Origin of the sequence: Microcella sp., assembly GCF_046296455.1 — a bacterium.
In the GTDB taxonomy this organism is placed as follows: domain Bacteria; phylum Actinomycetota; class Actinomycetes; order Actinomycetales; family Microbacteriaceae; genus Microcella.
On the sequence record NZ_JBKBLF010000016.1, the window covers coordinates 1 to 57671 of the forward strand.

At 70.0% G+C, this 57671-nt stretch carries 49 protein-coding genes and 2 tRNA genes (1 of these 51 running past the window's edge); 36 read left to right on the forward strand and 15 right to left on the reverse strand.

All coding sequences use genetic code 11. The features are described from left to right. Nucleotides 1-336 (reverse strand): hypothetical protein (locus ACK4HH_RS09320; RefSeq protein WP_409651027.1); only part of this gene is annotated, 336 nt, incomplete at its 3' end. An 82-nt stretch (nt 337-418) separates the two neighbouring features. Here ACK4HH_RS09320 and ACK4HH_RS09325 point away from each other — a divergent pair. From ACK4HH_RS09325 to ACK4HH_RS09335, 3 genes are all read left to right on the forward strand, one after another. Next, the gene (locus tag ACK4HH_RS09325; RefSeq protein WP_409651029.1) at nt 419-940 is read left to right on the forward strand and encodes an RNA polymerase sigma factor; all 522 of its coding nucleotides are present in this window, start codon (nt 419-421) and stop codon (nt 938-940) included. A gap of 7 nt (nt 941-947) precedes the next feature. Next, nucleotides 948-2438 carry a hypothetical protein gene (locus ACK4HH_RS09330; RefSeq protein ID WP_409651031.1) on the forward strand — a complete coding sequence of 497 codons (1491 nt, stop codon included), beginning with the start codon at nt 948-950 and terminating at the stop codon, nt 2436-2438. 211 nt (nt 2439-2649) lie between these two features. After that, nucleotides 2650-3021, forward strand: coding sequence for a ribonuclease E inhibitor RraB (locus ACK4HH_RS09335; RefSeq protein ID WP_409651033.1), 372 nt, complete (start codon nt 2650-2652; stop codon nt 3019-3021). Nucleotides 3022-3061: 40 nt separating this feature from the next. Here the strand turns inward: ACK4HH_RS09335 and ACK4HH_RS09340 are convergent. Then, nucleotides 3062-3135, reverse strand: a tRNA-Gly gene (locus ACK4HH_RS09340). Between the two features lie 150 nt (nt 3136-3285). Here ACK4HH_RS09340 and ACK4HH_RS09345 point away from each other — a divergent pair. Continuing rightward, nucleotides 3286-3362: transfer RNA gene (locus ACK4HH_RS09345), tRNA-Pro, on the forward strand. A gap of 45 nt (nt 3363-3407) precedes the next feature. Next, the gene (gene tig / locus ACK4HH_RS09350) at nt 3408-4757 is read left to right on the forward strand and encodes a trigger factor (RefSeq protein ID WP_409651035.1); all 1350 of its coding nucleotides are present in this window, start codon (nt 3408-3410) and stop codon (nt 4755-4757) included. Here tig and ACK4HH_RS09355 read toward each other — a convergent pair. Then, on the reverse strand, nt 4754-5353 hold the full coding sequence (locus ACK4HH_RS09355) for an N-acetyltransferase family protein (RefSeq protein ID WP_409651037.1): 600 nt from the start codon (nt 5351-5353) through the stop codon (nt 4754-4756). The two genes, tig and ACK4HH_RS09355, sit on opposite strands and share 4 nt — an antisense overlap. A 69-nt stretch (nt 5354-5422) precedes the next feature. On the opposite strand from ACK4HH_RS09355, the gene ACK4HH_RS09360 reads away from it, so the two are divergent. The 3 genes from ACK4HH_RS09360 to ACK4HH_RS09370 all read left to right on the forward strand — a co-directional run bounded on the left by ACK4HH_RS09360 (nt 5423) and on the right by ACK4HH_RS09370 (nt 7409). Then, nucleotides 5423-6010 carry a hypothetical protein gene (locus ACK4HH_RS09360; protein WP_409651039.1) on the forward strand — a complete coding sequence of 196 codons (588 nt, stop codon included), beginning with the start codon at nt 5423-5425 and terminating at the stop codon, nt 6008-6010. Between the two features lie 120 nt (nt 6011-6130). Next, nucleotides 6131-6718 (forward strand): ATP-dependent Clp protease proteolytic subunit, encoded by a 588-nt coding sequence (locus ACK4HH_RS09365; protein ID WP_409651041.1) that lies wholly within the window; start codon nt 6131-6133, stop codon nt 6716-6718. 28 nt (nt 6719-6746) lie between these two features. Next, the gene (locus tag ACK4HH_RS09370) at nt 6747-7409 is read left to right on the forward strand and encodes an ATP-dependent Clp protease proteolytic subunit (RefSeq protein WP_409651043.1); all 663 of its coding nucleotides are present in this window, start codon (nt 6747-6749) and stop codon (nt 7407-7409) included. Nucleotides 7410-7506: 97 nt separating this feature from the next. Here ACK4HH_RS09370 and ACK4HH_RS09375 read toward each other — a convergent pair whose 3' ends face one another. Next, nucleotides 7507-8190 carry a copper resistance protein CopC gene (locus ACK4HH_RS09375; RefSeq protein ID WP_409651045.1) on the reverse strand — a complete coding sequence of 228 codons (684 nt, stop codon included), beginning with the start codon at nt 8188-8190 and terminating at the stop codon, nt 7507-7509. Between the two features lie 185 nt (nt 8191-8375). Here ACK4HH_RS09375 and clpX point away from each other — a divergent pair, with 185 nt between their 5' ends. Genes clpX through ACK4HH_RS09395 form a run of 4 tightly spaced genes read left to right on the forward strand, consistent with a single transcriptional unit; the run spans nt 8376 to nt 12498 of the window. Further along, entirely contained in the window at nt 8376-9656 is a 1281-nt protein-coding gene (gene clpX / locus ACK4HH_RS09380) for an ATP-dependent Clp protease ATP-binding subunit ClpX (protein ID WP_409651047.1), read from the forward strand. A 9-nt stretch (nt 9657-9665) separates the two neighbouring features. After that, a complete protein-coding gene (locus ACK4HH_RS09385; RefSeq protein WP_409651049.1) occupies nt 9666-10748 on the forward strand; it encodes an ATP-binding protein in 1083 nt (360 codons plus the stop codon). Nucleotides 10749-10766: 18 nt separating this feature from the next. Further along, nucleotides 10767-11291 (forward strand): pyridoxamine 5'-phosphate oxidase family protein, encoded by a 525-nt coding sequence (locus ACK4HH_RS09390; protein WP_409651051.1) that lies wholly within the window; start codon nt 10767-10769, stop codon nt 11289-11291. A gap of 10 nt (nt 11292-11301) precedes the next feature. Further along, nucleotides 11302-12498 carry a benzoate/H(+) symporter BenE family transporter gene (locus ACK4HH_RS09395; protein ID WP_409651053.1) on the forward strand — a complete coding sequence of 399 codons (1197 nt, stop codon included), beginning with the start codon at nt 11302-11304 and terminating at the stop codon, nt 12496-12498. Here the strand turns inward: ACK4HH_RS09395 and ACK4HH_RS09400 are convergent. Together ACK4HH_RS09400 and ACK4HH_RS09405 are read right to left on the reverse strand one after the other, a co-directional pair. Continuing rightward, a complete protein-coding gene (locus ACK4HH_RS09400; RefSeq protein ID WP_409651055.1) occupies nt 12431-14287 on the reverse strand; it encodes an O-antigen ligase family protein in 1857 nt (618 codons plus the stop codon). The two genes, ACK4HH_RS09395 and ACK4HH_RS09400, sit on opposite strands and share 68 nt — an antisense overlap. Before the next feature lie 95 nt (nt 14288-14382). Next, a complete protein-coding gene (locus ACK4HH_RS09405) occupies nt 14383-20493 on the reverse strand; it encodes a hypothetical protein (protein WP_409651057.1) in 6111 nt (2036 codons plus the stop codon). A gap of 199 nt (nt 20494-20692) precedes the next feature. On the opposite strand from ACK4HH_RS09405, the gene ACK4HH_RS09410 reads away from it, so the two are divergent. Together ACK4HH_RS09410 and ACK4HH_RS09415 are read left to right on the forward strand one after the other, a co-directional pair. Continuing rightward, nucleotides 20693-21517 carry a hypothetical protein gene (locus ACK4HH_RS09410; RefSeq protein ID WP_409651059.1) on the forward strand — a complete coding sequence of 275 codons (825 nt, stop codon included), beginning with the start codon at nt 20693-20695 and terminating at the stop codon, nt 21515-21517. 21 nt (nt 21518-21538) lie between these two features. After that, the gene (locus tag ACK4HH_RS09415; RefSeq protein ID WP_409651061.1) at nt 21539-22861 is read left to right on the forward strand and encodes a GNAT family N-acetyltransferase; all 1323 of its coding nucleotides are present in this window, start codon (nt 21539-21541) and stop codon (nt 22859-22861) included. Between the two features lie 4 nt (nt 22862-22865). Here ACK4HH_RS09415 and ACK4HH_RS09420 read toward each other — a convergent pair whose 3' ends face one another. Beyond that, the gene (locus ACK4HH_RS09420; RefSeq protein ID WP_409651063.1) at nt 22866-24896 is read right to left on the reverse strand and encodes a M3 family metallopeptidase; all 2031 of its coding nucleotides are present in this window, start codon (nt 24894-24896) and stop codon (nt 22866-22868) included. A gap of 99 nt (nt 24897-24995) precedes the next feature. On the opposite strand from ACK4HH_RS09420, the gene ACK4HH_RS09425 reads away from it, so the two are divergent. Together ACK4HH_RS09425 and ACK4HH_RS09430 are read left to right on the forward strand one after the other, a co-directional pair. Beyond that, nucleotides 24996-25622 (forward strand): helix-turn-helix domain-containing protein, encoded by a 627-nt coding sequence (locus ACK4HH_RS09425; RefSeq protein ID WP_409651065.1) that lies wholly within the window; start codon nt 24996-24998, stop codon nt 25620-25622. 2 nt (nt 25623-25624) lie between these two features. Continuing rightward, nucleotides 25625-25831 (forward strand): hypothetical protein, encoded by a 207-nt coding sequence (locus ACK4HH_RS09430; RefSeq protein ID WP_409651067.1) that lies wholly within the window; start codon nt 25625-25627, stop codon nt 25829-25831. 172 nt (nt 25832-26003) lie between these two features. Here ACK4HH_RS09430 and ACK4HH_RS09435 read toward each other — a convergent pair whose 3' ends face one another. Genes ACK4HH_RS09435 through valS form a run of 3 tightly spaced genes read right to left on the reverse strand, consistent with a single transcriptional unit; the run spans nt 26004 to nt 29281 of the window. Then, entirely contained in the window at nt 26004-26240 is a 237-nt protein-coding gene (locus ACK4HH_RS09435) for a hypothetical protein (protein ID WP_409651069.1), read from the reverse strand. Between the two features lie 3 nt (nt 26241-26243). After that, nucleotides 26244-26690 carry an N-acetyltransferase family protein gene (locus ACK4HH_RS09440; RefSeq protein WP_409651071.1) on the reverse strand — a complete coding sequence of 149 codons (447 nt, stop codon included), beginning with the start codon at nt 26688-26690 and terminating at the stop codon, nt 26244-26246. A gap of 2 nt (nt 26691-26692) precedes the next feature. Then, complete coding sequence (gene valS, locus ACK4HH_RS09445; protein WP_409651073.1) at nt 26693-29281, reverse strand: valine--tRNA ligase; 2589 nt, start codon at nt 29279-29281, stop codon at nt 26693-26695. 161 nt (nt 29282-29442) lie between these two features. On the opposite strand from valS, the gene ACK4HH_RS09450 reads away from it, so the two are divergent. Together ACK4HH_RS09450 and ACK4HH_RS09455 are read left to right on the forward strand one after the other, a co-directional pair. Beyond that, complete coding sequence (locus ACK4HH_RS09450; protein WP_409651075.1) at nt 29443-32889, forward strand: fibronectin type III domain-containing protein; 3447 nt, start codon at nt 29443-29445, stop codon at nt 32887-32889. An 8-nt stretch (nt 32890-32897) separates the two neighbouring features. Further along, nucleotides 32898-34748 carry a fibronectin type III domain-containing protein gene (locus tag ACK4HH_RS09455; RefSeq protein ID WP_409651077.1) on the forward strand — a complete coding sequence of 617 codons (1851 nt, stop codon included), beginning with the start codon at nt 32898-32900 and terminating at the stop codon, nt 34746-34748. Nucleotides 34749-34763: 15 nt separating this feature from the next. On the opposite strand, the gene ACK4HH_RS09460 is transcribed toward ACK4HH_RS09455, so the two are convergent. The 3 genes from ACK4HH_RS09460 to ACK4HH_RS09470 all read right to left on the reverse strand — a co-directional run bounded on the left by ACK4HH_RS09460 (nt 34764) and on the right by ACK4HH_RS09470 (nt 37721). Next, the gene (locus tag ACK4HH_RS09460; protein WP_409651079.1) at nt 34764-35390 is read right to left on the reverse strand and encodes a hypothetical protein; all 627 of its coding nucleotides are present in this window, start codon (nt 35388-35390) and stop codon (nt 34764-34766) included. A 60-nt stretch (nt 35391-35450) separates the two neighbouring features. Then, nucleotides 35451-36257 (reverse strand): hypothetical protein, encoded by an 807-nt coding sequence (locus ACK4HH_RS09465; protein WP_409651081.1) that lies wholly within the window; start codon nt 36255-36257, stop codon nt 35451-35453. Between the two features lie 141 nt (nt 36258-36398). Beyond that, a complete protein-coding gene (locus ACK4HH_RS09470; RefSeq protein ID WP_409651083.1) occupies nt 36399-37721 on the reverse strand; it encodes an MFS transporter in 1323 nt (440 codons plus the stop codon). Nucleotides 37722-38009: 288 nt separating this feature from the next. On the opposite strand from ACK4HH_RS09470, the gene ileS reads away from it, so the two are divergent. Genes ileS through ndk form a run of 4 tightly spaced genes read left to right on the forward strand, consistent with a single transcriptional unit; the run spans nt 38010 to nt 43438 of the window. After that, nucleotides 38010-41213 (forward strand): isoleucine--tRNA ligase, encoded by a 3204-nt coding sequence (ileS, locus tag ACK4HH_RS09475; protein ID WP_409651085.1) that lies wholly within the window; start codon nt 38010-38012, stop codon nt 41211-41213. Continuing rightward, on the forward strand, nt 41210-42589 hold the full coding sequence (locus ACK4HH_RS09480; protein ID WP_409651087.1) for a bifunctional folylpolyglutamate synthase/dihydrofolate synthase: 1380 nt from the start codon (nt 41210-41212) through the stop codon (nt 42587-42589). Before ileS ends, ACK4HH_RS09480 begins: the two co-directional genes overlap by 4 nt. Beyond that, on the forward strand, nt 42586-42975 hold the full coding sequence (locus tag ACK4HH_RS09485; RefSeq protein WP_409651089.1) for a DUF4233 domain-containing protein: 390 nt from the start codon (nt 42586-42588) through the stop codon (nt 42973-42975). The genes ACK4HH_RS09480 and ACK4HH_RS09485 overlap by 4 nt, the downstream gene beginning before the upstream one ends. A 40-nt stretch (nt 42976-43015) precedes the next feature. After that, nucleotides 43016-43438, forward strand: coding sequence for a nucleoside-diphosphate kinase (gene ndk / locus ACK4HH_RS09490; RefSeq protein ID WP_409651091.1), 423 nt, complete (start codon nt 43016-43018; stop codon nt 43436-43438). A gap of 15 nt (nt 43439-43453) precedes the next feature. Here ndk and ACK4HH_RS09495 read toward each other — a convergent pair whose 3' ends face one another. Beyond that, the gene (locus ACK4HH_RS09495) at nt 43454-44086 is read right to left on the reverse strand and encodes a vitamin K epoxide reductase family protein (RefSeq protein ID WP_409651093.1); all 633 of its coding nucleotides are present in this window, start codon (nt 44084-44086) and stop codon (nt 43454-43456) included. A gap of 385 nt (nt 44087-44471) precedes the next feature. On the opposite strand from ACK4HH_RS09495, the gene ACK4HH_RS09500 reads away from it, so the two are divergent. From ACK4HH_RS09500 to ACK4HH_RS09525, 6 genes are all read left to right on the forward strand, one after another. Beyond that, entirely contained in the window at nt 44472-46985 is a 2514-nt protein-coding gene (locus ACK4HH_RS09500; protein WP_409651095.1) for a ribonuclease E/G, read from the forward strand. 51 nt (nt 46986-47036) lie between these two features. Continuing rightward, a complete protein-coding gene (locus ACK4HH_RS09505) occupies nt 47037-47498 on the forward strand; it encodes a helix-turn-helix domain-containing protein (RefSeq protein ID WP_409651097.1) in 462 nt (153 codons plus the stop codon). Then, entirely contained in the window at nt 47495-47848 is a 354-nt protein-coding gene (locus ACK4HH_RS09510; protein ID WP_409651099.1) for a DUF86 domain-containing protein, read from the forward strand. Before ACK4HH_RS09505 ends, ACK4HH_RS09510 begins: the two co-directional genes overlap by 4 nt. Nucleotides 47849-47913: 65 nt before the next feature. Further along, entirely contained in the window at nt 47914-48996 is a 1083-nt protein-coding gene (locus ACK4HH_RS09515; protein WP_409651101.1) for a permease, read from the forward strand. Beyond that, the gene (locus ACK4HH_RS09520; RefSeq protein WP_409651103.1) at nt 48989-49765 is read left to right on the forward strand and encodes a TIGR03943 family putative permease subunit; all 777 of its coding nucleotides are present in this window, start codon (nt 48989-48991) and stop codon (nt 49763-49765) included. Before ACK4HH_RS09515 ends, ACK4HH_RS09520 begins: the two co-directional genes overlap by 8 nt. Further along, nucleotides 49746-51221, forward strand: a complete 1476-nt coding sequence (locus ACK4HH_RS09525; protein ID WP_409651105.1) for a hypothetical protein — start codon at nt 49746-49748, stop codon at nt 51219-51221. Before ACK4HH_RS09520 ends, ACK4HH_RS09525 begins: the two co-directional genes overlap by 20 nt. A gap of 42 nt (nt 51222-51263) precedes the next feature. On the opposite strand, the gene ACK4HH_RS09530 is transcribed toward ACK4HH_RS09525, so the two are convergent. Continuing rightward, a complete protein-coding gene (locus ACK4HH_RS09530; RefSeq protein ID WP_409651107.1) occupies nt 51264-51536 on the reverse strand; it encodes a DUF4031 domain-containing protein in 273 nt (90 codons plus the stop codon). Nucleotides 51537-51724: 188 nt separating this feature from the next. Between ACK4HH_RS09530 and rplU the strand changes: the two genes are divergently transcribed. From rplU to ACK4HH_RS09570, 8 genes are all read left to right on the forward strand, one after another. Then, the gene (rplU, locus tag ACK4HH_RS09535; protein ID WP_409651109.1) at nt 51725-52033 is read left to right on the forward strand and encodes a 50S ribosomal protein L21; all 309 of its coding nucleotides are present in this window, start codon (nt 51725-51727) and stop codon (nt 52031-52033) included. 15 nt (nt 52034-52048) lie between these two features. Then, nucleotides 52049-52300 carry a 50S ribosomal protein L27 gene (gene rpmA / locus ACK4HH_RS09540; RefSeq protein ID WP_319015366.1) on the forward strand — a complete coding sequence of 84 codons (252 nt, stop codon included), beginning with the start codon at nt 52049-52051 and terminating at the stop codon, nt 52298-52300. Between the two features lie 127 nt (nt 52301-52427). Further along, entirely contained in the window at nt 52428-53954 is a 1527-nt protein-coding gene (gene obgE, locus ACK4HH_RS09545) for a GTPase ObgE (protein ID WP_409651111.1), read from the forward strand. After that, nucleotides 53947-54735, forward strand: coding sequence for a glutamate 5-kinase (gene proB, locus ACK4HH_RS09550; RefSeq protein WP_409651113.1), 789 nt, complete (start codon nt 53947-53949; stop codon nt 54733-54735). Before obgE ends, proB begins: the two co-directional genes overlap by 8 nt. Nucleotides 54736-54739: 4 nt before the next feature. Then, nucleotides 54740-56026 carry a glutamate-5-semialdehyde dehydrogenase gene (locus tag ACK4HH_RS09555; protein WP_409651115.1) on the forward strand — a complete coding sequence of 429 codons (1287 nt, stop codon included), beginning with the start codon at nt 54740-54742 and terminating at the stop codon, nt 56024-56026. Between the two features lie 65 nt (nt 56027-56091). Continuing rightward, nucleotides 56092-56292 carry a hypothetical protein gene (locus tag ACK4HH_RS09560; RefSeq protein WP_255159128.1) on the forward strand — a complete coding sequence of 67 codons (201 nt, stop codon included), beginning with the start codon at nt 56092-56094 and terminating at the stop codon, nt 56290-56292. Between the two features lie 23 nt (nt 56293-56315). Next, the gene (nadD, locus tag ACK4HH_RS09565) at nt 56316-56936 is read left to right on the forward strand and encodes a nicotinate-nucleotide adenylyltransferase (protein ID WP_409651135.1); all 621 of its coding nucleotides are present in this window, start codon (nt 56316-56318) and stop codon (nt 56934-56936) included. After that, on the forward strand, nt 56933-57671 hold the 5' portion of the coding sequence (locus ACK4HH_RS09570) for a hypothetical protein (RefSeq protein WP_409651117.1). The gene runs 569 nt beyond the window's last position; 739 of the gene's 1308 nt are visible here — the first part of the coding sequence; it begins with the start codon at nt 56933-56935; its stop codon lies off the right edge, out of view. Before nadD ends, ACK4HH_RS09570 begins: the two co-directional genes overlap by 4 nt.

Consider the following 57671-nt stretch of genomic DNA (forward strand, 5'->3'; position numbering starts at 1 on the left):
GGGCGGCGCGGCGACGGCGGACTCCAGCGCGGCGGCGTGCGCGGCCGGAGTCTCGGCGGGCGGTGCGGCGGGAGCCGCGAGCGCGGCGGCCGCGGTCTCGCGGCGCATGCGTCCGATGATGTCGAGCCGCGCATCCAGCGCATCGGCGATGTCGGCCGACGCCGCCGCGAGGTCGACGGCGGCGGTGTGCCGCAGGTCGAGGCCGCAGCTGCGGCACACGGTCGACGTTAGCGGGGTGAAGCAGGCGGGGCAGATGCTCGTCGACCGCAGTTCGGCGGCCGAGCGGGGAAAGAGCACGCGGCCGGCCCAGGCGCGATCAGGGGTGGTGTCGCTCATGCGCTCACGCTATCGCCGTGACGTTCGACGCGCCCGAAACGTTGGGGTGCCTGTGCACGGCCCGCGCCGCCAGACTGTGACCATGCCCGAGTCGACCGAGCCGTTCGTGGCCGTCTACACCCAGCACCTTCCCGCGGTCAGCCGGTATCTCGCGCGCCGTGTCGATCGCAGCGACGTCGACGACCTCGCGGCCGACGTGTTCGCGATCGCGTGGCGCAAGCGCGACTCGGTCTCGCCGGGCGAAGAGCTGCCGTGGCTGTACCGCATCGCGTCGTACCAGGTGGCGAACCACCGGCGCCGGCTGGCCGCGCGCGCTTCGGTGCTCGGGCTGCTGTCGGTGCCCGACTCCGCACCGTCGGCGGAATCCCTCGTGACGGCCGACGCCGAGCTCGCCCGGGCGTGGGCCGCCATCGGGCCGCGCGACCGCGAGGTGCTGGCTCTCGTCGTGCTCGACGACCTGTCGGTGGGCGATGCGGCGCTCGCGCTGGGGGTCAGCGCGAATGCGGTGAGCATCCGGTTGCACCGTGCCAAGAAGGCGCTCGCCGCGGCGCTCGGCGAATCCGGGTCGAGCAGTTCTGAAAGATCGCCCGCCCCCGCGACATAAACCGGGTATGAGTGACAACACCGACCCCCTGACCGATCGCCTGCGGCGCTCCGCCGGCACGGATGCTCCCGCTCCGGCACTGTCGCCCGAGCTCGTCGCTGCGGCCCCCGGCCGTCGCGCTCCCCGCCTCGTCAACCACGGCCGCACGACCCGCTTCGCGAGCGCGTCGCTCGCCGCGGTCGCCGCCGTCGCGGTCGGCTCGCTCGTCGTCACGAACCCCTTCGCTCCGCAGGCGCCGCTCTTCACAGCGGCCGCGGCGGGCAGCGGTCCGGCGAACGCGCAGAGCGCCGAGACCTCGGCGCTCGCCGATGACGCCCGCATCGCCATGTGGATCGACTACGACTACGTCGCTGGCCCCGGCCTCGGCACCGAGGGCGGCAGCGGCGGCGTGTACCAGTTGCGTCGCGTCGGCAGCCCCGAGCAGGTGCTCGCCGACATGGCCGAGCGGTTCGGCGTCGACGGCGAGGCGGTCGAGTCTCAGTACTTCGACCCGGAGTGGCCGAGCTACGTGGTCGGCCCGGAGGACGGCTCGGGCCCGTCGATCATGGTCACGTGGAGCGGCACCGGCAACTGGTGGTACAACAACCCCGCCGCCTACCCCGACCCGGTGTGCGAGCTCGTCGAGTACGAGACCGAGAACGGCACCGAGCAGTTCGAAGAGTGCATCGCTCCCGAGATTCCCGCGAGCGAGTCGCTCGCCCCGAGCGAGGCCGAGGCCCGCGCGCAGGCTGCCGAGCTGTTCGCCTCGATGGGTCTCGACGTGCAGCCCGGTGACGTGCGGGTGTTCGGCGACGTCTGGCAGACGATGGCCACCGCGAGCCTGCGCGTCGACGGCGTCGACACGGCGATCGACTACAGCGTGGCGTGGAGCCCGCTCGGCGAGATCGCCTGGGCCTACGGGCACTCGATCGAGGTCGTCGACCGTGGCGACTTCGGCACGGTCTCGGCCACCGAGGCGGTCGCGCGTCTCGACGACGGCCGCTGGTACGGCGCTGCCGGCCCCGACTTTCAGGGCGGCATGAACATTCTCGCGGCCGAATCGGGCGTGGCACGGGATGCTGTGCCCGCGACCGCGGGAGGCGACACCTCGGTCTCGTCCCCGGCCGACGAGCCGACCGAGCCGGGCACCCCCGGTGAGGCGCCCGTCGAGCCGACCGAGCCCGTCGAGCCGTCAGAGCCGACAGAGCCCACGGAGCCCGCTGAGCCGACGGAGCCCACCGAGCCCGTCGAGCCGACGGAGCCCGGCGAAGAGCCGATCGTTGAGCCGACCACCGAGCCGGCGCCGCTGCCCGAACCCGAGCAGGTGACGGTGACGGTCGACTCGGCCGAGGCGACCCTGCTGCTCATGTGGGACGCCGACGGCAACGCCTGGCTCGTGCCGGGCTTCGCGATGCAGCACCCCGACGGGTTCTTCAACACGATCGTCTCGCTCGTCGAGGGCGTCATCGAGCTTCCCGCACCCTTCGAGGGCGAGATCACCCCGTTCCTCGAAGACTGAACCTCCCGTGAAGACGGCGCCCCCGCAGGTTGGGCTGCGGGGGCGTCGTCGTGCGCCTTCAACGGATACGGAACTTCGCGAATCCTGTTCACGAAGTTCCGTATCTGTTGAAGCTAATGGGGTGGCCCCCTCCCTCTGGCCATCGCCCCAGTCGCCGACGCGACTGCCCGAGGCGTGGCGCTGACATCACGAGGGCTGAGAGAGTGACCTCATGGGACTCTTCTCTCGACGACAGAAGCCACCGTCACGGGGCGCGTTCGCAACTGGCCACGCAGGCGACGATCAGCTCCTCGGAATTCTCAGCGAGCGCAGTGATCTCGCGAGCCCTCGCCATTGGGTTCACTTTCTCTACTTTTCCGACGAGTCGAGCGCTCGAACGGCGGCGGCGTCGGTCGAGGAGGCCGGGTGGGCGCTTCAGGCCGTGCAACCCGCAGCGACAGATAGCGGCGATTGGATCGTCATCGCTGAACGCCACGACGCCGTCGTATCGCCCGACGCCGTGAGAGAGGCACGGATCTACTTCGAGTCGATCGCGTCGGCGCATCCGGGTGCCGACTACGACGGCTGGGAAGCGAGTCTCTGAGCCTCGACGGAGGATGACGAGCCGGTCGCGTTCTGGCAGATGGAGGGGCTGACGGGAATCGAACCCGCATCATTAGTTTGGAAGACTAAGGCTTTACCACTAAGCTACAGCCCCGCTGCAGGCCCGGAAGCCCGCGTGTTTTCTAGGGTATCGCATCGGGGCGGGCGCCCAGCGGTGCGGCTCGTCGACTCGGCTAGACTTGCCGAGGCCATTTTTCGAAGCGACGCCGCGTCGTGACGCTGACGTGGCCCACGGTCACGGTTTCGGGGCGTAGCTCAGCTTGGTAGAGCGCCCGCTTTGGGAGCGGGAGGCCGCAGGTTCAAATCCTGTCGCCCCGACCAGCACCCTCGCTCACGAACTCAGCACACATATTCAGGAGAACCCCTTTGGTCCAGTCCACGGTCGAGAAGCTCAGCCCGACGCGCGTCAAGATCGCGATCACGGTCACGCCCGACGAGCTCAAGCCGAGCATCCAGCACGCCTACAAGCACATCGCCGAGACGGTGAACATTCCGGGCTTCCGCAAGGGCAAGGTGCCGCCGCCCATCATCGACCAGCGCGTGGGCCGCGCCGAGGTGCTCAACCACGCCGTCAGCGAGGGCCTCGACGGCTTCTACCGCGCCGCCGTGCAAGAGCAGGGCCTGCGCGCCCTCGGCCGCCCCCAGGCCGACATCGCCGAGTGGCCGAGCGAGAAAGACTTCTCGGGCGACCTGCTGGTCACCGTCGAGGTGGATGTGCGCCCCGAGTTCGAGATCCCCAAGTACGACGGCCTCACGGTCGAGGTCGACGCCACCGACGTCACCCCCGACGAGGTCGAGGCCGAGCTCGAGAACCTGCGCAGCCGCTTCGGCACGCTCGTCACGGTCGACCGGCCGGCCGCGAAGGGCGACTTCGTGCAGCTCGACCTCATCGCCACGGTCGCCGGCAACACGGTCGACACGGCCAATTCGATCTCGTACGAGCTCGGCTCGGGCGAACTCATCGATGGCATCGACGACGCCGTTGAGACCCTCACCGCGGGTGAGACCACCACGTTCGAGTCGAAGCTGCTCGGCGGCGACCACGAGGGCGAGACGGCCCAGATCGAGGTCACCGTCATCTCGGTGAAAGAGCGCGAGCTGCCCGAGGCCGACGACGACTTCGCCCAGATCGCCAGCCAGTTCGACACGATCGGCGAGCTGCGGGCCGACCTGCGCGAGCAGCTGCTGAAGCAGAAGTCGTTCGGCCAGGGCGCGCAGGCGCGCGACAAGCTGCTCGCTGCGCTGCTCGAGAAGGTCGAGATCCCCGTGCCCGACGCGCTCGTCGAGAACGAGGTGCACCGCCACCTCGAGAACGAGGGTCGGCTCGAAGACGACGAGCACCGCGCCGAGGTGACCGAGTCGAGCACGACGACGTTCCGCACCCAGATCTTTCTCGACGCGCTCGCCGAGAAAGAAGAGGTCAAGGTCAGCCAAGACGAGCTGACCCAGTACCTCATCCAGGGCGCCGCGCAGTACGGCATGGAGCCCGGCGAGTTCATCAAGATCCTCGACCAGAACGGCCAGATCCCCGGCATGGTCGGCGAGGTCGCCCGCTCGAAGGCGCTCTCGGTCGCCCTCAGCAAGGCGAAGGTCGTCGACTCGAAGGGCAAGGCCGTCGACCTCACCGCGTTCACGGCCGCGGCGGTCGCGCCGATCGCCGAGGCGATCGACACCGATGACCACGAGGGCCACGACCACGAGGGCCACGACCACTAGGTCACAGACCTCCCCATGATCAGCCCGCCATCGGGCTCGACGGCCACGGGTGCGAACCCGATGTGCTCGTAGAAGCCGATGGCGGGCTTGTTCGTGCCCGAGACGCCGAGGTGCACGCCCGCAACGCCGCGCTCGCGCAGTTGACCGAGCAGGCGCTCGATGAGCGCGCGCCCCAGGCCCAGCCCCTGCGCCCGCGGCAGCAGGTTGATGTGCAGGTGCGCCGGGTGCGCATCGGTGATGGATGCGGGGGTCGCCTCGGGCGTGTGCAGCAGCGCGACGAGTCCCTGGTCGCGATCGCGGCGCGGGGCCTGCAGGGGGTACCGGTCGCGCAGCGCCGGCCACCACATCCGCTCGCACCACGCCTCGAACGAGACCGTGTCGGCCGTGGCGACGAGGTAGCCAGCGGGGCCGTCGTCGTCGACGACGATCGTGGCGAGCGCGGGGTCGGCCACGAGGTGCGGCGCGGCCCACAGCTGGGCGAGCAGCTCGGGGTCGTCGTAGACGCCGGTCGCATCGCGGCCGTCGTCGCCCGTGAGCGTGCAGATGCGCGTGACGGCAGGCAGGTCGTCGAGGGTGGCGGGGCGCAGCAGGGCCATGCAGCCACTGTAGAGGCGGGTACTTTTTGCTCATTGCCCCCCGATGGGCCGCGGCGGTAGCGTCACCGCATGAGTCGACTCCTGAGTCTCGCCGCGGGTGCTGCGGCCTCCCTGCTGCTGCTCGCCGGTTGTGCCGCGCCCATCGACACCTCGAACGCCGAGCGTGTCGACGGCGAGTCGCCCGCGACGATCAACGGTGTCGAGCTCGCCCTCGACGCCGAGCGCATCGTCGAGGCGCAGGGCTTCTTGGTGACGATGGACTGCGGAACCGACGACGTGCCCTTCGTGGCGGGAACGAGCGTCGAGTGCAGCGCCGTCGATTCGGCGACGGGTGAGTCGGGCGGCTACACCGTGACGATCACCGCGGTCGATGGCAGCGACTACGAGCTCGACGTCGTCGGCTCGGCCGCGACGCCGCAGCCCGCGCCCGATTCGGCGCTCGAGAGCGCGCAGGCGTTCGCTGATCTCACTGCGCAGGCGATCACCGAGTCGCTCGGCGAGGCTCCCGCGGTCGACTGCGGCACCGCCGACATCGAGATCTTCGAGGGGCAAGAGGTGCGCTGCGCCTACGAGACCTCGTCGGCGAGCGGCTTCGTCATCGCGACCGTCACGTCGTTCGACGGATCGTTCTACGAGATCTCGGTCGTCGAAGAGTAGGTCGCTCGCTCGACCCCTGCCGCGAGTTCGCCGAGCACTGCTCTGCCCACGGCGAACACGGCCGTTCGCGCGCGCCCGCTTCTGTAGATTCGAGGCACGAGACGAACAGGAGCTCCTTCCATGGCTGAACCGGCAATGCCGAACAGTGTTTTCGACCGACTGCTGAAAGACCGCATCATCTGGCTGGGGTCAGAGGTGCGCGACGAGAACGCCAATGAGATCGCGGCCAAGCTGCTGCTGCTCGCGGCGGAGGACCCCGAGAAAGACATCTACCTCTACATCAACTCGCCCGGTGGCTCGGTCACGGCCGGCATGGCCATCTACGACACGATGCAGTTCGTTCCCAACGACATCGTCACGGTCGGCATCGGCATGGCCGCCTCGATGGGGCAGCTGCTGCTGACGGCGGGCACGAAAGGCAAGCGCTACATCACGCCCAACGCGCGCGTGCTGCTGCACCAGCCGCACGGCGGCTTCGGCGGCACCTCGAGCGACATCCAGACGCAGGCGCAGCTCATCGTCGACATGAAGAACCGCCTCGCCGAGATCACGGCCGAGCAGACCGGCAAGACGGTCGAGCAGGTCAATGCCGACGGCGACCGCGACCGCTGGTTCACCGCCGAAGAGGCCCTCGCCTACGGCTTCGTCGACCACATCCGCGCCTCGGCGAGCGATGTCATCGGCGGCGGCGGAACGAACGACAAGTAGCCCCGGCGCGAGACGAAGGACGACACTCATGGAATTCCCCACCTACGGCGCCGCGACCCCCGGCATGCCCAGCAGCCGCTACATCCTTCCGAGCTTCGAAGAGCGCACGGCCTATGGCTACAAGCGCCAAGACCCGTACGCGAAGCTGTTCGAAGACCGCATCATCTTTCTCGGTGTGCAGGTCGACGACGCGTCGGCCGATGACGTCATGGCGCAGCTGCTCGTACTCGAGTCGCAAGACCCCGACCGCGACATCGTCATGTACATCAACAGCCCGGGTGGCTCGTTCACGGCCATGACGGCGATCTACGACACGATGCAGTACATCCGCCCGCAGATTCAGACCGTGGTGCTCGGCCAGGCGGCCTCGGCCGCGGCCGTGCTGCTCGCGGCGGGCTCGCCGGGCAAGCGCCTCGCGCTGCCGAACGCGCGCGTGCTCATCCACCAGCCCGCAACGGGCGATGCCGGTCGTGGCCAGGCGAGCGACATCGAGATCCAGGCGAAAGAGATCGCGCGCTTGCGCGAGTGGCTCGAGCACACGCTCTCGAAGCACTCCAACCGCACGGTCGAGCAGGTCAACAAAGACATCGACCGCGACAAGATCCTGATCGCCGACGAGGCGCTCGAGTACGGCCTCATCGACCAGGTGCTCACGAGCCGCAAGACGCTGCCGGCGGCCATCGCCTCCTGACGCGTCGAGCGCTCACGACGAGAGCCCCGCATCCGATTCAGGATGCGGGGCTCTCGTCATGCCTCGGCGCCCAGGGCGCGGCGCGCAGGTCGGCCGGTTACTCGGCGTCGGTGCGCGGCGCCTCGGGCTCGGCGGCGCCGCTCGAGCGCCCGCGCCGCGCGAGCACGGCGATGACGACGCCGAGCACCACGAGGCCGGCGACGATCGCGGCGATGATGCCGAGCACGACGGCCGACTCGTCGGCGGCGTCGTCCGCCGCCTCGGCCACCGGGGTCGCGGCGGTCGTCGGCTCGGGTTGCGGCTCGGTCGTGGCCGAGCTGCTCGGCTCGGGCAGGGGCTGCCCGCACACCGGGGGCTCGGCGAGCCCCGGGCGGGCCTCGGCCGCATCCACGGGCGCGAATGAGAACGCGATCGTGTCAGACAGCGTGTGGCCGTCAGACGAGACGTACTGGTACGTGAGCGTGTACTCGCCGGCGGCTCCAAGGGTCGCGGGCATCGAGAGGGTGTCGCCGGCGACGGTGAGGCAGCCGTCGCCGTAATACAGGCCGGCGGCGTCGGTGACCTGCAGGCCGAAGCCCGCCGCGTCGCCGCTGAGGTCGAGCATGGGCTGATTCGTCGAGACCGAGAACACCTCGGGCACGGTGGTGAGCACCTGCCCGGGGCTCGGGGTCGAGGTGGTCACGGGGTCGTGCGCCATGGCCGCCGCGGCGGGGGCGAGGGCGAGCGCGGCGGTGAGCGCGAGCGTGGCGAACAGGGGAGCGGTGCGGGTGCGGATGGTCATGATGGCTCCAGGCTAGGGCGCGCTCCTATGAGGCGCGTCATGGTGCATTCGGCGCGGAAGAGCCCCGGGTTCGCCCGCGGCGACACCCGGGAGGGGGGCAGTGCACGACGAACGTCGTCGCGCCGCGTTAGGCTCGCTGCAAGGTCGACTTCTGTCGATCCGCTGCCTGAGTGAGGGGTGAGGCCATGGCTCGCATCGGAGAGACCGCCGACCTGCTCAAGTGCTCGTTCTGCGGAAAGAGCCAGAAGCAGGTGCAGCAGCTCATCGCCGGCCCCGGCGTGTACATCTGCGACGAGTGCGTCGAGCTGTGCAACGAGATCATCGAAGAGCGCCTCGCCGAATCGGGCGAGACGGCCGTGGCCGAGTTCGACCTGCCGAAGCCGAAAGAGATCTACGCCTTCCTCGAAGAGTATGTGATCGGGCAAGACGCGGCGAAGAAGTCGCTCTCGGTCGCCGTGTACAACCACTACAAGCGCATCCGGGCCCGGCAGACCATCACGGCCGCCGACCAGCTCGCCGACGATGTCGAGATCGCCAAGAGCAACATCCTGCTGATCGGCCCGACCGGCTGCGGCAAGACGTATCTGGCGCAGACGCTCGCCAAGCGCCTCAACGTGCCCTTCGCGGTCGCCGACGCGACGGCCCTCACCGAGGCGGGCTACGTCGGCGAAGACGTCGAGAACATCCTGCTCAAGCTGCTGCAGGCCGCCGACTTCGATGTGAAGCGCGCCGAGACGGGCATCATCTACATCGACGAGGTCGACAAGATCGCCCGCAAGGCCGAGAACCCGTCGATCACGCGCGACGTCTCGGGTGAGGGCGTGCAGCAGGCGCTGCTCAAGATCCTCGAGGGCACCGTGGCGAGCGTGCCGCCCCAGGGGGGCCGCAAGCACCCGCATCAAGAGTTCATCCAGATCGACACGACGAACGTGCTCTTCATCGTGGCGGGCGCCTTCGCGGGGCTCGAAGACATCATCAGCCAGCGCGCGGGCAAGCGCGGCATCGGCTTCGGCGCCCCGCTGCACGACAAGTCGCTCGAGAAGAACCTCTTCAGCGAGGTGCTGCCCGAAGACCTGCACAAGTTCGGGCTCATCCCCGAGTTCATCGGCCGCCTGCCGGTCGTCACGACCGTCACCCCGCTCGACCGCACGGCGCTCATCGAGATTCTCACCACGCCGAAGAACGCGCTCGTGCGCCAGTACCAGCGCATGTTCGAGATCGATGGCGTCGAGCTCGAGTTCGAGCAAGACGCGCTCGACGCGATCGCCGACCTGGCCGTCTTGCGGCAGACCGGCGCGCGCGGCCTGCGGGCGATCCTCGAGGAGGTGCTCGGGCCGATCATGTTCGAGGTGCCGTCGCACGACGACGTCGAGCGCATCGTCGTCACGCGCGACGCCGTGATCGAGAACGCCGCGCCCACGATCGTGCCGCGCAGCATCGCCCCGCGGCGCGAGAAGTCGGCCTAGCCGACGCCCATGACCGAGCTCGCGGTCGGCACCGTCGACGGCGCCGCGCAGCCCGCCTGGCTGACCGCCGAGAAGTTCAATCGCCACACGTTCTGGTGCGGCCAGAGCGGCTCGGGCAAGACCTACGCGCTCGGCGTCGTGCTCGAAGAGCTGCTGCTGCGCACGGCGCTGCCGCTCGTCATCATCGATCCGAATGCCGACTTCGTGCGCATCGGCGAGGTGCGCGAGGGGGTGGATGCTGAGACCGCGGCCGCACTGTCGGCCCGCGAGATCCGCGTGCTGCGGCCCGCGACGCTGCCCGGCGACGACCTGCGGGCCCGGTTCTCGTCGATGCTGCCGCAGTCGAAGGCGGCCGTGCTGCGGCTCGACCCGATCGCCGATCGGGCGGAGTACAACGCCTTCTTGCACCTCAGCGCGGTCGGTGCCACCGCCGATGCGCGAGCGCTCATGCAGCGGCTCATCGGCTCGGCCGACCCGGGTCAGCAGGCGATCGCGCAGCGCATCGAGAACCTCGGGGTGCTCGACTGGCAGATCTGGGCGGGCGAGCATGCGGCGGCCTCTGAGGTCATCGACGCGCGGCCCGATGCGACCGTGCTCGACGTCGGCGGGTTCGCGCATCCTGATGAGGCGCTCACCGTCGTGCTGTCGGTGCTCGACGACCTGTGGCAGAAGCGCGAGCAGCGGCGACCCGTGCTCATCGTGATCGATGAGGCGCACAATGTGTGCTCGCCCGAGCTGTCGGGGCCGCTCGCGGTGGCGGTGCGCGAGCGCATCATCCAGATCGCCGCCGAGGGGCGCAAGTACGGTCTCTGGTTGCTGCTGTCGACGCAGCGTCCGTCGAAGGTGCACCCCGGGGTCATCTCGCAGTGCGACAACCTCGGCCTCATGAAGATGAGCTCACCCGCCGACCTGGCCGAACTGGGATCGGTGTTCGGCTTCGTGCCCGCCGAGCTGATGGCCCGCGCGGCGATGTTCGAGCAGGGCCAGGTACTGCTCGCCGGGGGCTTCGCGCCCGTTGACGGCGTCGTGCGTATGCGCGCCCGCTACACGCACGAGGGCGGCGCCGATGTGCGGGTGCCCGTTCGCGGCTGAGCCGACTACCCTGGCGGCATGAGCGAGACCCTGCGCGACCGCCTGCGGGCCCTGCCCGCGTTCGCCGCCGAACTGCCGTCGTTCGACCCGGCGGCCGCCCCCGATCGAGCCGACGAGCTCTTTCTGCAGTGGCTCGATGATGCACTGGCCCGCGGGGTGGCGCAACCGCACGCCTGCACGCTCTCGACGGCGGGGCCCACGGGCCACGTCACGGCGCGCACCCTCATTCTCAAAGACCTGGTCGACGGCCAGTGGGTGTTCGCGGGGGCGCGCTCGACGCGCAAGGGCATCGATCTGGCCGCCAACCCCAGTGCGGCGCTGACCTTCTACTGGCCCGAGGTGGGCCGTCAGGTGCGCGTGACGGGCGAGGTCGAAGAACTGCCGAGCGAGGTCGCCGCCGCCGATTGGGCCGCGCGGCCCGCGGTCACCGAGTCGCACAACCCCGACTGGGCGGCCTGGGCGCTGACACCGACCGAAGTCGAGTTCTGGCAGGCGCGCCACGACCGCCAGCACGTGCGGCACTGGTACCGCAGCGCGCCCTAGGCTCGACCCCGTGCTGCAGCCGATCATCGCCGGGGTCATCGGCGCGCTCACGGGCTTCGCGAGCTCGTTCGCCCTCGTCATCGCGGGGCTGCTCGCCGTGGGTGCGAGCCCCGCGGAGGCCGCGAGCGGGCTGCTCGCGCTGTGCATCGGCCAGGCGCTGCTCGCGGGGCTGCTGTCGTGGCGGTTGCGCCTGCCGCTGAGCTTCGCGTGGTCGACGCCGGGCGCGGCACTGCTCGTCGCGGCCGAGGGCACGACGGGCTCGTACGGCGCGGCCATCGGCGCGTTCATCGTGTGCGGGCTGCTCATTCTCGTGAGCGGGCTGTGGCCGTGGCTTGGGCGGGCGATGACGCGCATCCCGATGCCGCTCGCCGGGGCGATGCTGGCCGGAATCCTGTTCCCCATCTGCATCGCGCCCGTCACGGCCGTCATCGAGCAGCCCCTGCTGGCCGCGCCCGTCATCATCGTGTGGCTGCTGCTCGTGCGCTGGCTGCCGCGGTGGGCGGTGCCGGCGGCCATGCTCGTCGCCATCATCGGCGTCGTGGTGAGCGCGGGCGACGAATGGATGCGCGGCGCGAGCCTCGCGCCCGCCTTCACCCTCACGATGCCGAGCCTCGACCCGCTCGTCATCGTGTCGCTCGGGCTGCCGCTCTACATCGTCACGATGGCGGGGCAGAACGTGCCCGGCTTCGCGGTGCTGACGACGCTCGGCTACCGCAACGTGCCGGCGCGCACGATGCTCGCGGCGAGCGGCGCGGCGACGGCCCTCACGGCACCGTTCGGCAGCTACGCGCTCAACCTCGCCGCGATCACGGCCGCGCTCATGGCCAGCCCTGACTCGCATCCTGATCCCGCTCGTCGCTGGGTCGCGCCGGTCGCGGGCGGCGCCACCTACGTGCTGCTGGGCCTCGGCGCGGGGGTCGCGACGGCCCTCGTGGCCGCCGCTCCGCCCATCCTCATCATTGCCGTTGCGGGGCTCGCGTTGCTGAGCGCCTTCGCGACGGGGCTCGTGAGCGCGTTCGAGGCGCCCGAGACCCGCCTGACGGCCGCCGTCACGCTCATCGTCGTCGCCTCGGGGGTCGTCGTGCTCGGCATCGGCAGCGCGTTCTGGGGGCTGCTCGTGGGGGCGCTCGTGATGCTCGTCACTCGTCCGCGCCGCGCAGCCGAGCCTCATCCAGAGCCTGCTGCGCCTGATCCGACTGACCCCTGAGGTCATAGAGCGCGGCGAGCGTCAGCCAGGGGTCGGCCCACGCCGGGTCGAGTTCGGCGGCGAGCAGCAGGTCGCGCTCGGCCCGTTCGAGGTCGCCCTCGAACAGCGCGATGCCGCCCGATCGATGGCGGGGCCATGGATGCCGCGGCACGCGCTCGATGAGGGCGTCGACGCTCGCGCGCGCGAGCGGCAGGTCGCCCTCGGCGATGGCGAGCGTCACAGCTGCACGGCCCGCCGCGAGCGAGCCGGGCGCAGCGAGTGTCGCCCGGTCGACCCACTGCCGCGCGGCGCTGATCGCGCCGCGGTCGCCCGCATCGACGCGGGCCACGAGCAGCTCGGCGCCGATGATGGCCACGTCGGGGTCGAACGGTCGTGCGGCGCGGGCGCTGCTCAGCGCCGCGTCGATTTCGGTGACGGTCGTGGTGCCAGGCCCGGCGGGGGAACCCGCGAGCTGGGCGGCCCGCCCGAGGTGCAGCTCGCCGACAAGCAGCACCGCGAGGGCGGCTGCGACGCCGGCGAGCAACGCGCCCGTCGCGAGCGTGCGACCTCGGGGCGCGCTCGTCGGGGCGGGCGCGGCGAGCAGGGCACCCGCGAGCAGCCCGAGCAGCAGCAGGGTCGCAGCAGCGGTGGGCTGCACGGCGAGCGGCACGAGCACAGCGATCAGCCCGCTCGCGGCCATGATCACGACGGGCGCGTGCGCGCCGCGCCGGCCGCGCACGACTGCCGCGACCGTGAGGGCGAGCAGCGCGAGCCCGACGAGCAGCAGCAGGGGGCCTCCGCCGACCGCCAGCTGCAGTGCGAGGTTGTGAGGGCTGTCGAGCACAGTCTGCTGGCCGACGGCGGCGAACCACGCCGCGCTGTGCTGGGCGGCCACGGCGTCGATGAAGCCGCCGGGGGCGGTGCCGAGCAGCGGGTGGGCGGCGAGCGTCGCGAGTGTCTCGCCGTAGATGAGTACCCGGTCGATCGCCGACTCGGCGGCGAGCCCCGTCGCGTCGAGCAGTCGCTGGGCGGTGCCGGGCACGACGAGCGCGCCCGCGATCAGCCCGGCGAGGCTCGCGCCGATGATCCCGAGCGTGCGACGGCGATCGGGGTCGGCGTGCCGCACGGCGAGCAGCGCCGCAGCGACGAGCGCCAGGGCGGCACCGAGCAGGGCGGCGCGCGAGCCGCTCGCGGTGACCGTGGCAAGCGCCGCGATCGCCCCCGCGAACGCCGCGGCGAGCTCGAGGCCGCGCGCGCGAGGCAGGGCAGAGACGGGCAGGGCCAGGCGAGCCACGAGCAGGGCCAGCGCGACGGCCGCGACCGTGCCCTGGTCGCTCGCCGAGCCGAGCAGGGCGCCGGGGCGGTCGAGGTCGCTCGCGATCGGCCGCAGTCCGAACTGCTCAGCGGCCGTCACGAGGGCGAGCACCCCCGAGCCGATGGCGACGGCGAGCGTCAGGCCGCGCACGGGGGCGTGCGGTGAGCCGGGGCCGGGGCCGAGCAGCCGGGCGCCGAGCCAGGCGGCGATGGCGACTCCGCTCAGAGCGATGAGCCCGTCGAACCGGGGCCAGCGACCGAGTGCGGAGGAGATCGGGTCGGCGGTGAGCAGGGCCGAGGCGACGATGAGGGCCGCAGCGAGCATCCCGAGCCCGATGACGAGGCGGGGAAGGCGACCGCGTGGGGGAGCGGCGAGGGCGACCAGGGCCGCGATCGCGAGCACGAGCAGCTTGGGAATGGTCCAGCGGTCGAGCGCCTCGGGGGCCCAGGCGAGCACGGCGGCGACGATGAGCGCGGTGGTGGCGGCAACCGCCACGCCTCGCAGGGTCGGCGCGCGCAGACCGGTGGCCGGCGTCGAGCGGGACTGCTCGGCGCCGGCCACCGGTTCGCTGCGTGGGCCGGGGATCGCGGCTACCTCACGACGAGGGGCGCCGAGATCGCGAGCGGCGAGTCGAGATACCCGGCTCGCGACGCGGTCACCACCACGCGCACCGACTGCCCGATCTCGATGTCGGGAATCTCTTCGATCACGAGCGACTTCTGGTCTTCGCCCTCAAGGTCGACCCAGTTACCGTCGCCCCGATTGATTTGCCACTGGTAGCGCAGATCAAGGCCGACCGCGGGCCACGTGCCTGCGGTTGTCGTGACTGTCTGGGTGACGAGAACGCCTGTCACCGCGAGACCGCCCACGCGCAACAGCGGCAACCCTGATGCGCTGACGGCGGCCCCGAGCCCGACGGTGAGGGTCGGCGAGGCCGTCGGGGTCGAGTTCGGGTAGCCGGTCTTGCGCGCCACCACGGTCACCCCGATCTCGTCGCCGAGGTCGCCCACGAGGGGGGTGTAGGTGCTCGACGTGGCGCCGACGATCGGCGTCCCGTTGCGCGTCCACTGGTAGGTGTACGACGTCGGCGTGACATCCCACGTGCCCGCGCTCACGGTGAGGGTCGAGCCCACGCGGGCGCTCGCACCGGCACTGACGCCGCTCACCGGCACGGGGCCGAGCGCCGTGATGACGCCCGCGCTCGGCGTGACGGTCGCGTTGGCGTACCCGGTGCGCTTGGCGATCACGGTGACAGTGATCGTCTTGCCCAGGTCGGTGCTCACGAGGCGGTAGCTCGAGAGCGTCGCCCCGGTGATCGCCACGTTGTTGCGTCGCCACTGGTAGGTGTACGACGAGGGCGCGGGTGCCCAGTCGGCGGTCACGACGCGCAGCAAGCGACCGACCGAGGGCGTGCCCTCGATGGTGGTCGTACCGGGCACGAACGGCTCGACGGGCAGGATGACGACCCCGGTGAGGGTGGTCGCCGTGCTCGTCGGGTGCCCGGTGGCGGCCGCCGTGATGCGCACGCTGATCGTGCGCCCGACGTCGGTCGTCGTCGGCACGTAGGTGCTCTTCGTCGCGCCGGTGATCGCCGCGCCGTTGCGCAGCCACTGGTAGGCGAGCGTCGTCGTGGTCGGCGTCGTCTGCATCGACTCGGTGTCGATCGAGAGCGTGAAGCCCACCTTCGGCGTACCGGCGATGCTGGGCGGCGTGTCGATCGTCACCTGGGGTCCCGAGCGCACGGGCACGATGACGGTCGTCGGGGTGTAGCCCGCTCGCGTCGCCGTGACGGTCGCGACGATGCGGCCCGGCGAGCCGATCACCTCAGGAGTGGTGAACGTGCTGCTCGTCGCGGTGTTGACCCCCGCGTGCTCGGTGTACGTGCCGTCGGCCAGGTAGTAGCGCCACCCGAAGGTGTAGGTCGCGCCCGAGGGGCTCCATGCTCCGGCGCTCACCCGGTACCCGCCCGCGACCGCGGTCACGGTGCTCTTGGTCGTCTGCACCATGGCCACCGCAGGAACGACGGTGCCGATCGCCAGCTCCTCCGTTGCGCTCGCGAAGCCCGTTCGGCTCGCGGTGACGCGCAGCGTCAGCTGGGGTGCCGTGCTGTTCGCGGCAACGTCGGCCGTCACGAGCTTGTAGGTGGATGCTCGCGACACCACTACCGGATCCCCGCTGTTCGTCGACCGCACCCACTCGTACGCGTAGGTCAGTCGATCGATGCTCCAGGTGCCCGGCTTCGCGGTGAGGGTCTGCCCCACGCGCAGGGCGCCGGTCACGGCGGGCGCGACGGAGAGGGTCGGAGCGTCGCCGAGCTCGACGACGGGGGACTGCGGAGTGGTGTACACGTCCGTGATGCCGTTTAAGCCTTCTTCGTAACCGAGAATGCTCACCGTCACGTACACAGAGATACGTGCACCTGCATCGCCGGGGGCGAGGACGTAGGTCGATCCGGTGGCGCCGATGATATTCCGGCCGTCTCGCAACCACTGATAACGGATGACTCCGACGTCGCCGGTCCAAGTTCCTTCCGTTACGGTGACCGTCTCGCCGACAGCGAACCCGAATGGAGCGACGATCTCGGGCTCCATCCCGATGACTCGAGTCGGCGGCTCAAGCCCTACCGCTTCGTCGACCTCGAAGTCGACGGCTTGCGGTCCAGGCAACTCGAGATCTCCATCAAGCACGGTGGTCGACCCGCCGGCAACACTGACAGCCAAGAAGTCTCGAGGCTCGTACACGGTCGAGACTTCGCCGTCATACGACGACTCGGAGAATAGGCGCACGTTGTAAGTACCCGGTGCCAAGTTCTCGATGGGGAACAGGTCGTCGAGAATGCGTGTGGTGGCACAGGGGTCACCGAGTATTGAGGTTCCTGGCGTGAGGCTCCACACCACGTTGCCGTCGACGACCCGTTCAACTGTGATGCAGCCCCACCGTCCGTCATCGAGTATCTCGGCGTCGATCACGCCCGTTCTCACCGGCAGTGCGATGTTTCTGCCCGTGAGTGTCGTTCCAGTAGCCGAAACGCGCGTTGCCGTGGTGGAATCGTCGACCCCGCCCAGGTACGTCAGGGGGTACTGCTGCGAATCGTCGATCACCTTGACGACGTACGTGCCGCGGTCGACGCGCAACGTGTAGTTGCCCAGTGCGTCAGTGGTTGTCGCGGTGGTGCCGACGCTGGGATACTCATCGATCACAACCCCGTCAATCACACGTTGAGCGATGACCGTCAGGTTCTTCACCCCAACGCCTCCACTCGTGACTTTGCCGGTGATGCGAACCGTCGGGAGCAGTGAGATATTTCGAGTCACGGCCGACCCGGTCGGCACGAAGACAGTTTGGGAGCTCTGCGAGAATCCTGTGCCCGCGTTCGACGAGCGCGAGTTGAAAGTCACGTCGTACGAGCCGCCACTGAGTCCTGGCAACACGTAGCTGCCGGTCGCGCTGGTTGTGGCCTCCCAGTACTCTCCTCCGAAGATTTCTTCATTGCGGTCGTTGCGCCCAGCAGAGATATCGATCCCGGCAACGCCAGCGCCGGTCACAGCGTTCTTGATGACGCCCTGGATCGTGCCACCTGCGTACAGGCGCGCCTCCACGAATCGGGTCGTCCCCTCGGAGGAGAGGGCGACCGTCTCAGACAGTCCCCGATTACGGGAACCGCCGAGATACTGCCCTGCATATGCCGAGGCGCCTTCTCCCGGAGAGAAGTACAAGATGTACGTTCCCGTCGGAAGACTGTCGAGCGTGAACTTCCCTCCCGAGTCGGTCAAGAAGTAGTCCTCGAAGGTCGTGTCGGGCAGCGCGCCGTCGATGCGTTCGGCGTACACGCCTATGTTGGCGAGCGGAGTTCCCGTTCGACCCACGACGATTCCTTCAATGACTGATGACCGTTCGATCGCAATATCGCCCATGTCGACGGGTTCCGCGTCTGTCGTCACCGCGGGCCCGTCGACAGCCTTTCGTGCAAACTCTTGGGTATCGGTGCTGAAGACATTCCGGTTTCCGACGAACACCTGGGTCGGACCCGAATCAAAACCACCAAGGGTGAAGGTTCCGTCCTCCGCCGTCGTCGTTTCGTCGGACAATGAGCCATACGAATCGACGGGAATCCCGGCGATTGGATCTCCGGAGCTGTCGACAATCCGTCCCGTCAGTCGCCCGGCCAAGTTGAGCAATAGGTCGGGTGCGACAGCGACCCCGCTGGTCAAGTCGAGCCGCGTCGCCAGGCTCTTGCGGGTTGTCTCACCAAGCCATTCGTCGAGGTAGAAGTCAGGGCCGCTCTCCCAATAGGGCGTCGCAGCGGTCACGGTGTAAGACCCGGGCGGCAGAGGGGGCAAGTCATACTCGCCGGCAGAGTTGGTGGAGAAGGGTCCGCTCACGTCGGTCCTACTCCCGGTGTCCGAGATGAATCGGTGCAAGTAAACGCTCATGCCCTCTAGCGGCAGGCCCGAGCTCTCGGCTTTAATGACGCCGCTCAAGTCGACTGCGTTGTCGAACTGCACGTCGAGATTGCCCAGCGTTTGGGGCGTCGTGAGCGTGTAGACATCGGCGACGCTCTCGGAGTACTCACCGCCGACGAATCGCTCGGGATATTGCGCCCCGTCCTGTGACCCCGATGGGTCGGCCAGTCCGACGTACTCGCCTGAGTTGAGTCCCGTCACCTCGTAGCGCCCATCGGCATCGGTGTAGTCACTCGACTGGTTGCTGTAGTCGGTGTACCCATTGTTGGTGCCGTACCACGTCACTTGCACGCCTTGGAGGGCCGTACCTTCCGGGCTGCGAATCGTGCCCGTCACCGTGGCTCCGGGGTCGAGCTGCACGTTTTTGCTGGTGACCGCGGCGCCGGTGCTCACCGTGAAATACGTGGCGTCGTCGAGTGTCTCAGAATTCGTGAAGTACTCGTCTCGGTAGTTCTCGGCACCCTCGTACGACACGAACACTGTGTACGAGCCAGCGCGCAACCCGGTAATGAGGTACTTGCCATCGTTGGCCACGTCTGCCTCGCCCTGGCCATAGCAATCGGTGTACTCGTTCACGAGGTCGCGCTTGCACGCGATCACGGAGGCATTCATCGGATCCTCATTGGGAAGCGCGCCCGAGGCGAACGAGACCGTGCCCGCGATACTCGCCGCACGGTCGAGCACAACGTTGACGCCCGTCTTGGTTGCTCCAGCAGATACCGCCACCGGGGTGCCCTGGTAGTCGTAGATTTTGTTGTTATAGAACTCGGGCAGGTAAATGGTCGTTCCGGTCGTCGGCGGTGTGTAGCCGATGATGTACGAACCGGCGGGTAGTCCAGCCAACGTGTACGTACCGGTGGTCGAGGTCGTCACCGAGGCAATCTCCTGGATGCCCTGGTTGTCGTTTCGGTACGCAGTCACCACGACGCTGCGCAGCCCACTGCCCGCGGTGTTCTTGACGGTGCCCGAAATTCTGCTGCCGAGCGCGAGCTGAGCGTCGATCGCCGATCGCCGCTGGCCCGCCGTGAGGTCGATCGGGTTGGTGTCATAGGCCTCTTCGGCAGATGCCGTGAATCGCAGGTCATTCCAGTACTCCGACAGATAGCCGCTTCGACCACCGATCTCGACGGCGTACTTACCCGGGGGCAACTCGCGCACTTCGTACCGTCCGGTCGAGAGAGTCGAGACAGTCGTCACTTCTTCGAAGTAGACCGAACCGTACTCAGTCCGGCTCTGACGCCACACCACGACGTCCTGACCTGCAAGATTCGTTCCTCCGGTCGAACGCACGAGGCCCTCGATGATCGCTCCCTGCAGCAGCGTGATATCGACGTTGTCGCTGGTGTAGGCGTCGCCGACCTGCACAATGTGGTTGTTGTACAACGCTTCATTGGCGCGGTACGAACCGCCCTTGAATGCGTCGGCGATGTTCGATTGGTTCCCTCGGTACTCGAACTGCACCAAGTACTCGCCAGCCTCGAGACCGCTCACGCTCCAGTTGTCGGCGCCGGGCGCCGCATCGACCGTGAAGACCGTCGGTTGCGCGCTGATCATCGCGCCGAACTCGTCATAGGTGACCTGCCAGGCCGTGACGGCCACCTCATCGAGACCTGCCTGATAGGTCGACGCACCGGAACCAACGTCTGGCGTCACGCTCACGGTGCCCGAAATGCTGTAGCCCGAACCGGGGTCGCCACCGCCCCCGTCGCCCCCGCCGCCGTCTCCGCCGTCAACGAATTCGAAGTATGCGTCGAAGTTTCCGAGGCTGGATTCGCCGATGGTGCTGGGCTCCAGCCAACTCGCGTAGTAGAGAGCGTCATCCAACGACGAAAAGGCTCCATACCCGAGGTACTGATCAGCCAGTCCGGCTTCAAGGGGCGCACTGAATCCGAAGAGATACGCCCCATCGCCGACGTCGATGGACCAGTTGTCGCCTTCAAGGTCAGCTGCAGAGACGACCGTCGACCCTGCCTCGGTCGCGGTGACGAGCTCGGTGTCGACCAAGTATGCGGTCACCGTGATGTCGTCGGTGGCCGTGGCGAGACGGTATTCACCGCCGACCTCCATAGGGGGCAGGTACACCGTGCCCGAGACCGTGTAGGGCGCCTCGGCGTTCGCGACGGTCGCCAGCCCGAGCAGCGAGCTCGCGGCGACGGCGATGCTGGTGATCAGGGCTGCCGCGCTGCGACGTGCGCGACGGTGCCGTGCGGGAGTGGCGGTGGGGGTGGGCGCCGACATCTGAGTCCTCCGAGGGTCATGCTGAACAGCCCTCAGGTGCGAGGATTGGTCTCACTGTAAGCGCACGACGCCCATTCGTCACGAGCAATTTTCGCGACAGCATGGGGAGAAGTACCCCAGTGCGGGGGAGGCCCCCAGCTCCACCGCTCAGCGGCCCGGCAGGAGTAGGGTCGGGGGCGCCTGAGCAAAGGAGCCACCGATGTCGACCACCCCTGTTTCGACCCGAACCGCCGCGGCCGAGCACCGTCGCGGCGCCGCGATCGGCGCCGCGCGCAAGGGCGCTATCTACGGCATCATCGTGTCGTTCTCGCTCGCCGCGATCGTCGGCATCATCGCCCTGCTGAGCGGCGACTTCGGCGAGACCCAGGGCCGCATCATCCTCATGACGCTGCTGCTCGGCGCCACGAGCATCACGGCGCTCTGCCACCTGGCGATCGCCGACCGTGCCATGCGCATCGTGGGCTTCGTGGGCCTCGCCGCGAGCGCGATCACCCTCATCACGGGCCTCGTGCTGATCTGGCGCGACTGGGATTCGCCCGGCTTCGACGAGTGGTTCAAGGCCTTCGCCACCGCGGGCATTCTGGCGGTGAGCTTCGCGCACGCCAACCTGCTGCTGCTGCTCGCGGGGCGTCGCCGCGCGGTCATTCGCTACGGCCTCATGATCACGCTCGTGATGATCGCGGTCGTCGCCATCATGTTCATTCTGCCGATCCTCAGCAACGGCGAGATTCCCGGCCCGGGCAATGAAGAGTGGTACACGCGCGTGTTCGGCGTCGCCGGCATTCTCGACGTGCTCGGCACGGTCGTCGTGCCCGTGCTCGCCATCTTCGTCAAAGACGCGCCCGCGGTGGCCGTGGCCGACGCGATGGGGGTGGATGCCGAGGCCTCTGCCCCCGCCCCCACCGACCACCTCGCGCTCACGCTGCCGGCCGATGTGGCCCGTGCGCTCGAGCAGCGCGCCGCGGCCGATGGGGTGGATTCGACCACGGCCGCCCTCGACGCCCTGCGCCGCGGCCTGCAGTAGCCCGCTCGCTAGCCTGGCTGCATGACCGATCCGCAGAACGCCCTGCCGCTCGACGAGCACTCGCGTGCGGCGCTCGCCGCCTCGGCGCTGACCTACGACGCCCTCACCGGCGCCGATGCGTCGGCGTTCGACCGCTGGCTGCAGGCGGCCTACCGGGGCTTGCACTTCGACGCGTTGACGCCCGAGCAGCTGGCCCAGTATCGCGAGGGCTTCGGCCCGACCCGGGCGATCGGGGTGTGGGATCCGACGTCGGCCGAGCCCGAGAGCCCCGTGGCCACAGTCGCCTCGTGGCGCTCACCACTGAGTCTGGGCGACGGCCGCAGCGTCGATGCCTGGGCGATCAGCCTGGTGTCGGTGGCGGCGACCCACCGCCGCCGCGGCATCGCGCGGGCGCTGCTCGAGGGCGAGCTGCGGGCGGCGCACGCGGCGGGCATCCCGCTCGCGATGCTCACCGTCTCTGAGGCGACCATCTACGGGCGCTGGGGCTTCGGCCCCGCGGCGTACACGGCCGACTACCGCATCGACACGCGCGGTCTGCGGGTCAGCGCCCCGCTGCCGGCGGGGCGCGTGCACCGGGTCGAGACGGCGGCGCTGCGGCCGGCAGCGCCGGCGCTCATGGCGCGGTCGCACGAGCGGGTCGCGGGCGAGGTGCCTTTCGACACGCAGCAGTTCGACCGCATGTTCGCGATCGCCGCGCGCACCGCATCCCGCGCCGCGAGCCTGCGGGCCGTGCGCTTCGACGATGCGAGCGGCGTTGCGCAGGGCTTCGCGCTCTACTCGGTGGCCGAAGACCCGCACGATTTCGCGGCCCACACGCTGACGGTCGAGTACCTGTGCGCGGCGACCGACGACGCGCTCGTGGCGCTGTGGCACCACCTGCTCGATCAGGATCTGGTCGCGACGGTGGTGGCGCCGCTGCGCCCCGTCGACGAGCCCCTCGAGTGGATGGTCTCGAACCCCCGCGCCGTGCGCACGACCGACCGCCGCGAGCACCTGTGGCTGCGCGTGCTCGACGTGCCCGCGGCGCTGAGCGCGCGCCGCTACGCCGCCGCCGATTCGGTGCTGCTGCGGGTCACCGACCCGCTGGGCTTCGCCGAGGGCGAGTGGATGCTCACGACGAGCCCCGACGGCGCCGCGACGGTCACGGCACACGCGGGCGAGCTGCACGGCGCAGCAGTGATCGATCTGGGCGTCGAGGCGCTCGGAGCGCTGCTGCTCGGCGGCACCCCGGTCGAGGCGCTGCGCCTGGCCGGTCGACTCGCCGAGGGAGCGCCCGGCTCCGCCGACCGCCTCGCGGCGGTGCTGCGGCCCGCGCGCGCGCCGCACCTCAGCACCTGGTTCTGACGAGCTACGCGGCGAGCCCCCGCCGCTGCAGCAGCGGCTCGATGACCGCGTCGCGGCCGCGGAACGCGCGGTAGGCCTCGAGCGGGTCGCCGGCGCCGCCGATGCCGAGCACGTGCTGCCGAAAGCGGTCGCCGTTGGCGCGCGTGAGTCCGCCGTTCTGCTCGAACCACTGCACGGTGTCGGCGTCGAGCACCTCGCTCCAGATATAGCTGTAGTAGCCGGCGTCGTAGCCGCCCGAGAAGGTGTGGGCGAAGTACGCCGAGCTGTAGCGGGTGGGCACCGCGGGGTTGTCGAGACCCACGCGCGTCAGGGCGGCGGCTTCGAAGGCGGCGACATCCGTCACGGCGGCGGCCTCGTCGGCGCTGAGCGTGTGCCAGGCCTGGTCGAGCAGGGCCGCGGCGAGGTACTCGCTCGTGGCGAAGCCCTCGCCCCACAGCTGCGCGGCGCGCACGCGGTCGAGCACCTCGGCAGGGATCGGCTCGCCCGTGATGTGGTGCACCGCGTAGTCGCCCACGATCTCGGGCCAGAGCATCCACATCTCGTTGACCTGGCTGGGGAACTCGACGAAGTCGCGGTACACGTTCGTGCCGGTGAACCGTGGGTAGGTGACGTGCGCGAAGAGCCCGTGCAGCGCGTGCCCGAACTCGTGGAAGAACGTGTTGACCTCGTCGAAGGTCAGCAGGGTCGGCTCGCCCGCGGCGGGCTTGGGCACGTTGAGATTGTTGACGACGATCGTCGGATGCCCGAGCAGCGTGTTCTGCCCGATGAGCTCGTTCATCCACGCGCCGCCGCGCTTGCTGTCGCGGGTGTAGAGGTCGAGCAGGTAGAGCCCGAGGTCGGATCCATCCTCGTTGCGCACCTCGAACACCCGCACCTCCGGGTGGTACCCCACGAGGTCGGTGCGCTCGTCGAAGGTGATGCCGTACACCTTCGTGGCGGCCGCGAAGATTCCGCGCCACAGCACGCGCTCGGCCTCGAAGTAGGGGCGCAGCTCGCTCGTGTCGACGTCGTAGTCGGCTTTGCGCACCTTCTCGTTGTAAAAGGCCCAGTCGTGGGCCTCGATGGGGTGGCCGGCCAGGGCCTCGAGCTTGGCCTGCTCGGCGGCGGCGTTGCGGGCCGCGGCGGGGGCGAGGCGCTCGAGCATCTCGGCGACGCGCCTCGGGTTCTGCGCCGTCTGGTCGGCGGTCACGAAGGCGGCGTGGTTGTCGAATCCGAGCAGCGCGGCGCGCTCGGCGCGCAGGCGCACGATCTCGAGCAGCACGGGGCGGTTGTCGTGCTCGCCCTCGCGTCCGCCCCGCGCGCGCGAGGCGGCCATGATCCGCTCGCGCACCTCGCGATTGGTCAGGTTCTCGAGCCACGGGTGACCGGTCGGCAGCACGAGCGTGATCAGGTACTGGCCCTCGAGGCCGCGGTCGGTCGCGGCCTGGGCCGCGGCGCTGATCTCGCCGGGCGAGAGGCCGTCGAGCTCGGCAGGGTTGTCGATGACGACCGCGAGCTCGTTGGTGTCGGCGAGCAGGTTCTTCTCGAAGGCGGTCTCGAGCGTCGAGAGCCGGGCGTTGAGCTCGCTCAGGCGCCCCTTCTGCGCGTCGTCGAGGCCCGCGCCCGCGAGGGTCATGGTCGTGTAGTGCCGCTCGATGAGGTAGCGCTGCTCGGGCGTCAGGTCGAGCTCATCGCGCCGCTCGTGCAGCTGCGCGATGCGCCAGTAGAGCGCCGAGTCGAGCGTGATGGCGTCGGTGTGGGCCGCAAGCTTGGGGGCGAGCTCGGCTTCGAGCGCATTCGTGACGTCGTTCGAGTCGGCCGAGGCCTTGTTGTAGAACACGCGCAGCACGCGCGTCAGCAGCTGGCCGCTCGACTCGAGCGGCACCATCGTGTTCTCGAAGGTGGGCATGTCGCGCCGACGGGTGATGTTCCCGATCTCGGCGAGCTGCTCGGCCATGCCCTGCTCGATCGCGGGGGCGTAGTGCTCGTCGCTGATCTCGGCGAAGGGCGGCAGCTGGTACGGCAGGGTGCTCGGGGAGAGGAACGGGTTCGACATGCCTCCACTGTAGGGCCGATGTTGCAAAGGTTCCTATGCAAACAAATGCTTGCAAAGAAATGCTTGCAAAGACTTCTTTGCATTGCTATCGTCGTCGACATGGAGAAGAACCTCGACGAGCACGGCGGCCGCACCGCCGACCTCGACGGCCTCAAGGCGCTCGCGCATCCCTTGCGCATGCAGCTCATCGAGGCGCTGTCGACCTACGGCGAAGACACCGCCAGCGGGCTCGCCGAGCGCCTCGGCGAGTCGAGCGGTGCCACGAGCTACCACCTGCGTCAGCTCGAGAAGCACGGCTACGTTCGCGAGGTCGAGGGTCGCGGCACCGGTCGCGAGCGGTGGTGGGAGCGCGTGCCCGGCCCCATCCATCTCGGCAGCGCCGAGCTCGACCACAGCGAGGCCGGCCGCGCCGCCTCGCGCGTCATCATGCGCGAGTGGCTGCACCACCGCGAGTCGGGCGTGCGCGACATCATCGAGCGCGGGCACGACGTGCTCGCCCCCGAGTGGCGCGAGGCCATCGCGCTGCAGTCGGCGAGCGTGCACGTCACGGCCGAGCAGCTCGAGCAGCTCAACGAGCGCGTCTCCACCCTGATTCTTGAGTTCGCCCGCGAGCACCGCGGGCAGCGCATCCCGGGCTCGCGGCCCGTGCACCTGCAGTACTCCGGTTTTCCTGTTCTCGACGGCGTCGAGATCCCCGCCACCACGACCCCCCAGAAAGAGAGCTGATCATGACCACGATCTCGCTCACCGTGTGCGACGCGACTCCGCGCGAGTCGACGCTGCGCCGGCTCGCCCTCAACGCGGGCGTCGCGCTCGTGCGCTGGGCGCACCGCCGCCCGGCTGCTCCGACGCACGAGCAGCAGGCGCTGCGCCTCGCCGCCCAGCAGGCCTCCGCGCGCCAGCGCGACAGCCTGCGCTACGGCTTCGTGCAGTAGTCGCCCGCTCGCAACCCGCGGGCAACCTTCGCCCATCAGCCTCGAGCGGTGCGCTGCCGCAGCGCTCGACCCCGACCGACACCCCGCGTTCAGCGACGCGCAGCACCGATGCACCACCCGATGATCCGAGCATCCGCATCGGGCGGGAGATACGCCCCGCGCCTCCCGTCGCTCAGCGCGGGGTGTCGCCGTTCTCGGTCACGATCGTGCCGTCGTGCGCCACACGGATGACCGTGCCATCGTCGAGCTCGACGACCGGGCGGTTCTCGAGCCACGTGAGCGTCCAGCGCCACAGCGTGGTGTCGAGCCCGAGCAGCTCGCCCTCGACGGCGCGGATCGCCGCGCGAACCTCGGGGCTCAACCGTGCGGGCGGTTCGCCGCCCACCGACCAGCGGGTTCCGAGCTGCATCGCTCAGACCTCTTTCTCGTACGTGACCCACGTCGTGCGGGTTGCGACACGATCGTAGACCCGCTGCGCGCGCTCGTTGTCGGCCGCGGTGATCCAGCGGATCGTGCCGCCGCCGTGCCCGCGGGCGTGCTGCTCGATGGCCGCGAGCAGCGCCGTGCCGGCACCCGAGCCGCGCACCTCGGGCACGGTGTACAGGTCGTCGAGAAACCATGCGGGGCCGGCCGTGAAGGTGTCGGGCTGCTCGCGCACGTGCGCGAAGCCCACGACCTCGCCGCCGTGCTCGGCGACGAGGCAGAACAGCAGGTGCTGCGCATCCATCAGCCAGGCCCACACGCCGTCGAGCACGGCGTCGTCGAACTCGGTCTCGTAGAAGACCCCGTACGCCGTGAACAGTTCGCGCCACCGCGCGGCGTCGCGCGCCTCGATCGGCCGCACCGTCACGTCGCCCATGCTCAGGCCTCCGGCATCTCGGCGAGCTCGATCGAGACGACGGAGACCTCGTCGGCGGGCTCGAACGTGAGCTGGGCGATGCGCCCGACGGCGGCCAGGTCGGCGGCCGCCAGTTCGAGCAGCGAGGGCCCGGCGATGACGGCGCTCGAGACGGGCGTCTTCTGCGAGGCCTTCGCGTCGGTCTTGGCGCGGCGGATTCCGATGAGCGCCTCAGACATGAGGGGCAGCAGGCCGCCGTGCTGCGCATCCACGCCCAATTCGTCGACGGTCGGCCACGGGGCGCGGTGCACCGAGCCGGCGTGGGTCCAGCTCCACACCTCTTCGGTGGCGAAGGGGATGACCGGCGCGAACAGGCGCACGAAGACGTCGATCGCGAGCTGCAGCGCCGTGACGGCGCTCGCCTGGCCGGCCTCGCCCTGCGAGCCGTAGGCGCGCTCTTTGACGAGCTCGAGGTAGTCGTCGGTGAAGGTCCAGAAGAACTGCTCGGCCACTTCGAGGGCGCGCGCGTGGTCGTACTCCTCGTACGCGCGGGTCGCGGTGGCGACCACCTCGCCGAGGGTCGCGAGCATGTCGATGTCGAGGGGCTCGGTCACCGCATCCGGGCCCGTCACGGTGCCCGCGGGGGCCTCGAATGAGTAGACGAACTTGGCCGCGTTGAGCACCTTGATAGCCAGGCGGCGCCCGATCTTCATCTGCTTGGGGTTCTGCGGGTCGAAGGCCGCGTCGGTGCCGAGGCGCGAGCTGGCCGCCCAGTAGCGCACCGCGTCGCTGCCGTGCTCGTCGAGCATCGCCGCCGGGGTCACGACGTTGCCCTTCGACTTCGACATCTTCTTGCGGTCGGGGTCGACGATGAAGCCCGAGATGCCGGCGTGCTTCCACGGCAGGGTTCCGTGCTCGAGCTCGGCGCGCAGCACGGTCGAGAACAGCCAGGTGCGAATGATGTCTTGCCCCTGGCTGCGCAGGTCGTAGGGGAACACGAGACCGAAGAGCTCGGGGTCGTCTTCCCACTTCGCGGCGATCTGCGGGGTGAGGCTCGAGGTCGCCCAGGTGTCCATGATGTCGACCTCGCCGATGAAGCCGTGCGGCTGGCCGCGCTGCGCCTCGTCGAACCCGGGGGCGGGCATCGACGCGGGGTCGACGGGCAGCTGGTCTTCACTCGGCACGATGGGCTCGCCGGTCTGCTCGCCGTTCTCGTCGAGGCGGTACCAGACGGGAATCGGCACCCCGAAGAAGCGCTGCCGCGAGATCAGCCAGTCGCCCGAGAGGCCGCCGACCCAGTTCTCGTAGCGCACACGCATGAAGTCGGGGTGGAAGGCGATCTCGCGCCCGCGCTCGAGCAGGCGCGCGGTGAGGGCTTCGTCGCGCGCTCCGTTGGCGATGTACCACTGGCGCGTGGTGACGATCTCGAGCGGCTTGTCGCCCTTCTCGAAGAACTTCACGGGGTGCGTGATGGGTCGCGGCTCACCGATGAGGTCGCCCGATTCGCGCAACAGCTCGACGATGCGCGCCTTCGCGCTGAACACGGTCTTGCCCGCGAGCTCGGCGTACACCTCGGCAGCCGCACCCTCGATGCCCTCAGGGGCCTCGGCGAGCACGCGCCCGTCTTTGCCGAGCATGGGCCGCAGCGGCAGGTCGAGCTCGCGCCACCACACCACGTCGGTCACGTCGCCGAAGGTGCAGACCATGGCGATGCCCGAGCCCTTGTCTTGCTGGGCGAGGTGGTGGGCCACGACGGGCACCTCGACGCCGAACAGCGGCGTGCGCACGGTGGTGCCGAAGAGCGCCTGGTAGCGGGGGTCATCAGGATGCGCGACGAGGGCCACGCAGGCGGGGATCAGTTCGGGGCGGGTCGTCTCGATGTCGATCGTGCCGCCGTCGGGGGCGTGGAAGCTCACGCGGTGGAAGGCTCCGGGCATCTCTTTGTCTTCGAGCTCGGCCTGGGCCACGGCGGTGCGGAACGTGACATCCCACAGCGTCGGGGCATCGGCCCGGTAGGCCTCGCCGCGCGCGAGATTGCGCAGAAAGGCCCGCTGGGCCACGCGCTGCGCCTCGTCGCCGATCGTGCGGTAGGTCTGGCTCCAGTCGACGCTCAGGCCGAGCGTGCGCCACAGGTCTTCGAACTGTTTCTCGTCTTCGACGGTCAGCCGCTCGCACAGCTCGATGAAGTTGCGGCGCGACACGGGAACCTGGTCGGCGGCCTTCGCGCTCGCGTTGTCGCCGCCCTCGAGCGGCGGCGTGAAGTCGGAGTCGTAGGGCAGCGTCGGGTCGCAGCGCACGCCGTAGTAGTTCTGCACCCGGCGCTCGGTGGGCAGTCCGTTGTCGTCCCAGCCCATCGGGTAGAAGAGGTTCTTGCCGCGCATGCGCTGAAACCGTGCGGCCAGGTCCATGTGCGTGTAGCTGAAGACGTGGCCGATGTGCAGCGAGCCCGAGGCGGTGGGCGGGGGAGTGTCGATGGCGTAGACCGAGTCGGGCCCCGCATCCAGCGCCGCCTGGCGGTCGAAGCGGTAGGTGCCCTGCGATTCCCAGGCCGGCGCCCACTTGCTTTCGAGGCCTTCGAGGGCGGGCTTGTCGGGCAGGCTGGCGTGGCTCATCGCAGGTCTCGCTTCGGTATGTGCGGCACCGTGTCAGAAGGGTGAGGTGCCTGAGTGTGAGGGGTGCTGCCATCGTACCGGCCCGGCACAACCGGCCGGGTTTCGTCACCCCCTGTTCTCGGGGGCGAAATCTGTTTGCGAATGCCGCTCGATACCGTAGCGTGACCATAACTCGTCTCTCTGATCACCAAGGGATCCCCGTGCGCCGTCGCAACTCCACCCTGTCTCTGCTGCTCGGCGTCGCGATCGCGATCTCGTCGGCCCCCCTGGCCGCGTTCGCGGCTCCGGATGCTGCGCCCGAGCCGCCCAAGGGTGGCGACATCGAGCGTCCCGCCGGCGAGGCAGCCGGCCTCATCGTGCGCTATGCCCCGGGCACGCTGCCCACGCAGGGCGGCGAGGTGACCGGAGCCGAGGGTCTCGACCTGCAGGTGAGCGCGGGCGACAACATCGGGCGCGGCCTGCGCACGATCGAGTTCGACGAGCTGCAGTCGGCCGAGGCGGCCCGCGAGGCCGCCGCGCAGCTCGAGCAGTCGCCGCTCGTGCTCGAGGCCTACCCCAACTTCATCTACCGCTTGAACGACACGATCGAGTCGACCGGCGTCGGCCCGCAGCCCGACTCGTTCGTGACGACGCAGACCTCGACGACGTGGGGCCTCGGCCGCATCGACCAGACCAGCGGAACGCTCGACTACCGGTACACCTACGACACGACGGGTGAGGGCGTCACGGCCTACATCGTCGACTCGGGAATCCGCCCGACGCACACGCAGTTCACGGGCCGCCTCGAGACCGGCTACAAACTGCCGCGCTTCGCCTCGACGGGCGACTGCAACGGCCATGGCACCCACGTTGCGGGCACGGTCGGCGGTACAACCTATGGGGTGGCAAAGAAGGTGACGCTCGTTCCCGTGCGTGTGTTCGGGTGCAACCCTGAACGCGTGGTAGCGCCCCCCGCAGTAAATCCAGATGTGCCCACGACCGAAGATCTGCTGGGCGCGATCGACTGGATTATCGCCGACCACCAGCCCGGTGAGCCGGCCGTCGTCAACATGAGTCTCGGCGGCCCCTTCCTGCAAGAGCTCAACGACAAGGTTCAGGCAATGATCAACGACGGCATCGTCGTCGTCGTCTCGTCGGGCAATGAGAGCGACTACAGCTGCGATGTCAGCCCGGCGAGCGCCCCGAACGCCATCACGGTCAACGCCGCGACGAAGACCAACAACGACGCCTCGTACTCCAACTTCGGCCAGTGCAGCGACCTCTACGCGCCCGGCAGTGAGGTCAAGTCGGCCTGGTTCTCGAGCAACACGGCCACCGCGACGATCAGCGGCACCTCGATGGCCGCGCCGCACGTCGCGGGTGCCGTGGCGCGCATGTTGAGCCACTACCCGACGCTGACTCCCTCGGTGGCGACCTTGACGCTGCTCGACCAGGCCTCGGACTTCGACCCCGGTCTCAACGCCGAAATCGAGTACTACTGCAGCTTCTTCCCCAGTGAAGAGTTCTGTTTCTGGGGTGACGACCCCGAGCTCATGCTCTTCACCCCGCGGCTGCAGACCCTCACGACGGCACCGATCCCGACCATCTCGGGTTCGCCCACCGGTCTCTCGACGCTCACCGCCACCATCGGCTCGTGGGTGCAGACCGGGCCCGAGCCCGACGTCGACCCCGACCTGTTCCTGCAGTGGAAGCGCTCGGGTGTGGTGATTCCCGGCGCGACCGACCTCGATTACACCCTGACGCCCGCCGATGTCGGCAAGACGATCACGGTCACCGTCACGGGCTACGCCGAGGGATACGCGTCCCTCTCGAAGACGAGCGCGGCCACGCCCACCGTCACGAAGCCCGCTCTGAGCGCGCCCACGGGCGTCGCACTGCGGGCGTATCCGGGGTCGATCGGCATCGAGTGGAGCCTGCCCGTCGACATCGGCGGCACGATCAGCGACTACGTCATCCAGTACCGGCCGACGACCTCGTCGACCTACCTGACCTTCAACGACGGTGTCGATGCGACCGTCTTCGACTCCGAGATCACCGGGCTCAAGTTCGGCACCTCCTACTACGTGAAGATCGCGGCCAAGACCGAGTTCGGGACGGGTGCCTTCACGACCGCCGCGCTCGTCAAGACCCAGACGGGCCTGCCGACCGCGCCGACCGGCGTGACGGCCACGCCCGCGCCGCGCAGCATCCAGCTCGACTGGACCGCGCCGGCGACGCTCAACGGCGGCACGATCAGCGACTACGTGATCCGCTACCGCGTGAGCGGCACGACCACCTGGAAGACGTTCGCCGACGGGGTGGGCACGACCACGACCGCCACGGTCACGGGCCTCTCGGGCAGCCGCACCTACGAGTTCGCCATCCAGGCGAAGACCCAGTTCGGCTCGGGCACCTCGGCCACCATCAAGCGCTCGACCCAGTCGGGGCTCGCCTCGCTGCCGACCTCGCTCGCGGGCACGCCGACGCGCACGACCATGGAACTCACGTGGAACGCGCCGACCACGACCAACGGCGGCGAGCTGCTCGACTACATCGTCAAGTACCGCCGCACGGGCACCACCACGTGGATCGTGTTCAACGACGGGGTGACCACCGGCACGGGTGTGACGATCTCGGGGCTCACGCGCGGCACCTCGTACGAGTTCGCCGTCGCCGCCAAGACGCAGTACGGCACGGCGCCGTCGGCGGTGCTCAAGAAGTCCACGCTCACGGGCATCCCGTCCGCCGTCAACGGACTCGTGACGGGCCCCGAGCTCACGGCGATGAACCTCGCGTGGAACGCTCCCGCCACCACGAACGACGGCGGCGACGTGACCGACTACGTCATTCGCTACCGGGCGACCGGCGCCACGACCTGGATCACGGTCAATGACGGCGTCTCGTCGCTCGCCGAGGCCGGCATCACGGGCCTGACGCGCAACAAGTCGTACGAGTTCACGGTCGCGGCCAAGACGATCTACGGCACCGGTCCGACGCTGCTGATCAAGAGGTCGACGCTCAGCGGCATCGCCTCGGCGCCGACGGTCCTCGAGGCCACCGAGCGCACGGCGAAGACCATCGCCCTGAGCTGGTACACCCCCTCGGCCACCAATGGCGGAACGATCACCGACTACGTCGTGCGCTACCGCGTGGCCGGAACGACCACGTGGACGACGTTCGCCGATGGCGTTAGCACCGCGACGTCGGCGACCATCACGGGCCTCACCCGCCTGAAGTCGTACGACGTCAACGTCGCCGCGCGCACCCTCGCTGGCTCGACGAGCCTCACGGGGTCGAGCGTGACACTGCGTGTCTCAACGCTCTCGGGTGCCCCCGCGGCGCCGGTGGTCACGCTCGATGAGGGGGGAACGCAGTTCCTCGAGGTGATTGTCGCCGCGACGGCCGACCCCGCGTACCCGATCACGGGTTACACGGTCGAATACCGCGAGGTCGGAGACTCGACCTGGTTGCCGGCGCCCGAGTCCCTTTCGGGAGGCGGCGGATCGATGACCATCCTCGGTCTCGATTCGAGCACTGAGTATGAGATTCGGGCCCGGGCGACCAGTGCGGGGGGTACGAGCGCCAACAGCGCCACCCTGACCGTCAGCACCGGGTCGTCGGCGCCGTAGGCGACGTCATGCGGCGCGCCCTCCTGACCCTCGGTCTCGCACTCGTGACCGTGGTGTCAGGGGTGCCCGCGAGCGCATCGGCCGTGACGGCCTCGGCCGTCACCACGACGGCGCTCTCCAGTGCACCGACCGCGGTGACGGCCATCGCGGGCGCGGGCACGGTGCAGCTGGCGTGGGGCGCTCCGGCGACACCGTCGGGAACGGTGAGCGACTACGTCGTGCAGTACCGCCTGACCACGTCGAGCACGTACACGACCGTCGTCGACGGCGTTTCGACCGATCTGGCGGCCACGATCACGGGCCTCAAGCGGGGCTCGTCGTACTACGTGAAGGTCGCGGCCGTGACCGAGTCGGGGCGCGGCACGTTCTCGAGCCCGAAGCTCGTGAAGACGCTGACCGGGCTGCCCTCGGGGGTCGTCCGACCGTTCGCATTGTCGCAACTGACCGCTATCGGGCTGGGCTGGGATCCGCCCGCGACCACGAATGGCGGCGGTCCGGTCATCGACTATGTCGTGCGGTATCGGGTGCTCGGCACCACCACCTGGAAGACGTTTCTCGACGGCGTGAGCGACGCTCCCTCGGTCGTCGTGACCGGTCTGACCAGGTCGCGCTCCTATGCGTTCACCGTGCAGGCGGTGACGGCCTTCGGCCGCGGCGCGGCCGTCTCGTTGCAGGGCTCGACCTTCAACGGCATTCCGAGTCGAGTGCGGTACCTCGGCGGCTCGACCTACGGCGTCGACCACCTGTACGTCAGTTGGGCAGAGGCGTATGCGCTCGGCTCACCGGTGACCGATTACGTCGTGCAGTACCGGCAGCTCGGCTACACCACGTGGCGCACGCACGCTGATGGTGTCTCGGGCACGCTGACCCAGACCGAGATCACGGGCCTCAAGCGGGGTGTCACCTACGAGGTCAAGGTCTGGGCGAAATCCCTCTACGGCTCGGGTTCGTCATCGACGACGCGGCTGACGGTCGACAACGGCCTGCCGGGCGCGCCGCGCTTCTTCAGCAGCCCCAGCACCGCGGTCGACTCGCTCACGCTGCAGTGGGCAGCCCCGGGTGCGTCATGGCCGGACTACCCCATCACCAGCTACACGGTTCTCATGAGAAAGACTGGCACGACCACGTGGCGCGAAGCCGCGCTCGAGTACCACGGCGCGACCCATGCGACCGTGCCCGGGCTGACGCGCGGCACCAGCTACGAGTTCGCGGTCTACGCCTCGACGGTCTACGGGCGGGGGCCCTCGACGCGGCTGACGGCCGTGACCCTCACCGGAGTGCCGTCGGCGGTGCCCTCGATCGAGTTCGAGCCGAGCGCGCACCGCGTGGTCGTCAAGTCGCAGAATCCGTGGGAGAACGGCAGCCCGATCGTCGACTACGTCGTGCGGTACCGGCCCGTGGGCTCGACCACCTGGCGCGTGTTCGATGACGGGGTCTCGACCACCCCGTGGGTCACGGTCACGGGTCTCTCTCGACTCACCGCCTACGAGTTCTCGGCGCACGCGGTGAGCGCCTACGGCGCCGGACTAGCGTCGCCGGTCGTTCGAGCATCCACGCTGAGCGGGGTGCCGAGTGCCGCGATCGTCACCTCGACGGGAACCCGCACGTCGACCAGTGTCACCAACCTGCTGCGGGTGACGCCTGACCCCGACTACCCGATCACGTCGTACGAGATCGACTACCGGGTCTATGGCGGCTCGCAGTGGACGACGCTGACGCTCACCGCGCTCGACCCCGATGACATGATCACGATCGAGGGGCTGTCGCCCTCGACGACCTACGAGGTGCGCGTCCGCGCGATCTCGTCGCAGGGCGCCGGCCCCTACGGCTTCACGCAGTACGTCTACACCCGCTCGTAGCGCGAGCCCTGCGCGCTACTGCCGCACGACCTCGACGGTCTTGTGGGTGAGGCGCCCGGCAGCGTCTTCGAGGGTGACCGTGTAGCGCTGGCTCGCCTCGCTGCACTGGTAGTTGAACGTGTATGTGGCCGTCGTGGGCACCGACTCGAAGGGCTCGGCCTTGGCGTTGGTCGTGCCGATGCCGAACCACGCATTGACGGCGTTCGTGCTGCTCCAACTCCACGTGATCGCCACTGAGCTCGAGGTGTCGGGGCAGGTGGCACGGTTGGGGCCGGTGAAGGTGGCGAAGCTCGGGCTCTGCGGCGCAGGCGGCGGGGCCGCGGTGGCACTCGGCTCGGTGCTGGGCTCGACGCTCGGCTCGGGCGACTCGGTCTCGGTGGGTGTCGGCTCGGGGCTCTCGCTCTCGCTCGCCGTGATCTCGGGCGCCGGCTGCGCGGTGTTCGCGCCGGCATTGCCCACGAGCACCACGATGAGCACGATGAGCGCGATGAGAATGGCGCCCGCGATGGCGATGAGCGCGATGAGCATGCGCCGATCGGGCCCCTCGGTCTCGGTGGTGACCGCGCCCGCCTCGCCGGCGGCGCCCGCGGGCAGCGGCGCGGTGGGCGGCTCGAACCGTTCGGTGGGGGTCTCGTCGCTCATCGCTGCTCCCGGAGGTCTCGGCGGCCTGCCGGCGCCGTCGGCGCGCCGGTCGCGCTCAGCCTAGAGCGCGGCGGGCGCGCGATGCCAGAGACGACGACGCGATGTGGCTAGCAGTGCTGTGCCCGTCGCGAGTGCCACGAGCGCGACGATCGCGATCGAGGCGGCTGTGCCGTCGATGCCCGTGTCGGCCAGTGCAGGATCCTCGGGGTTGTCGACCGGCGGCGCAGCCGGGTCGGCCACGTCGGCGGCGAGTGCGAGCCCGGTGCCGTTGAATCCCGATGACGCGAGTCCGCCGTTGTAAGTCGTGAACGAGGTGATGCCATCGGCAAACACCAGCTCGATCGTGCCCGAACACGCATTGGGTGCCGATGTCATGGTGCACTCGGCGGTGTCGCCGACGTACGCCGCCTCGAGCTGTGTCGGCGCGAGCTCACCGGTCGACGAGACGCGGTTGCCGCCATCGGCCACGAGTGCGAGGTCGACCGCTCCCAAGTTCGTGCGGAATCGTTGCGGGTCGGCCCCGCCCCCTGACGCCGCCGACTCAACGGCGAAGTAGTTGACGGTCAGTTGGTAAATCGGCTGGCTGAAGTTCCATTGCACCGAGCTCTCGGCGATACCCGAGCCGTCGGTAGCGAAGTAGTTCCAGAGCGTCCACGTTGCATCGAATTGTGCCTGAGGCCCGAGAACTGTCGTCACGACCACATCGCCGTTGACGGTGGTGATGGTGTCGCTCGGCGAGGCGTCGACATACTCGTAGGTGGCCGCCTCGTCGATGACGACCGCGTGACTCGCAACGGACGGGACGAGAGCGCACAGCACGACGACGAGCGGTCCGACTGTAGAAGCGAGCGCACGTCGAGTGTTCATCGGTTCGGGTTCCCCTCACGTAGACAGCCGCAGTCGTCAGAGCGCTGCGAGGGTCATCCTAGTGACTCGTCGAGCGACCAACGGGTGCAATAAATAGCTGCATTTCGTAATGCGAACACGCCCTAGCGTTCGCGCGTGCCGCTACAGCGCCGTCGGCGCGTCGTCGCGGTCGACCCGGATGCGGATGGCCACGAGCGAGGCCACGAACGTGATCACCGACATGCCGGCGAGCACGATGGCCGGGTGCCACCAGGCATTGCCGGTGGCCGCGCCGAGCGCGCCCGTGAGTGCGGGCACGAATCCGGCCACGACGGCGGCGAGCGCGTAGGCGAAGCCGAGCGCCGAGTAGCGGTAGCGCTCGTCGAAGAGCTCGGTGAAGATGCCGCCGAGCGCCGCCCAGCTCATCGTGGGCAGGATGCCGCCGATGATCATCATGCCGACGAGGAACGGGAAGCTCGCGTCTTGCAAGAAGAAGTAGATCGGGAACGACACGAGCAGCGTGCCGAGCGCCCCGATCGCCACGACCAGGCCCGAGCCGATGCGCGTCGCCCACGCGCCGAACAGCGGGATCGTGACGAGCTGCAGCAGCCCGCCGATCGTCGTGGCGATGAGCAGCTGGTAGTAGTCGTAGCCGAGCACGGCGGCGCCGTAGTTGATCGTGTAGGTGTTCATGAGCGAGTACGAGCCGATGCCGAGCAGCGCCACACCCACGGCGACCACGATCGTGACCGGCTGGGCGCGCAGCAGGGCGGCGAGGGGGATGCGCGGCGCGCGCCCCGCATCCTTCACCGCCGTGAACACCGGCGTCTCGGTGATCGCCAGCCGCAGGTAGAGCGAGATGGCCAGCAGGGGGATGGCGGTGAGGAAAGGCACCCGCCAGGCCCACTCGACGATCTCGGCGCTCGTGAGCGACAGCGTGAGCCACAGGAAGGCGACGGCCGAGAGGATCGAGCCGATGGGCGAGCCCAGCTGCGGCATCGCGGCGGCGAACGCGCGCTTGGCGCGGCTCTCATGCTCGGTGGCGATGAGCACGGCCCCGCCCCACTCGCCGCCGAGCGAGATGCCCTGCAGCACGCGCAGCAGCACGAGCAGCACGGCGCCGATCCAGCCGGCCTGCTCGTAGGTGGGCAGCACGCCGATGAGGCCCGTCGCGATGCCCATCATCGTGATCGTCACGATGAGCACGGTGCGGCGGCCAATGCGGTCGCCGAGGTGGCCGAAGATGATGGCGCCGATCGGGCGAATCACGAAGGCGACACCGATCGTGGCGAGCGCGGCCAGGTTCGCCCCGACCGCGCCGAGCGGCTCGAAGAACAGCGGGCCCGCGAAGAACGCCGAGAAGTAGGCGAAGAGGTAGAAGTCGTACGACTCGAGCGAGGTGCCCACGAGCGAGGCCCAGCGGGCGCGGCGCGCGATGCGGGGGTCAGACGGGGCGAGGGGCGCAGAAGAGGTCAGGGCGGTCACAAGTCCCTCAGCGTAGTAGCCCGACGGTTCATTCCCGAGACCCGGCCGGGTACGATTGACGCAACGACATCGATCCGGCCATCACCGGGGAGTCCTCGGAAGAACGCCGCTCTCGAGCGGCTACTAGACCCGAGCGGGGCAGGCCCGTCACAGCCGATGCAGAGAGGCGAGCATCCATGAGCCCCACGGGTGCCCGCAAGCGGGGTGGTACCGCGGCAGCGCCGACAGCGCCGTCGTCCTCGCGGTGAGCGCAGCAGTCGACACCGTCGAAACCAGGAGTACCGCCTCATGACCTACCCCCTGCACCGCGACGACGCCTCGGTCGTCGCCTCGCCCAACTTTCCTGCGCTCGAGCACGAGGTGCTCGCGCACTGGGCCGCGCACGACACCTTCCGCCGCTCGATCGCTCAACGCGAGGGCTGCGACGAGTGGGTCTTCTACGACGGCCCGCCCTTCGCCAACGGCCTGCCGCACTACGGCCACCTGCTGACCGGGTACGCCAAAGACGTCTTTCCGCGCTTTCAGACCATGCGCGGCAAGCAGGTGCACCGCCGCTTCGGGTGGGACACCCACGGGCTGCCCGCCGAGCTCGAGGCCATGAAGCAGCTCGGCATCACCGAGAAGTCGCAGATCGAAGACATGGGCATCGAGGCGTTCAACGCCAAGGCCCGCGAGAGCGTGCTGCGCTACACCGACGAGTGGCAGAGCTACGTGACGCGGCAGGCGCGCTGGGTCGACTTCGAGAACGACTACAAGACGCTCGACATCACGTTCATGGAGAGCGTGCTGTGGGCCTTCAAGACCTTGCACGAGAAGGGCCTCGCCTACGAGGGCTATCGCGTGCTGCCCTACTGCTGGCGCGACGAGACGCCGCTGTCGAACCACGAGCTGCGCATGGACGACGACGTCTACACGATGCGCCAAGACCAATCGGTCACCGTGACGTTCCCCCTCGTCGGCGAGAAGGCCGAGGCGCTCGGCCTCACGGGCGTGAAGGCGCTCGCGTGGACGACCACGCCCTGGACCCTGCCGACGAACCTCGCGCTCGCCGTCGGCCCCGAGATCGAGTACGCGATCGTGGATGCGGGGGCCGAGTCGTTCCTGCTGGCCGCCGACACCATGGGCGCGTACGTGAAAGAGCTGGGCTTCGCCTCGCTCGACGAGGCGCGCGCGGCCGTGTCGAGCACGGTGCGCGGCGCCGAGCTGGGCGGCGTGCAGTACGACCGGCTGTGGGACTACTACGCCGACGTCGAGGTGTGGGGCACGCAGAACGCGTGGCAGATCCTCGTCGCCGACTATGTCGCCACGGGTGAGGGCACGGGCATCGTGCACCAGGCACCCGCGTACGGCGAAGACGACCAGGCGACGTGCGCAGCGGCGGGCATCCCGATCATCATCTCGGTCGACGACGGCGGGCGGTTCTTGACCGCCGTGCCCGAGGTCGCCGGCCTGCAGGTTTTCGAGGCGAACAAGCCGCTCACGGCGATGCTGCGCGAGGCCGGCCGCTTGTTTCAGGTGCGCAGCTACGAGCACAGCTACCCGCACTGCTGGCGCTGCCGCAACCCGCTGATCTACAAGGCGGTGTCGAGCTGGTTCGTGCGCGTCACCGAGATTCGCGAACGCATGCTCGAGCTCAACGAGCAGATCACGTGGGTGCCTGAGAACGTCAAGCACGGCCAGTTCGGCAAGTGGCTCGAGGGCGCGCGCGACTGGTCGATCAGCCGCAACCGCTACTGGGGCAGCCCGATTCCGGTGTGGAAGAGCGACGACCCCAACCACCCGCGCGTCGACGTCTACGGCTCGCTCGCCGAGCTCGAAGCCGACTTCGGCACGCTGCCGCGCAACGCCGACGGCGAGGTCGACCTGCACCGCCCGTTCATCGACGAGCTGACGCGCCCCAACCCTGACGACCCCACGGGGCGCTCGACGATGCGCCGCATCGAGGATGTCTTCGACGTGTGGTTCGACTCGGGCTCGATGCCCTTCGCGCAGGTGCACTACCCCTTCGAGAACGCCGACTGGTTCGACTCGCACAACCCGGCCGACTTCATCGTCGAGTACATCGGGCAGACGCGCGGCTGGTTCTACACGATGCACGTGCTCGCCACGGCGCTGTTCGACCGGCCCGGGTTCTCGAACGTCATCAGCCACGGCATCGTGCTCGGCAACGACGGCCAGAAGATGTCGAAGAGCCTGCGCAACTACCCCGACGTGGGCGAGGTGTTCGAGCGTGACGGTGCCGACGCCATGCGCTGGTTCCTCATGTCGAGCTCGGTCATTCGCGGCGGCAACCTCGTCGTCACCGAAGAGGGCATTCGCGAGGGCGTGCGGCAGTTCTTGCTGCCGCTGTGGAGCACGTACTACTTCTTCACGCTCTACGCCAACGCGGGCACGCTCGGTGCGGCCGAGCGCCGCACCGACTCGGGCAACGTGCTCGACCGCTACCTGCTCGCGAAGACGCGCGACCTCGTGGTCGAGGTGACGACGCAGCTCGAGGCGCTCGACGCGCCGCTCGCCGCCGCCGCCCTGCGCGACTTCGCCGACGTGCTCACCAACTGGTACGTGCGCCGGTCGCGCGACCGCTTCTGGGCGGGCGATGATCGGGATGCTCACGACACGCTCTTCACCGTGCTCGAGACGCTCGCCCGCCTGTCGGCCCCGCTCGCGCCCCTCGTGGCCGACGAGGTCTGGCGCGGCCTCACCGGCGGCGAGAGCGTGCACCTCACCGAGTGGCCGCATGCTGAGGAGTTCCCGGCCGACGAGGCCCTCGTCGCCGCGATGGACCGCGTGCGGGCCATCGCGAGCTCGGGCCTCGCGCTGCGCAAGGCCCAGGGGCTGCGCGTGCGCCTGCCGCTGCAGAGTCTCACGGTCGTCACCCCCGACACCGCGGCGCTCGCCGACTTCAGCGACATCGTGCGCGACGAGCTCAACGTCAAGACCGTGACGCTCGTCGAGTTCGACGAGAGCCTCGTCGACGAGTACGGCATCGCGCGCCGCCTCGCCGTCAACGCGCGCGCCGCCGGCCCCCGCATCGGCAAGCAGGTGCAGCAGGTCATCGCCGCCGCGAAGGCGGGCGACTGGATGCTCGACGGAGACATCGTGGTGGTCGGCGGTGTGCCGCTCGAGGCGGGGGAGTACACCCTCGAACTCGAGCTCGACGACCCCGCCGCCGCCGTGCAGTTCTTGCCCGGCGCCGGCTTCGTGCTGCTCGACACGCGCGTCACGCCCGAGCTCGCCGCCGAAGGCCTCGCGCGCGACGTCATCCGCGCCGTGCAGCAGGCGCGCAAAGACGCCGGCCTCGACGTGAGCGACCGCATCGCGCTGACGCTCGGCTCGCACGACGACGCGGCCCTCGCCGCGATCGACGCGCACCGGCAGCTCATCAGCGCCGAGACGCTTGCCACGACCCTGCACGTCGGCCAGGCTGGCGAGGGCGCCGCGACCGCGGTGGGCGAGGGGGCATCCGTGACCGTATCGGTGGTGCGCGCGTGAGCGGCATCGATCGCGCGGGCGAGGGCGCGCAGGCCGCGGCCGACCGCGCGGCCGCCGAGGCCGTGCACGCCGAGCTCATCGCCCGTGGCAGCGAGGGCAGCCCGCAGCCGCGCCTCGACGCCGCGCGCCGGGCCGTCGAACTGCTCGGCGACCCGCAGCGCAGCTTCGCGATCATCCACATCACGGGCACGAACGGCAAGACCTCGACGGCGCGCATGATCGAGAGCATCCTGCGCGCCTACGGGCTGCGCACCGGGCTGCTCACGAGCCCGCACCTGCTGCGCATCAACGAGCGCATCGTCATCGACGGCGAGCCCATCGCCGACCGCGCGCTCGCCGACAACTGGGCCGATGTGGCGCCCTACCTGCTGATGGTCGACGCCGAGCTGGCCGCGAGCGGCGAGCCCGCGCTCAGCAACTTCGAGGCGCTCACGGCGCTCGCCTACGCGAGCTTCGCCGACGCGCCCGTCGACGTGGCCGTCATCGAGGTGGGCATGGGCGGCGAGTGGGATTCGACCAACGTCGCCGACGGCGATGTGGCTGTGCTCACGCCCATCGCGCTCGACCACACGCGCTACCTGGGCGGCACGGTCGCCGAGATCGCGCGCACCAAGGCGGGCATCATCAAGCCCGCCGCCACGGTCGTCACGGCCCTGCAGGCCACCGAGGCCATGGACGAGATCGCGAGCGCCGCGGCCCACAACGAGGCCGAGGTCGTCGCCGAAGGGGTCGGCTTCGCGCTGCGGGATGCCCGCCTCGCGGTCGGCGGCCAGCTCATCGACGTGCGCGGCCGAGCGGGCGAGTACCGCGAGCTCTTCGTTCCCCTCTATGGCGAGCACCAGGCGCACAACGCCGCGGTGGCCATCGCGGCCGTCGAATCGTTCCTCGGCGACGGCACGCAGCCGCTGGCCGACGACGTGCTCACCGAGGGCTTCGCCACCGTCACGAGCCCCGGCCGGCTGCAGCTCATCGGCATCGAGCCGAGCGTGCTCGTCGACGCGGCCCACAACCCGCACGGCGCCGAAGCGCTCGCGCGCGCCCTCATGGGCTCGTTCGCCTTCGACTCGATCACCGCAATCGTGGGCGTGCTCGCCGACAAAGACGACCGCGGCATCATCGAGGCGCTCGACCCCATCGTCGACCGCTTCATCGTCACGCGCAGCGACTCGGCGCGCGCCGTCGATGCCGACGAGCTCGCCGAGACCGTCACCTCGGTCGCCGGCCCCGAGCGCGTGCGCATCGAGCCCGAGCTGGCCGTCGCGCTCGCCCAGGCGCGCGCCGAGGCCGGGCCGAACGACGCCGTGCTCGTGACGGGCTCGATCACGCTCGTCGGTCAGGCGATGCTCATCGCGCGCGAGCAGAATTGGGCACTGTGACCGACACCACCGCCGCACCCGAACCGGCAGCGCGCCGCCCTCAGCGCGAGCGCGGCGCCCTCGAATCGCTGCTCACCGTGACCCTCGGCATGGAGGTGCTCGCCGTCATCTTCGGCACCCTCGCCATCAACGGCCTCGACATCGCCCCGCCCGGCATCGTCTTCGGGGTCGGCGGGGTGCTCGTGCTGCTGCTGCTCGTCGCCACGCGCGTCGTGCGCTACCGCTGGGGCGTCTGGTTCGGGCACGCTCTGCAGCTCGTGCTTCTCTCGACCGGGTTCATCGAAGTGCTCGCCGCCGTCACCGCGGCCATCTTCGTGGGATTCTGGATCTACTGCTTCGTCAAAGGCACCCAGCTCGACGCCGCGAAGCGCGCTGCCGCCGCCTGACCGCGCTCGAGCATCCACCACCCGAACTGAAGGAGCCCCCATGACCACGACCGTCGAAGAGACCCTCGTGCTGATCAAGCCCGACGGCGTCGCCCGCAGCCTGACGGGCGAGATTCTGCGCCGCATCGAGGCCAAGGGCTACCAGCTCGTCGATCTGCGCATGGTGCAGCCCGACCGCGACCTGCTCGCCGCGCACTACGCCGAGCACGAGGGCAAGCCGTTCTACGAGCCCCTCATCGAGTTCATGGAGTCGGGCCCCGTCGTCGCCGCCCGCGTCGCGGGCAACCGCGTCATCGAGGGCTTCCGGTCGCTCGCCGGCACCACCGACCCTACGACCGCCGCGCCCGGCACCATTCGCGGCGACCTCGGCCGCGACTGGGGCCTGCGCGTGCAGCAGAACCTCGTGCACGGCAGCGACTCGCCCGAGAGCGCCGCGCGCGAGCTCGCCCTCTGGTTCGCCTGAGCCCCGCCGCTGGGCTCAGCCGAGCAGCAGCCCGATGAGGGTGGGAAACTGCACGAGGATCGCGACGGCGATCGCCACGAGGTTCGCCACGACGATCACCCAGGTGAAGGGCCAGACGGCCCCGGCGATGCGCTGCACGGCGGCGTTGCTCGTGAGCACGTCGCCTTTGAGGCACCACAGCAGTAGCACCCAGAACATCGGGATGACCATCAGCCACACGAGCATGCACCACGGGCACAGGGCGCCGATCTGGTAGACGGCCTGGTCGAAGAGCCAGTGCACGAATACGAAGGCGCCCGTCACGCCCGTGAGAAAAGCCCACCAGAACCAGCGGTCGAAGCGCGCCCCGGCGAGCAGGGCCACGCCCACGGCGATCGGGGCGACGAGCCCGGCCACACCCAGCAGCGGGTTGGGGAACCCCAGCAGCGAGGCCTGCCATGAGGCCATGACGTTGCCGCACGAGATGAGCGGGTTGATGTCGCAGTTGAGCGTGTACTCGGGATCGAGCAGCAGCTTGACGCGCTCGGTGATGAGCGCCATCGCGCCGAGCCACCCCACGGCGCCCGTCACGATGAGAAAGAGCGCCAGCCCGATCGGGCGGCGGGCCTCGGGGCGGGCGGTCGTGTCGTCGGGCGCGAGGTCGGTCACCCCTCGATTATGGTCGGCGCGCCGAGGCGGCGCGGGGGCCGAACGTCCCGAGTTGACGAGTCCGTGCGATAATGAGGAGCAGTCGTCGCCAGCCGCGCTCGCGACGACGAACAGAAAAGCTTTCTGGGCGTTACCAGACCAGTATTGCGGCACCGATTGCCGCGACCGCGGGGAATAGCCAGTTTCCTCAGCCGCACCGCCGTGACAGGGCGCGTGGGGCGGCAGTGCCGCAACCGTGACAGGGTCGGCATCGCCAGCGCCGGCCGGCGCAGCACTCGACACGGGGGCCCGGCCAGCCACAACAGAAGAGTTCGGTGGGGGCCAGGCCCATCACCCGAGATTTCCCGTACGGGCGCGGCCCGAGCGGTCGAGGAGTGCACCAGCGATGGTGAGTGACGACAACGAGAAGACCAGCAAGAAGCGCACGCGACTGTTCGCGAGCCGCACGCCGAAGAAGGCCAGCGAGCACGCAGCGCAGAGCGAGCCCGGCTTCGACGGCGGCCCGCTCGCCGAGCCCGTCGCCGAGGCGCCCGCGCCGAGCGACACGGTGATGGATGCGGCCGCAGCCGCGCCCGCCGAGGCTGCTGCCGAGACGGTCGCCCCCGAGCCCGAGGCCACTGAGCCCGAAGCCCCCGAGCCCGAGGCCACTGAGCCCCAGCCCGCGGCCGCCGCGCAGCCTGCCGCGCCCGCGTTCCCCGAGCTCAAGCCCGAATCGACCACCTCGCTGCTGTTCTTCGCGCCGCCCGTCGAGGCCGTCGCGCCCCGCAGCGGCGCGCTCGACGGCCGTTCGGGTCGCGCGCCCCTCGATCTCGACGACGACGAGGGCACGGTCACGAGCCGTCGCCGCTCGCGCTCGCGCCGCACGCGCGGCGGGGGCGACAGCGAGACGGGCCGCCCCGAGACCTCGCGCGACGACGAGCCGAGCACGCGCTCGCCCCGCACACGTCGCCCCGCCGAGCTCATCACCGAGCCGCAGCGCATCAAGGGCTCGACGCGCCTCGAGGCCAAGAAGCAGCGCCGCCGCGATGGCCGTGACGCCGGCCGTCGCCGCCCCGTCGTGACCGAGGCCGAGTTCCTCGCCCGCCGTGAGAGCGTCGACCGCCAGATGATCGTGCGCTCGAAAGACGGGCGCATCCAGATCGGCGTTCTCGAAGACGGCGTGCTCGTCGAGCACTACGTGGCCCGCTCGCAAGAGTCGAGCCTCATCGGCAACGTCTACCTCGGCAAGGTGCAGAACGTGCTGCCGAGCATGGAGGCCGCCTTCGTCGACATCGGCCGCGGCCGCAACGCCGTGCTGTACTCGGGCGAGGTCGACTGGGATTCCGCGGCGCTCGACAGCGATGGCAAGACCCAGCCCCGCCGCATCGAGCTCGCGCTCAAGCCGGGCGACAAGGTGCTCGTGCAGGTGACGAAAGACCCCATCGGACACAAGGGCGCCCGCCTCACGAGCCAGGTGAGCCTGCCCGGCCGCTACCTCGTCTACGTGCCTAACGGCTCGATGAGCGGCATCAGCCGCAAGCTGCCAGACACCGAGCGCGCACGTCTCAAGAAGATCCTCAAAGAGGTGCTGCCCGAGAACGTGGGCGTCATCGTGCGCACCGCGGCCGAGGGCGCGACCGAAGAGCAGTTGACGCTCGACGTGCAGCGCCTCACGAGCCAGTGGGCCGAGATCAGCAAGCAGCTCGAGAAGACCCCCGCGCCGGCCCTGCTGCACAGCGAGCCCGACCTGCTCATCAAGATCATCCGCGACGTCTTCAACGAAGACTTCCGCTCGCTCGTCATCAGCGGCGCCGACGCCCAGCAGACCATCGAGGCCTACGTGCGCAGCGTTGCTCCCGACCTGCTCGATCGTGTGACGAAGCACGAGGGCGACCGCGACCCCTTCGACGAGTACCGCATCTCAGAGCAGATCGAGAAGGCGCTCGACCGCAAGGTCTGGCTGCCCTCGGGCGGTTCGCTCATCATCGACCGCACCGAGGCCATGACGGTCGTCGACGTCAACACCGGCAAGTTCGTCGGCTCGGGCGGCAACCTCGAAGAGACGGTCACCAAGAACAACCTCGAAGCGGCCGAAGAGCTCGTGCGCCAACTGCGCCTGCGCGACATCGGCGGCATCATCGTCGTCGACTTCATCGACATGGTGCTCGAGTCGAACCGCGACCTCGTGCTGCGCCGCCTCATGGAGTGCCTGAGCCGCGACCGTACGAAGCACCAGGTCGCCGAGGTCACGAGCCTCGGGCTCGTGCAGATGACGCGCAAGCGCCTGGGCCTCGGTCTGCTCGAGACCTTCAGCGAGTCGTGCGAGGTCTGCGCGGGTCGCGGCCTCATCGTGCACCACGAGCCGGTCGCACGGCACCGCCAGGGCTCTGACACCGCGGCGAACGGCGGCGGCATCGGCGGCTCGAGCGGTCGCCGGCGCGGCGGGTCGGGCAACGGCAACGGCGGCAACGGCGGCGGGCAGAACGGTGCGAACCGCGGCGGCTCCGGCCGCTCGGGTGCGCCGGCCGCGGCCCACGCCATCACCGACGACGTGAGCCGCGCGGTCGCCGCGATCGCTGCCAAGACCGTGCACCACGACGCTCCGGCGACGGGCGCGATCGAGCTGCCCGTGCTGGCGAGCGGCACCGCGACCGCCTCGGGGGCCGAGCCGGCCGTCGAGACCGCGACCGCGGCATCCACCGCCCCGGCCGAGGCCGCGACGGTCGAGATCCTCGACATCCCCGTCACCAAGAAGCCCGCGCGCGGTCGCGCCCCGATCGACGCGACGACGGCCGACCTGCTGCTCGGCTCGGTGCTCGAGTCGCTGCCCGAGCCGCCCGCACCCGGCACGCGCAAGCGCGCCTCGCGTCGGGTCTCGAGCGGCACCATCACGACCCAGGGCGCGCCCGAGCAGAGCTGACCGGGGATGCCGTCCGGGTCGTCGTGATAGCGCTGCGCTATCATGACGCTCATGGACGCACCCCTGGTCGGCGAGGCGCTGCGACGGCGTCGGCACGACGCAGGACTCACCCAACGTGAGCTCGCTGCTCGTGCCGGTGTGCCGCAGCCGAACATCGCCGCCTACGAGAGCGGTCGGCGCGTTCCGGCGGCAGCGACGGCGCAGCGACTCGAGCACGCGCTCCGCCTGCCTACCGTTGCCCGGCTGCGGTCGATAAAGGCGCAGATCGTGATCGCTGCCGAGCGGCGCAAGCTCAGCGACGTGCGCGTGTTCGGCTCGATCGCGCGCGCCGACGCGGGCGTCGAATCCGATCTCGACCTGCTCGTGCACCCCGCGCCCGATGCGTCGGTGTTCGACCTCGCCGGATTCAAGGCCGACATCGAAGAGCTGCTCGGGGTCGACGTCGATGTGGTCTCCGACCGCGGTACGGGCCCGGTGATAGATCGGATCCGCGCCGAAGCGGTGCCGCTGTGACGGGGCGCGACGACAGCGGTCGCATCCCCGCGATCCTCGATGACATCGCCCGTTTCGCCGTCAGCGCTCGCCGGGTCGTCGCGCGCGGCCACGAGCGATTCGTCGACCCGCACGACGACGACCAGCGCCGCATCGCCCGGTCGCTCATCGTCGACCTGTCGACCGCGGCCGACCGGCTGCCCGAATCCTTTCGCGCCGCACACCCCGAGGTCGACTGGCGAGGCCTTCGCGCCGTCCGAAACTTCATCGCCCACGACTATGACGGCACTGACGTCGAGATCCTCTGGCAGGCGATCGCCGTGCAGTACACGGCAATCGTCGGGTCGTTGATCGGGTCGCCCGCCGAGTAACGAGGGATCGCGCGTGACGACGTGTGCGGCGCGACGACCATAGGTGTGCCGCCTACAATTGCGGCGTGACGCAGAGCCAGGCTGACCTCGATCGGGTCGACGGCGCTCACGACACGCACGCCGGCCACGACCACGGCTCGGCGCCCGTGCGCCGCCGCGCGCGCGGTGTGCACGTGGCCTGGGCCGTCGGAGCGAGCGTGGTGCTCATCGCGCTCGTAGCTGTGCGGGCCGTCACCGCCGAGGCCGGACCGTGGGGCATCCCGAACCCGGTGCAAGACCTGCTGACGCTCTCGACGAGCGTCATCATCGAGTCGCTGCCGTTCATCATGCTCGGCATTGTGCTCTCGGTGCTCGTGCAGGTCTGGATTCCCGAGAGCTGGCTGCTGCGCATCCTGCCGCGCAACCCCTGGGGCCGCCGGGCGGTCATCTCGCTGTTCGGCATGTTCCTGCCGGTGTGCGAGTGCGGCAACGTGCCGCTCGCGCGCGGGCTCGTGCGGCGCGGGTTCACCGTGCCCGAGTCGATGACCTTCCTCATCGCCGCGCCGATCCTCAACCCCGTCACGATCATCACGACGCACCAGGCCTTCGGCTTCGACGACGGAATCCTCATCGCCCGACTGCTCGGCGGCTTCGCCATCGCCAACATTCTCGGCTGGCTGTTCAGCAAGCACCCGCAGCCCATGAGCCTGCTCAGCGGCCGGTTCGCCGACGAGTGCCGCCTCGACGACGGCCACGGGCACGGCCGCACCCGGCGCGAGCAGAGCCTCGACCTGTTCGTGCGCGAGTCGAGCATCCTGATGCCGGCGCTCGTCATCGGCTCGCTCATCGCCGGCGCGATTCAGGTCATCGTGCCGCGCGACGTGCTCGTCGCCCTCGGCAGCGACCCGCTCTACAGCGTGCTGGCGATGATGGTGCTCGCGTTCATCATCTCGGTGTGCTCGAACGTCGACGCCTTCTTCATCCTGCCCTTCGCGTCGACCTTCCTGCCCGGCTCGATCGTCACGTTCCTGGTCTTCGGCCCCATCGTCGACATCAAGATGCTCGCGCTCATGCGCACGACCTACTCGACCCGCACGCTCGTGCAGCTGACGACGATCGTCGCCCTGCTGAGCCTCGCCCTCGGACTGGTGGTGAACTACCTTGCCTGATCAGCAGCGCGCCACCCTCTGGCGCCACGTGCAGCGGTGGCGCGGCGTCGTCATCATCGGCGTCCTGGGCGCCATCACGCTCTGGCTCGCGGCCGTGGGGCAGCTCGTGCTCTACATCCACCCGCGCTACATCCTGTTCACGGTCATCATGTCGGCGATCGCCGTGGTCGCCGCCGTGCTCGCCCTCGCCTCGCCGCGACAGCACGACGACGAGGCCGTGGCGCCGCCGAGTCGTCGCTCGCGCGCCGTGAGCCTCGCTGCGGCCGGCCTCGCGGTCGTGTTCACCATCGGAATGGTGCTGATCCCGCCCGCGACCCTCAGCACGGCCACGGCCGAGCAGCGCGAGATCAACGCGACGGCGAGTGACGACGCCGAGACCCTCGCGGCCGCCTCGGTCGCCGACGCCGAGACCGTCGCGGCCTTCACCGTGCGCGAGTGGTCGACCGTGCTGCGCCAGACGAGCGACCTCGCCTTCTTCGACGACAAGCCCGTCACGGCCCTGCTCGGTTTCGTCACGGCCGATGCCGACGACCCCGAGAACACGTTCTACGTCTCGCGCTTCGCCGTCACGTGCTGCGCCGTCGACGCGCAGCCGCTCGGCGTTCCCGTGCACTTGCCGGGCTGGGCCGAGCAGTACCCGCCCGACACCTGGGTGCAGGTCTCGGGCGCGTTCGAGAGCAACCCCTCGCGCACGGGCACGCAGCCGATCGTGCTGGTGCCCGACGTCGTCGAGGTGGTGGACCAGCCGAGTGAGCCCTACCTCTTCTGACGCCGGCGAGCGGCCCGCGGCCGAGCTGCCCGCCGCGCGCCGGGTGGCGGCCGCCTCGCAGCGACTGCGCGAGCAACGAGAGCGGCGCCGCTTCTCGCGCACGTTCTGGATGCTCGTCGCGAGCCTCTCGGTCGTCTCCGCCGTCTTCCTGTTGCTCGGCAGCCTGCAGGGCCCCAAGCTCAGCTCGGCCGTCGTCGACCCCCAGCGGGTCACCGAGCAGCCCGGCCAGCAGCTGCGTCTGTTCGCCAACCAGCCCCTCGGCGAGGTGACGGCCGAGCAGGTGTCGGTGACCCCCGCCGCCGAGGTCTCGGTGAGCGTGCAAGACGACCTGCTCATCGTGCAGTTCGAGCAGCGCCTGCGCTACGGCACCGAGTACACCGTCGAGATCGCCGACGTGCCGGCGACGAGCCGCGAGGCCACGTCGACGTTCACCCACCGGTTCACGACCGCCCAGGGCGCGCTGCTCTACCTCGACCGTGGCGAGGCAGACGACGAGGTGCTGCGCGCACCCCTCGACGGCACCGGCCGCGGAGAGGTCGTGCATGCCGCGCCGGGTATTCAGCACATCGCCCCCATCGAGAACGTGCTCGTCGTCGCGCGCGACGCACCCGGCGGCACGAGCGTGCTCGAAGCCGTCTCGAGCGACGGCGGCGTGCAGCAGCTGCGCCTGCCGGAGGGCGTGCGCGTCGACGACCTCATCGTGCCGCCCGTCGGCACGCTGCTCGGCCTCGTCATCACGAGCGTCGGCGAGCCCCCCGCGGGCGCGCCCGAGCAGCAGTCCGGTGCGCGCTCGCTCGCCGTCATCGACCTCGGCGCCGACGGGCCGACGACGATCGTGCGCGCGCTCGACGGCACGCCCGTCACGGCGCGCGTCGCCCAGTTCCTGCCCGACGGCGCCACGATGATCGTGCACACCGTCGAGCAAGACGTGGTGCGCGTCGAGCTCGTGGGCGAGCCCGTCGCCCTGCCGATCGGGCAGATGCCGACCGCCTACGGGCTCTCGACCGACGCGACCCGCCTGACGGGCGCCGACGCCTTCGGCGGCATCGTGCTCGAACTCGCGACGGGTCGCGAATCACGGCTCGACCCCTCGCCGGTCGACGGTGCTTTCGCCTTCGGCGGTCAGGCGCTGCTGACGCGCACCGAGCTGCGCGTGCAGAAGGTCGCCGTGCCCGAAGATGCCACAGGCGGCGTCACGACCCTGCTCGTCGCCGACGACGGCACGGGCGCGGCGCGCGTGCTGTTCCGCACGATCGACGACCGCGGCAGCATCGGCGACTTCGTGCTCTCGTCGAACGACCAGTACGTCGCGGTCGAGGTGACGCCCTCGGTAGCGGATGCGGTGCCCGACGCCCGCCTCGTCAACGGCCGCCCCACCTCGGTCACGACGGTCATCGTCGACATCGAGTCGGGCGCCGTCGTGCGCACGCTCGAGGGGTTCTCGCCGATCTGGTGATGCGGGGGAGCGCTCGCGCCGCGGGCCCGAGTCGGCCCGGGGCTAGAGCCCCCGCTTCTCGCGCTGGCTCACCCGCAGCCCGGCGGCGTTCAAGCGCGCGACGAGCTCTTTGCCCGTCACGGGCACGGCACCCTGCGCGATGAGCGCCTCGCGGCGCTCGTCGGGGTAGTCGTAGTGGTCGTGGTCGAAGCCCCGGTCGGGAATTCCCGCGGCCGCCGCGAAGGCGTGCAGCTCGTCGAGCGAGGTATCGCTCACGAGGTGCCCCCAGAGGCGGCCGTGGGCCGGCCAGATGGGTTCATCGATCAGCACGGCCATGGTCGCGATTGTAAGCTGAGGGGGCGGGGAGCGCGCCGATCGGGCGCGTTTGACCGGGCATCCCGCGGTCGGCTATTCTTGACCGTTGGTGCGCGCTGGGCTGAGCCCGCGCTGGCACCCCTCAGCACGTCTCGACGCGTCGCACTCGGCGCGCGAGCAGGATTCTGTCAACAGAGCAAAGGTGAAACGTGGTCTACGCAGTTGTGCGCGCCGGTGGGCGGCAGGAGAAGGTCGAGGTCGGCACCGTTGTCGTTCTCGACCGCATCAAGGCGAGCGAGGATGGCACCATCCAGCTGACCCCGGTTCTGCTCGTTGACGGTGACACGGTCACCACCGACGCGAAGAAGCTCGCGAAGGTCACCGTGACGGCCGAGGTGCTGGGCGACCTGCGCGGCCCCAAGATCGTCATCCAGAAGTTCAAGAACAAGACCGGGTACAAGAAGCGCCAGGGTTTCCGCGCCGATCTGACCCGCGTCAAGATCACCGGCATCAAGTAAGAAGGGGCGCGAACAATGGCACACAAAAAGGGCGCATCGTCCACTCGCAACGGTCGCGACTCCAACCCCCAGTACCTGGGTGTGAAGCGCTTCGGCGGCCAGGTCGTCAAGGCTGGCGAGATCCTCGTCCGCCAGCGCGGCACCCACTTCCACCCCGGCGCCAACGTCGGCCGTGGCGGTGACGACACCCTGTTCGCCCTCGAGGCGGGTGCGGTGCAGTTCGGCCAGAAGGGCGGCCGCAAGGTCGTCAACGTCGTCAGCGCCTAGCGCACGACCCAAGAGTCACACGCGAGGGGCGGGCTTCGGCCCGCCCCTTCGTCGTTGAGCACCACCAGCAGCACAGCAGTCACGGGCACATCGGCGCCGCGGCAGAGCAGTACGAGGAGGCACCATCATGGCGACGTTCGTCGACCGTGTGACCCTTCACCTGCGCGCGGGGAACGGCGGCCACGGCTGCGTCTCGGTGCGGCGTGAGAAGTTCAAGCCCCTCGCGGGCCCCGATGGCGGCAACGGCGGCGACGGCGGCGACATCGTGCTCGTCGCGGCGGCCAACGAGACCACCCTGCTCGGCTACCACCGCCGACCGCACCGCTCGAGCGACAACGGCGGCCCCGGCATGGGCGACAACCGCTCGGGCTTCACGGGCGTCGACCTCGAGCTACCCGTGCCCATCGGCACGGTCGTGCGCGACGCCGATGGCACCGAGCTCGCCGACCTGACCGAGCCCGGCATGCGCATCGTCGTGGCCCCCGGCGGCCAGGGCGGCCTCGGCAACGCCGCGCTCGCCACGACCAAGCGCAAGGCCCCCGGCTTCGCCCTGCTCGGCACCGAGGGCTGGGAGGGCGACATCGTCCTCGAGCTCAAGACGGTCGCCGACGTCGCCCTCGTCGGCTACCCGAGCGCCGGCAAGTCGAGCCTCATCGCGGCCATCTCGGCCGCCAAGCCGAAGATCGCCGACTACCCCTTCACGACCCTGCACCCCAACCTGGGCGTCGTCGAGTCGGGCGAGAGCCGCTTCACGGTCGCCGACGTGCCCGGGCTCATCGAGGGCGCGAGCGAGGGCAAGGGCCTGGGGCTCGAGTTCTTGCGCCACGTCGAGCGCTGCAGCGCGCTGCTGCACGTGCTCGACTGCGCCACGCTCGAGCCGGGGCGCGACCCGATCAGCGACCTCGAGATCATCCTCACCGAGCTCGCCGCGTATCCCGTGCCCGAGGGGCAGACCCCGCTGCTCGAGCGGCCGCAACTCGTGGCGCTCAACAAGGTCGACGTGCCCGAGGGTCGCGATCTGGCCGCGCTCGTGCGCCCCGAGCTCGAGGCCCGCGGCTACCGCGTGTTCGAGATCAGCGCCGTCAGCCGCGAGGGCCTGCGCCCCCTCACCTTCGCGCTCGCCGAGCTCGTCGAGGCCGATCGCGCCGCGAAGACTGCCGAGGCCGTCGTGCGCGAGCGCATCGTGCTGCGCCCGCGCGCCGTCAACACCGAAGAATTCCGCATCGTCGTCGAGGGCGGCAGCGACGGCAACCTCTACCGCATCCTCGGGGCCAAGCCCGAGCGCTGGGTGCAGCAGACCGACTTTCGCAACGACGAGGCCGTCGGCTACCTCGCCGACCGTCTGGCCAAGATCGGCATCGAGGACAAGCTCTTCGCGGCCGGAGCGGTCGCGGGCGCCACGGTCGTCATCGGCCCCGGCGATGGCGTGGTCTTCGACTGGGAGCCCACGCTCACGAGCGCGGCCGAGCTCATGACGGCCCCCCGCGGCACCGACCCGCGCCTCGACGCGCTCAACCGCCCGTCGACGAGCCAGCGCCGCCAGAGCTACTACGAGCGCATGGATGCGAAGGCCGCCGCGCGCGCCGAGCTCGAGGCCGAGCGCGTGGCCGAGCGCGACGCGAGCAGGTACAACGACGAGGAGGGCGATGACTGAGCAGCAGCGCGCCGCCGTCACGGCGGCGAAGCGCATCGTGGTGAAGGTGGGGTCGTCGTCGATCAGCGGCCCCAACGTGGGCCAGATCGGCCCCCTCGTCGACGCGCTCGCTGCCGCCCACGGCCGCGGGGTGGAGGTCGTGCTCGTGTCGTCGGGCGCCATCGCCACGGGCATCCCGTACCTCGACCTCGACGCGCGCCCCACCGACCTGGCCACGCAGCAGGCCGCGGCCGCCGTCGGTCAGAACGTGCTCATCTACCGGTACCAAGAGAGCCTCGACCGCTACGGCATCGTCGCCGGGCAGGTGCTGCTGACGGCGGGCGACCTCGAGAACGCCACGCCCCGCAGCAACGCGCAGCGCGCCATGGAGCGCCTGCTGGGCCTGCGAATTCTCATCATCGTCAACGAGAACGACACCGTTGCGACGCAAGAGATCCGCTTCGGCGACAACGACCGGCTCGCCGCCCTCGTGAGCGAGCTCGTCAACGCCGACCTGCTCGTGCTGCTGAGCGACGTCGATGCGCTCTACACGCGCCCGCCGCACGAGCCCGGCGCGCAGCGCATCGACGTCGTCGCACATGATGACGACCTCGCGAGCGTCGAGCTCGGCGACATCGGCGCGGCCGGAGTCGGCACCGGGGGAGCGGGCACCAAGATCGCTGCCGCGAAGCTCGCTGTCGGCCAGGGGATCCCCGTCGTGCTCACGTCGACCGACCGCGTCGCACAGGCCCTCGCGGGCGACGTCGTCGGAACCTGGTTCGAGGCCGCCCCGGTAGGCTGAGGGCATGTCGACCCTCGTCACCGACGCGGTGACCTCTTCTCCCGCGGCGCTCATCGACGCCGAGTTGACGGCCGCGAAAGAGGCCTCGCGCCTGCTCGCGACCATGACGACGGCGCGCAAGAACGCCGCCCTCGCCGCGGTCGCCGACGGACTCGAGGCCGCGTCGACAGAGATCATCGCGGCCAATGCCGACGACCTCGAGCGCGGGCGGGCCACGGGGCTCTCTGACGGGCTCATCGACCGCTTGCGGCTCGACGACGCGCGCGTGCGGGCCCTCACCGCCGCGGTGCGCGACGTCATCGCCCTGCCCGACCCGGTCGGCACGGTCGTGCGGGGCTCGCGCCTGCCCAACGGAATCCAGCTCAGCGAAGTGCGCGTGCCCTTCGGCGTCGTCGGCGCCATCTACGAGGCGCGCCCGAACGTGACCGTCGACATCGCCGCGCTCGCCCTCAAGAGCGGCAACGCCGTCGTGCTGCGCGGGGGCAGCGCGGCCGAGAGCTCGAACCGCGTGCTCGTGGCCACGGTGCAGCAGGCCCTGCGGTTGACGGGACTGCCGCCCGAGGCCGTGCAGACCATCGACGCGCACGGCCGCGCCGGGGCAACGGCGCTCATGCGCGCACGCGGCTTCGTCGACGTGCTCATTCCCCGCGGCAGTGCCGACCTCATCCAGACCGTCGTGCGCGAGTCGACCGTTCCCGTGATCGAGACCGGCGCCGGTGTCGTGCACATCGTGCTCGACGCGTCGGCCGACGAGCAGCTCGCCGTCGACATCGTGCACAACGCCAAGGTGCAGCGTCCGAGCGTGTGCAACGCGGTCGAGACCGTGCTCGTGCACCGCGACGCCGCGGCGCGCCTGCTGCCGCCCGTGATCGAAGCCCTGCGCGCATCCGGGGTCGTCGTGCGCGGCGACGAGCGCGCACGCGACATCGACCCCAGCCTGCCGATCGCGACCGACGACGACTTCGCGACCGAGCACATGGCGCTCGAACTGAGCGTCGCGGTCGTCGACGATCTCGATGCCGCGCTCGCCCACATCCGCCGGTTCTCGACCCAGCACACCGAGTCGATCATCACGCGCGACATGGCCAACGCCGAGCGATTCCTCGCCGAAGTGGATTCGGCCGTCGTCATGGTCAACGCCTCGACGCGCTTCAGCGACGGCGGCGAGTTCGGCTTCGGCGCCGAGGTCGGCATCTCGACCCAGAAGCTGCACGCCCGCGGCCCGATGGGGCTGCCCGAGCTCACGAGCACGAAGTGGATCGTGCGCGGCGCCGGGCAGGTTCGCGGGTGACAGTCGGTAGACTCGACGCGCGGTAGCTTGCCGCGCATCACCGCCCACGACCACGGGAGCCTCGAATGCTGACGACGCTGGCCACTGCGATCCTCGCCTCGGAGGAGGAGCTTGCTCCGCTCATCGCCCCGCCCGAGGTGATCGCCGGTGCCGCCGCGCTCGTCTTCCTCATGCTCGGCCTCGTGACCTTCGCCTACCGCGATGTCGCGAACCGCCACAGCCACAAGACCGCGAACAAGCCGAGCGGGCACGACGCCGGCCACTGAGCCGGGCTGCCGACGCGATACCCATCGCCACCACAACCGCTTCCCCGCCCGCTGCGCCTCGCGCGCGGATCGGCATCATGGGCGGAACCTTTGACCCGATTCACCACGGCCACCTCGTGGCCGCGAGCGAGGTTGCGCATGCCTTCGAGCTCGATGAGGTCGTGTTCGTGCCGACGGGCGAGCCGTACCAGAAGCGCGGGGTGACGGCGAGCGAGCACCGCTACCTCATGACGGTCATCGCCACGGCGGCCAACCCGCGCTTTCGCGTGAGCCGCGTCGACATCGATCGCGACGGCCCCACCTACACGATCGACACGCTGCGCGACATGCGGGTGCAGCATCCCGATGCCGACCTGTTCTTCATCTCGGGGGCCGACGCGATCGCCCAGATCCTCGAGTGGAAAGACGCGGCCGAGCTCTGGCGGCTCGCCCATTTCATCGCCGTGAGCCGCCCCGGGCACGACCTCAGCGTTCGCGGATTGCCGGAGGGCGACGTAAGCTTGCTCGAGATTCCCGCGCTGGCCATCTCGTCGACCGACTGCCGCGAGCGCGTCGAGCACGGCTCTCCGGTCTGGTACCTCGTGCCCGACGGCGTCGTGCAGTACATCTCGAAGCACCAGCTCTATCGGAGCCCGACATCATGAGCAATCCCACCGACCCGCCCCTCAGCCGCCGCGCCGCGCGGCAGGCCGAGCTGTCGGCGCAGGATGCTCAGCCCGAGGGTTTCGCGCAGCCCGTCACCCGGCGCGTGCGCGGCGGCACCCCCGTCTCGGTGCCCTCGTCGGCGCCGAGCGATGTGGCGTACCGCACGCAGGTGCGGCCGCGCGTGCCCCACTACGACGCCCCGCCGGCGACTCACACGGTGATCACGGCGGGGGATCCCTCGGGGCAGGCCGCCTCGTCGCAGAACGGCGACACGCTGCCCGTCGCGCCGCTCGCCCCGCCCGTGGCTCCGCCGCCCGAGCAGCAGGTGCGCCGCCGCGACTTCCGTCCGCCCGTCGAGCAGCCGGCCGCGGCGCCGGCCGCCGGATTCGACACCGCGCTCGAGTACCACACGCAATTGACCCCTCGGCCGCCGCAGCCCGTGATGCCGGCGCCCGAGCCCGAGCCGCACGTCATCGCGCCCCCGACGCACGTCATCCCAGCGCCGCCCGTCGAGCCCGTCGCAGCCGCGGCCCCGAGCGCGTTCGAGCAGACCCTCTCGCGGCGCGAGCTGCGCGCCCTGCGCGAGCCGGCCGCCGAGGCACCGCCGGTCGAGGCGCCCCCGCTCGTCGCGCCGCTCGTCGTGCCTGCCCCCCCGGTCGTGCTGCCCCCGGTCGTTCAGGCCCCGGTCGTGCTGCCCCCGGTCGAGCCCGCCCCGCTCGCGCCGACTCCAATCG

Coding starts and splice junctions, on each gene's coding strand:
- clpX (WP_409651047.1), top strand. CDS start 8,376: ATGGCTCGCATCGGAGAGACCGCCGACCTGCTCAAGTGCTCGTTCTGC.
- ACK4HH_RS09455 (WP_409651077.1), top strand. CDS start 32,898: ATGCGGCGCGCCCTCCTGACCCTCGGTCTCGCACTCGTGACCGTGGTG.
- ACK4HH_RS09425 (WP_409651065.1), top strand. CDS start 24,996: ATGGAGAAGAACCTCGACGAGCACGGCGGCCGCACCGCCGACCTCGAC.
- ACK4HH_RS09530 (WP_409651107.1), bottom strand. CDS start 51,536: ATGGCCGTGCTGATCGATGAACCCATCTGGCCGGCCCACGGCCGCCTC.
- ACK4HH_RS09420 (WP_409651063.1), bottom strand. CDS start 24,896: ATGTCGAACCCGTTCCTCTCCCCGAGCACCCTGCCGTACCAGCTGCCG.
- ACK4HH_RS09355 (WP_409651037.1), bottom strand. CDS start 5,353: ATGGCCCTGCTGCGCCCCGCCACCCTCGACGACCTGCCTGCCGTCACG.
- ACK4HH_RS09410 (WP_409651059.1), top strand. CDS start 20,693: ATGTCGACCACCCCTGTTTCGACCCGAACCGCCGCGGCCGAGCACCGT.
- ACK4HH_RS09500 (WP_409651095.1), top strand. CDS start 44,472: ATGGTGAGTGACGACAACGAGAAGACCAGCAAGAAGCGCACGCGACTG.
- ACK4HH_RS09335 (WP_409651033.1), top strand. CDS start 2,650: ATGGGACTCTTCTCTCGACGACAGAAGCCACCGTCACGGGGCGCGTTC.
- ACK4HH_RS09505 (WP_409651097.1), top strand. CDS start 47,037: ATGGACGCACCCCTGGTCGGCGAGGCGCTGCGACGGCGTCGGCACGAC.
- ACK4HH_RS09440 (WP_409651071.1), bottom strand. CDS start 26,690: ATGGGCGACGTGACGGTGCGGCCGATCGAGGCGCGCGACGCCGCGCGG.
- ACK4HH_RS09560 (WP_255159128.1), top strand. CDS start 56,092: ATGCTGACGACGCTGGCCACTGCGATCCTCGCCTCGGAGGAGGAGCTT.
- ACK4HH_RS09330 (WP_409651031.1), top strand. CDS start 948: ATGAGTGACAACACCGACCCCCTGACCGATCGCCTGCGGCGCTCCGCC.
- proB (WP_409651113.1), top strand. CDS start 53,947: ATGACTGAGCAGCAGCGCGCCGCCGTCACGGCGGCGAAGCGCATCGTG.
- ACK4HH_RS09360 (WP_409651039.1), top strand. CDS start 5,423: ATGAGTCGACTCCTGAGTCTCGCCGCGGGTGCTGCGGCCTCCCTGCTG.
- obgE (WP_409651111.1), top strand. CDS start 52,428: ATGGCGACGTTCGTCGACCGTGTGACCCTTCACCTGCGCGCGGGGAAC.
- ACK4HH_RS09435 (WP_409651069.1), bottom strand. CDS start 26,240: ATGCAGCTCGGAACCCGCTGGTCGGTGGGCGGCGAACCGCCCGCACGG.
- ACK4HH_RS09370 (WP_409651043.1), top strand. CDS start 6,747: ATGGAATTCCCCACCTACGGCGCCGCGACCCCCGGCATGCCCAGCAGC.
- ACK4HH_RS09385 (WP_409651049.1), top strand. CDS start 9,666: ATGACCGAGCTCGCGGTCGGCACCGTCGACGGCGCCGCGCAGCCCGCC.
- ACK4HH_RS09460 (WP_409651079.1), bottom strand. CDS start 35,390: ATGAGCGACGAGACCCCCACCGAACGGTTCGAGCCGCCCACCGCGCCG.
- rpmA (WP_319015366.1), top strand. CDS start 52,049: ATGGCACACAAAAAGGGCGCATCGTCCACTCGCAACGGTCGCGACTCC.
- ACK4HH_RS09415 (WP_409651061.1), top strand. CDS start 21,539: ATGACCGATCCGCAGAACGCCCTGCCGCTCGACGAGCACTCGCGTGCG.
- ileS (WP_409651085.1), top strand. CDS start 38,010: ATGACCTACCCCCTGCACCGCGACGACGCCTCGGTCGTCGCCTCGCCC.
- ACK4HH_RS09375 (WP_409651045.1), bottom strand. CDS start 8,190: ATGACCATCCGCACCCGCACCGCTCCCCTGTTCGCCACGCTCGCGCTC.
- ACK4HH_RS09325 (WP_409651029.1), top strand. CDS start 419: ATGCCCGAGTCGACCGAGCCGTTCGTGGCCGTCTACACCCAGCACCTT.
- ACK4HH_RS09555 (WP_409651115.1), top strand. CDS start 54,740: ATGTCGACCCTCGTCACCGACGCGGTGACCTCTTCTCCCGCGGCGCTC.
- ACK4HH_RS09430 (WP_409651067.1), top strand. CDS start 25,625: ATGACCACGATCTCGCTCACCGTGTGCGACGCGACTCCGCGCGAGTCG.
- ACK4HH_RS09405 (WP_409651057.1), bottom strand. CDS start 20,493: ATGTCGGCGCCCACCCCCACCGCCACTCCCGCACGGCACCGTCGCGCA.
- ACK4HH_RS09390 (WP_409651051.1), top strand. CDS start 10,767: ATGAGCGAGACCCTGCGCGACCGCCTGCGGGCCCTGCCCGCGTTCGCC.
- ACK4HH_RS09365 (WP_409651041.1), top strand. CDS start 6,131: ATGGCTGAACCGGCAATGCCGAACAGTGTTTTCGACCGACTGCTGAAA.
- ACK4HH_RS09465 (WP_409651081.1), bottom strand. CDS start 36,257: ATGAACACTCGACGTGCGCTCGCTTCTACAGTCGGACCGCTCGTCGTC.
- valS (WP_409651073.1), bottom strand. CDS start 29,281: ATGAGCCACGCCAGCCTGCCCGACAAGCCCGCCCTCGAAGGCCTCGAA.
- ndk (WP_409651091.1), top strand. CDS start 43,016: ATGACCACGACCGTCGAAGAGACCCTCGTGCTGATCAAGCCCGACGGC.